General features: G+C 66.6%; 56 protein-coding genes and 3 pseudogenes (1 of these 59 running past the window's edge). 41 read left to right on the forward strand and 18 right to left on the reverse strand.

The features are described 5' to 3' along the window. The 4 genes from tsaB to mrcB all read right to left on the reverse strand — a co-directional run. On the reverse strand, positions 1-129 hold the start of the coding sequence (gene tsaB, locus AC06FE_RS03940) for a tRNA (adenosine(37)-N6)-threonylcarbamoyltransferase complex dimerization subunit type 1 TsaB (RefSeq protein ID WP_478072267.1). It extends 579 nt beyond the left edge of the window; 129 of the gene's 708 nt are visible here — the first part of the coding sequence; it begins with the start codon at positions 127-129; the stop codon falls past the left edge of the window. Between the two features lie 10 nt (positions 130-139). Continuing rightward, positions 140-2,206, reverse strand: coding sequence for an ATP-dependent DNA helicase (locus tag AC06FE_RS03945; RefSeq protein WP_478072268.1), 2,067 nt, complete (start codon positions 2,204-2,206; stop codon positions 140-142). Between the two features lie 131 nt (positions 2,207-2,337). Beyond that, a complete protein-coding gene (locus AC06FE_RS03950; RefSeq protein WP_132865314.1) occupies positions 2,338-2,868 on the reverse strand; it encodes a tetratricopeptide repeat protein in 531 nt (176 codons plus the stop codon). Positions 2,869-2,876: 8 nt separating this feature from the next. Beyond that, positions 2,877-5,294 (reverse strand): penicillin-binding protein 1B, encoded by a 2,418-nt coding sequence (gene mrcB / locus AC06FE_RS03955; protein WP_478072269.1) that lies wholly within the window; start codon positions 5,292-5,294, stop codon positions 2,877-2,879. A gap of 96 nt (positions 5,295-5,390) precedes the next feature. Between mrcB and AC06FE_RS03960 the strand changes: the two genes are divergently transcribed. Continuing rightward, positions 5,391-7,490, forward strand: coding sequence for a glycosyltransferase (locus AC06FE_RS03960; protein ID WP_478072270.1), 2,100 nt, complete (start codon positions 5,391-5,393; stop codon positions 7,488-7,490). A gap of 16 nt (positions 7,491-7,506) precedes the next feature. Here AC06FE_RS03960 and AC06FE_RS03965 read toward each other — a convergent pair whose 3' ends face one another. Together AC06FE_RS03965 and AC06FE_RS03970 are read right to left on the reverse strand one after the other, a co-directional pair. Further along, positions 7,507-9,060: a tetratricopeptide repeat protein gene (locus tag AC06FE_RS03965; protein ID WP_478072271.1), complete on the reverse strand. Its 1,554-nt coding sequence runs from the start codon at positions 9,058-9,060 to the stop codon at positions 7,507-7,509. Positions 9,061-9,163: 103 nt separating this feature from the next. Continuing rightward, entirely contained in the window at positions 9,164-11,323 is a 2,160-nt protein-coding gene (locus AC06FE_RS03970) for a RelA/SpoT family protein (protein ID WP_478072272.1), read from the reverse strand. A 62-nt stretch (positions 11,324-11,385) separates the two neighbouring features. Here AC06FE_RS03970 and AC06FE_RS03975 point away from each other — a divergent pair, with 62 nt between their 5' ends. Next, positions 11,386-11,910 carry a hypothetical protein gene (locus tag AC06FE_RS03975; RefSeq protein WP_192287414.1) on the forward strand — a complete coding sequence of 175 codons (525 nt, stop codon included), beginning with the start codon at positions 11,386-11,388 and terminating at the stop codon, positions 11,908-11,910. Positions 11,911-11,951: 41 nt separating this feature from the next. Beyond that, positions 11,952-12,494, forward strand: coding sequence for a DUF4124 domain-containing protein (locus AC06FE_RS03980; RefSeq protein ID WP_478072273.1), 543 nt, complete (start codon positions 11,952-11,954; stop codon positions 12,492-12,494). A gap of 4 nt (positions 12,495-12,498) precedes the next feature. Here AC06FE_RS03980 and AC06FE_RS03985 read toward each other — a convergent pair. Together AC06FE_RS03985 and hrpA are read right to left on the reverse strand one after the other, a co-directional pair. After that, positions 12,499-14,607, reverse strand: a pseudogene (locus AC06FE_RS03985) (DUF3418 domain-containing protein); the annotation flags it as partial. Between the two features lie 78 nt (positions 14,608-14,685). Beyond that, positions 14,686-16,704 (reverse strand): annotated as a pseudogene (gene hrpA, locus AC06FE_RS03990) (ATP-dependent RNA helicase HrpA); the annotation flags it as partial. A gap of 88 nt (positions 16,705-16,792) precedes the next feature. Here hrpA and AC06FE_RS03995 point away from each other — a divergent pair. Both AC06FE_RS03995 and recQ read left to right on the forward strand, forming a co-directional pair. Continuing rightward, positions 16,793-17,341: a Dps family protein gene (locus AC06FE_RS03995; protein WP_132865321.1), complete on the forward strand. Its 549-nt coding sequence runs from the start codon at positions 16,793-16,795 to the stop codon at positions 17,339-17,341. Positions 17,342-17,655: 314 nt separating this feature from the next. Continuing rightward, positions 17,656-19,458, forward strand: a complete 1,803-nt coding sequence (gene recQ / locus AC06FE_RS04000; protein ID WP_478072274.1) for a DNA helicase RecQ — start codon at positions 17,656-17,658, stop codon at positions 19,456-19,458. A gap of 4 nt (positions 19,459-19,462) precedes the next feature. Here the strand turns inward: recQ and AC06FE_RS04005 are convergent, their stop codons facing one another. Together AC06FE_RS04005 and AC06FE_RS04010 are read right to left on the reverse strand one after the other, a co-directional pair. Further along, on the reverse strand, positions 19,463-22,207 hold the full coding sequence (locus AC06FE_RS04005) for a protein kinase domain-containing protein (RefSeq protein WP_478072275.1): 2,745 nt from the start codon (positions 22,205-22,207) through the stop codon (positions 19,463-19,465). A 22-nt stretch (positions 22,208-22,229) separates the two neighbouring features. Next, positions 22,230-22,781: an ECF-type sigma factor gene (locus AC06FE_RS04010; RefSeq protein ID WP_165931196.1), complete on the reverse strand. Its 552-nt coding sequence runs from the start codon at positions 22,779-22,781 to the stop codon at positions 22,230-22,232. 291 nt (positions 22,782-23,072) lie between these two features. Between AC06FE_RS04010 and AC06FE_RS04015 the strand changes: the two genes are divergently transcribed. Then, positions 23,073-24,146 (forward strand): DUF5694 domain-containing protein, encoded by a 1,074-nt coding sequence (locus tag AC06FE_RS04015; protein WP_478072276.1) that lies wholly within the window; start codon positions 23,073-23,075, stop codon positions 24,144-24,146. A 381-nt stretch (positions 24,147-24,527) separates the two neighbouring features. Here AC06FE_RS04015 and AC06FE_RS04020 read toward each other — a convergent pair whose 3' ends face one another. Beyond that, a complete protein-coding gene (locus AC06FE_RS04020; RefSeq protein WP_478072277.1) occupies positions 24,528-24,836 on the reverse strand; it encodes a hypothetical protein in 309 nt (102 codons plus the stop codon). Between the two features lie 177 nt (positions 24,837-25,013). Between AC06FE_RS04020 and AC06FE_RS04025 the strand changes: the two genes are divergently transcribed. After that, entirely contained in the window at positions 25,014-25,346 is a 333-nt protein-coding gene (locus AC06FE_RS04025; RefSeq protein ID WP_478072278.1) for a hypothetical protein, read from the forward strand. A 723-nt stretch (positions 25,347-26,069) separates the two neighbouring features. On the opposite strand, the gene AC06FE_RS04030 is transcribed toward AC06FE_RS04025, so the two are convergent. Genes AC06FE_RS04030 through AC06FE_RS04045 form a run of 4 tightly spaced genes read right to left on the reverse strand, consistent with a single transcriptional unit; the run spans position 26,070 to position 29,719 of the window. Then, positions 26,070-26,780 carry a DNA-methyltransferase gene (locus tag AC06FE_RS04030; RefSeq protein WP_478072279.1) on the reverse strand — a complete coding sequence of 237 codons (711 nt, stop codon included), beginning with the start codon at positions 26,778-26,780 and terminating at the stop codon, positions 26,070-26,072. After that, a complete protein-coding gene (locus AC06FE_RS04035) occupies positions 26,698-27,009 on the reverse strand; it encodes a Com family DNA-binding transcriptional regulator (RefSeq protein WP_478072280.1) in 312 nt (103 codons plus the stop codon). Before AC06FE_RS04035 ends, AC06FE_RS04030 begins: the two co-directional genes overlap by 83 nt. Continuing rightward, the gene (locus AC06FE_RS04040; protein ID WP_478072281.1) at positions 26,949-27,962 is read right to left on the reverse strand and encodes a phage portal protein; all 1,014 of its coding nucleotides are present in this window, start codon (positions 27,960-27,962) and stop codon (positions 26,949-26,951) included. The genes AC06FE_RS04035 and AC06FE_RS04040 overlap by 61 nt, the downstream gene beginning before the upstream one ends. After that, positions 27,962-29,719 (reverse strand): terminase large subunit domain-containing protein, encoded by a 1,758-nt coding sequence (locus AC06FE_RS04045; protein ID WP_478072282.1) that lies wholly within the window; start codon positions 29,717-29,719, stop codon positions 27,962-27,964. Before AC06FE_RS04045 ends, AC06FE_RS04040 begins: the two co-directional genes overlap by 1 nt. Before the next feature lie 153 nt (positions 29,720-29,872). Between AC06FE_RS04045 and AC06FE_RS04050 the strand changes: the two genes are divergently transcribed. From AC06FE_RS04050 to AC06FE_RS04170, 25 genes are all read left to right on the forward strand, one after another. After that, entirely contained in the window at positions 29,873-30,727 is an 855-nt protein-coding gene (locus AC06FE_RS04050) for a GPO family capsid scaffolding protein (RefSeq protein WP_478072283.1), read from the forward strand. Positions 30,728-30,764: 37 nt separating this feature from the next. Beyond that, entirely contained in the window at positions 30,765-31,778 is a 1,014-nt protein-coding gene (locus tag AC06FE_RS04055; RefSeq protein ID WP_313253207.1) for a phage major capsid protein, P2 family, read from the forward strand. 4 nt (positions 31,779-31,782) lie between these two features. Next, entirely contained in the window at positions 31,783-32,511 is a 729-nt protein-coding gene (gene gpM, locus AC06FE_RS04060) for a phage terminase small subunit (RefSeq protein WP_478072284.1), read from the forward strand. Positions 32,512-32,620: 109 nt separating this feature from the next. Continuing rightward, positions 32,621-33,088 carry a head completion/stabilization protein gene (locus tag AC06FE_RS04065; RefSeq protein ID WP_478072285.1) on the forward strand — a complete coding sequence of 156 codons (468 nt, stop codon included), beginning with the start codon at positions 32,621-32,623 and terminating at the stop codon, positions 33,086-33,088. Then, the gene (locus tag AC06FE_RS04070; protein WP_478072286.1) at positions 33,088-33,303 is read left to right on the forward strand and encodes a tail protein X; all 216 of its coding nucleotides are present in this window, start codon (positions 33,088-33,090) and stop codon (positions 33,301-33,303) included. The genes AC06FE_RS04065 and AC06FE_RS04070 overlap by 1 nt, the downstream gene beginning before the upstream one ends. 2 nt (positions 33,304-33,305) lie before the next feature. Continuing rightward, entirely contained in the window at positions 33,306-33,665 is a 360-nt protein-coding gene (locus tag AC06FE_RS04075; protein WP_313253217.1) for a putative holin, read from the forward strand. Beyond that, complete coding sequence (locus tag AC06FE_RS04080) at positions 33,658-33,933, forward strand: phage holin family protein (RefSeq protein WP_478072287.1); 276 nt, start codon at positions 33,658-33,660, stop codon at positions 33,931-33,933. Before AC06FE_RS04075 ends, AC06FE_RS04080 begins: the two co-directional genes overlap by 8 nt. 34 nt (positions 33,934-33,967) lie before the next feature. Continuing rightward, positions 33,968-34,573 carry a glycoside hydrolase family 19 protein gene (locus tag AC06FE_RS04085; RefSeq protein WP_478072365.1) on the forward strand — a complete coding sequence of 202 codons (606 nt, stop codon included), beginning with the start codon at positions 33,968-33,970 and terminating at the stop codon, positions 34,571-34,573. Beyond that, complete coding sequence (locus AC06FE_RS04090) at positions 34,573-35,100, forward strand: hypothetical protein (protein WP_478072288.1); 528 nt, start codon at positions 34,573-34,575, stop codon at positions 35,098-35,100. Before AC06FE_RS04085 ends, AC06FE_RS04090 begins: the two co-directional genes overlap by 1 nt. After that, entirely contained in the window at positions 35,097-35,585 is a 489-nt protein-coding gene (locus AC06FE_RS04095) for a phage tail protein (RefSeq protein WP_478072289.1), read from the forward strand. The genes AC06FE_RS04090 and AC06FE_RS04095 overlap by 4 nt, the downstream gene beginning before the upstream one ends. After that, positions 35,578-36,045 carry a phage virion morphogenesis protein gene (locus AC06FE_RS04100; RefSeq protein ID WP_478072291.1) on the forward strand — a complete coding sequence of 156 codons (468 nt, stop codon included), beginning with the start codon at positions 35,578-35,580 and terminating at the stop codon, positions 36,043-36,045. Before AC06FE_RS04095 ends, AC06FE_RS04100 begins: the two co-directional genes overlap by 8 nt. Positions 36,046-36,125: 80 nt before the next feature. After that, positions 36,126-37,118 carry a baseplate assembly protein gene (locus AC06FE_RS04105; RefSeq protein WP_478072292.1) on the forward strand — a complete coding sequence of 331 codons (993 nt, stop codon included), beginning with the start codon at positions 36,126-36,128 and terminating at the stop codon, positions 37,116-37,118. Beyond that, positions 37,111-37,665 carry a phage tail protein I gene (locus tag AC06FE_RS04110; RefSeq protein ID WP_478072293.1) on the forward strand — a complete coding sequence of 185 codons (555 nt, stop codon included), beginning with the start codon at positions 37,111-37,113 and terminating at the stop codon, positions 37,663-37,665. The genes AC06FE_RS04105 and AC06FE_RS04110 overlap by 8 nt, the downstream gene beginning before the upstream one ends. A gap of 4 nt (positions 37,666-37,669) precedes the next feature. Then, on the forward strand, positions 37,670-39,343 hold the full coding sequence (locus AC06FE_RS04115; RefSeq protein ID WP_478072294.1) for a tail fiber protein: 1,674 nt from the start codon (positions 37,670-37,672) through the stop codon (positions 39,341-39,343). Positions 39,344-39,350: 7 nt separating this feature from the next. Continuing rightward, on the forward strand, positions 39,351-39,935 hold the full coding sequence (locus tag AC06FE_RS04120) for a hypothetical protein (protein WP_478072295.1): 585 nt from the start codon (positions 39,351-39,353) through the stop codon (positions 39,933-39,935). Between the two features lie 5 nt (positions 39,936-39,940). Beyond that, positions 39,941-40,501, forward strand: coding sequence for a phage baseplate assembly protein V (locus AC06FE_RS04125; RefSeq protein ID WP_478072366.1), 561 nt, complete (start codon positions 39,941-39,943; stop codon positions 40,499-40,501). 122 nt (positions 40,502-40,623) lie between these two features. Beyond that, on the forward strand, positions 40,624-40,977 hold the full coding sequence (locus tag AC06FE_RS04130) for a GPW/gp25 family protein (protein WP_478072296.1): 354 nt from the start codon (positions 40,624-40,626) through the stop codon (positions 40,975-40,977). 17 nt (positions 40,978-40,994) lie between these two features. Continuing rightward, complete coding sequence (locus tag AC06FE_RS04135) at positions 40,995-42,161, forward strand: phage tail sheath protein (protein ID WP_478072297.1); 1,167 nt, start codon at positions 40,995-40,997, stop codon at positions 42,159-42,161. Between the two features lie 12 nt (positions 42,162-42,173). Continuing rightward, positions 42,174-42,683, forward strand: coding sequence for a phage major tail tube protein (locus AC06FE_RS04140; RefSeq protein WP_478072298.1), 510 nt, complete (start codon positions 42,174-42,176; stop codon positions 42,681-42,683). A 48-nt stretch (positions 42,684-42,731) separates the two neighbouring features. Continuing rightward, on the forward strand, positions 42,732-43,058 hold the full coding sequence (locus AC06FE_RS04145) for a phage tail assembly protein (protein ID WP_478072299.1): 327 nt from the start codon (positions 42,732-42,734) through the stop codon (positions 43,056-43,058). 8 nt (positions 43,059-43,066) lie between these two features. Beyond that, complete coding sequence (locus AC06FE_RS04150; RefSeq protein WP_478072300.1) at positions 43,067-43,180, forward strand: GpE family phage tail protein; 114 nt, start codon at positions 43,067-43,069, stop codon at positions 43,178-43,180. Between the two features lie 15 nt (positions 43,181-43,195). Then, positions 43,196-43,333 (forward strand): hypothetical protein, encoded by a 138-nt coding sequence (locus AC06FE_RS04155; RefSeq protein WP_478072301.1) that lies wholly within the window; start codon positions 43,196-43,198, stop codon positions 43,331-43,333. A 22-nt stretch (positions 43,334-43,355) separates the two neighbouring features. Then, positions 43,356-46,220, forward strand: coding sequence for a phage tail tape measure protein (locus AC06FE_RS04160; RefSeq protein WP_478072302.1), 2,865 nt, complete (start codon positions 43,356-43,358; stop codon positions 46,218-46,220). Between the two features lie 8 nt (positions 46,221-46,228). After that, positions 46,229-46,627 carry a phage tail protein gene (locus AC06FE_RS04165; protein ID WP_478072303.1) on the forward strand — a complete coding sequence of 133 codons (399 nt, stop codon included), beginning with the start codon at positions 46,229-46,231 and terminating at the stop codon, positions 46,625-46,627. After that, positions 46,624-47,670, forward strand: a complete 1,047-nt coding sequence (locus AC06FE_RS04170) for a phage late control D family protein (protein WP_478072304.1) — start codon at positions 46,624-46,626, stop codon at positions 47,668-47,670. The genes AC06FE_RS04165 and AC06FE_RS04170 overlap by 4 nt, the downstream gene beginning before the upstream one ends. Positions 47,671-47,678: 8 nt before the next feature. Here the strand turns inward: AC06FE_RS04170 and AC06FE_RS04175 are convergent, their stop codons facing one another. Together AC06FE_RS04175 and AC06FE_RS04180 are read right to left on the reverse strand one after the other, a co-directional pair. Further along, positions 47,679-48,179, reverse strand: a complete 501-nt coding sequence (locus AC06FE_RS04175; protein ID WP_478072305.1) for a hypothetical protein — start codon at positions 48,177-48,179, stop codon at positions 47,679-47,681. Positions 48,180-48,253: 74 nt separating this feature from the next. Next, positions 48,254-48,679 carry a helix-turn-helix domain-containing protein gene (locus AC06FE_RS04180; RefSeq protein WP_478072306.1) on the reverse strand — a complete coding sequence of 142 codons (426 nt, stop codon included), beginning with the start codon at positions 48,677-48,679 and terminating at the stop codon, positions 48,254-48,256. Between the two features lie 89 nt (positions 48,680-48,768). Between AC06FE_RS04180 and AC06FE_RS04185 the strand changes: the two genes are divergently transcribed. After that, positions 48,769-49,029, forward strand: a complete 261-nt coding sequence (locus AC06FE_RS04185) for a helix-turn-helix domain-containing protein (RefSeq protein ID WP_478072307.1) — start codon at positions 48,769-48,771, stop codon at positions 49,027-49,029. A gap of 4 nt (positions 49,030-49,033) precedes the next feature. After that, entirely contained in the window at positions 49,034-49,363 is a 330-nt protein-coding gene (locus AC06FE_RS04190) for an ogr/Delta-like zinc finger family protein (RefSeq protein ID WP_478072308.1), read from the forward strand. Positions 49,364-49,604: 241 nt separating this feature from the next. Here the strand turns inward: AC06FE_RS04190 and AC06FE_RS04195 are convergent, their stop codons facing one another. Further along, on the reverse strand, positions 49,605-50,225 hold the full coding sequence (locus AC06FE_RS04195; RefSeq protein ID WP_478072309.1) for a hypothetical protein: 621 nt from the start codon (positions 50,223-50,225) through the stop codon (positions 49,605-49,607). A 375-nt stretch (positions 50,226-50,600) separates the two neighbouring features. Here AC06FE_RS04195 and AC06FE_RS04200 point away from each other — a divergent pair, with 375 nt between their 5' ends. The 7 genes and pseudogenes from AC06FE_RS04200 to AC06FE_RS04230 all read left to right on the forward strand — a co-directional run. Then, positions 50,601-50,825 (forward strand): hypothetical protein, encoded by a 225-nt coding sequence (locus AC06FE_RS04200; RefSeq protein ID WP_478072310.1) that lies wholly within the window; start codon positions 50,601-50,603, stop codon positions 50,823-50,825. Next, on the forward strand, positions 50,815-51,042 hold the full coding sequence (locus AC06FE_RS04205) for a hypothetical protein (RefSeq protein ID WP_478072311.1): 228 nt from the start codon (positions 50,815-50,817) through the stop codon (positions 51,040-51,042). The genes AC06FE_RS04200 and AC06FE_RS04205 overlap by 11 nt, the downstream gene beginning before the upstream one ends. A 101-nt stretch (positions 51,043-51,143) precedes the next feature. Then, positions 51,144-53,852, forward strand: coding sequence for a toprim domain-containing protein (locus AC06FE_RS04210; protein WP_478072312.1), 2,709 nt, complete (start codon positions 51,144-51,146; stop codon positions 53,850-53,852). 195 nt (positions 53,853-54,047) lie between these two features. Then, a complete protein-coding gene (locus AC06FE_RS04215) occupies positions 54,048-54,374 on the forward strand; it encodes a hypothetical protein (RefSeq protein WP_478072313.1) in 327 nt (108 codons plus the stop codon). After that, entirely contained in the window at positions 54,367-54,537 is a 171-nt protein-coding gene (locus AC06FE_RS04220) for a hypothetical protein (protein WP_313253235.1), read from the forward strand. The genes AC06FE_RS04215 and AC06FE_RS04220 overlap by 8 nt, the downstream gene beginning before the upstream one ends. Next, entirely contained in the window at positions 54,534-55,079 is a 546-nt protein-coding gene (locus tag AC06FE_RS04225; protein WP_478072314.1) for a hypothetical protein, read from the forward strand. Before AC06FE_RS04220 ends, AC06FE_RS04225 begins: the two co-directional genes overlap by 4 nt. Further along, a pseudogene (locus AC06FE_RS04230) lies at positions 55,076-55,291 on the forward strand (hypothetical protein); the annotation flags it as partial. The gene AC06FE_RS04225 and the pseudogene AC06FE_RS04230, both read left to right, overlap by 4 nt. Positions 55,292-55,602 lie beyond the last annotated feature (311 nt).

The raw sequence follows: 55,602 nt of genomic DNA on the forward strand, positions 1-55,602 counted from the left end.
CCCGGCCCACGGCAGGCTCAGTTCGGCATGCCGGCGCGGCGCGACCTCGAAACGCTCCAGCACCTGCCCATCCACATGCAGGGCGACGGAACAGGCTTCGGTGGCGGTTTCAAAGGCGAGCAGCTTCATGGCGATACGTTCACGACAGGGAAAATGGCGGCGCGGCAGGATCCGCGACGGCGTCAGGCACACCCGCGGCGATGGCCGCGGCGGCATCGGTTTCAGGCGAAGGGCCCCATTGTCGCGCAAAGAAGGCCTGCACATCGGCCAGTTCGCGCGTCCGCCGGAACGGTGGCAGCGAATCCAGGAACACCCGGCCGTAGCCCTTGGACAACAGGCGCGGGTCGCACAGCACCAGCACGCCGCGATCGGTCTCGCTGCGGATCAGCCGGCCCACGCCCTGCTTGAGCGCGATCACCGCCTGCGGCAGCTGTTCGTCGCGGAACGGATTGCCGCCCTCGCGCCGGATCGCGTCCAGCCGCGCCTCGAACACCGGGTCGTCCGGTGCGGCGAACGGCAGTTTGTCGATGACCACCACGCTGAGTGCATCGCCGACCACGTCCACGCCTTCGCGGAAGCTGGCCGAGCCCAGCAACACACCGTTGCCGGAGTCACGGAAGCGCTGCAGCAGGCTGGCGCGCGGTGCCTCGCCCTGCACGAACAGCGGCCACGGCCCGTCGCGCAACGCCGCGGCGGCCTCGCGCAACGCGCGATGCGAAGCGAACAGCAGGAACGCCCGCCCCTGCGAGGCCTCCAGCACCGGCCGCAATGCGGCGATCAGCGCCGTGCCATAGCCGCGCGCGGCCGGATCGGGCAGGTGCTGGGGCAGATAGCACAGTGCCTGCTGCGGCCAATCGAACGGGCTGGGCTGGACCAGCGTGTCCGGGTCATCCAGCCCCAGCCGCTTGGCCAGGTGGTCGAAGCCGCCGTCCACGGTCAACGTGGCCGAGGTGAACACCCACGCCGCCATCGAGCGCTCGCGGTGCTCGCGCAACGGGCCTGACACATCCATCGGCGTGCGCTGGCAGCGGAACCCCCGTGGGGTCAGCTCGTACCAGAGCACGTCGTTGCCATCGTCGACGCCGGCGGCGTCATGCTCGTCGGCCTCGAAATCGAACAGCGGCAGGTCCTCGCCCAGCCAGCGCGCCAGCCGTGACACGGCTTCCTGCGCGCGCGCATGGCAGGCATCCAGGCCCGGCGAGGCCTCGCGCACCAACGCCAGCGCATCGCGCAGCTGCGCCAGTGCCGCGCTGACCGCATCGAAGCCGTCGGCCACTTCCGGCTGGGCCATCGCCCGCCAGCGGGTGCCGCGCGGCGGCAGTTTTTCCATCGCCTCGCGCAGCGCGCGCAGCGCCAGCTCCAGCGTCGCCAGCGGTTGCTGCAGGGTGGCCTGCGCGCCGGCGACGCTGCGGCATTCGGCCAGGCAGTCGCGGGCCAGCTCCTGCCACGGACGCATGCCGAAGCCTTCGCCGAAGAAATTGGTGGCCAGTTCCGGCAGCTGGTGCGCCTCATCGATGATGAACGCCTGCGCGCCAGGCAGGATTTCGCCGAAGCCTTCCTGCTTGAGCGCCAGGTCGGCCAGCAGCAGGTGATGGTTGACCACCACCAGGTCGGCCTCCTGTGCGCGCTGGCGGGCCCGCACCACGAAGCAATCGCTCCAGAACGGGCAATCGGTGCCCAGGCAGTTGTCGACGGTGGAGGTGACCATCGGCAGCAGCGGCGAATCGTCGGCCAGGCCATCGAGCTCGGCGATGTCGCCGTACTGCGTGCGCCCGGACCAAGTCACGATGCGCTGGAATTGCGCCACCTGCTCCGGCGTGCTGAAGCGCGGCTCGCCACGCGCCTGGTCCAGGCGATAGCGGCACAGGTAATTGGCGCGTCCCTTCAGCAACGCCGCACGATGGCCGACCCCCAGCGCGGCGCGCACGCGCGGCAGGTCGCGGTGGTACAGCTGGTCCTGCAACGCGCGGGTACCGGTGGAAACGATGGTCTTCAGGCCCGACAGCAGCGCCGGCACCAGGTAGGCGAAGGTCTTGCCGGTGCCGGTCCCCGCTTCGGCCAGCAGTACGTCGCGCTGCTGCAGCGTCTCGGCGATGGCACCGGTAAGGCGCAACTGGGCCGGGCGCGGCACGAAGGCATCCAGCGCGCGGGCGAGCGCGCCGCCTTCGCTGAGGGCTTCACAGCTGGCGGTGGCGAGGGAGGACATGGCCTTGACGCGGAGAACCGGTGTCGGGGAACGGGAGGGCGGTGGACGAGACGACCGTTCGAGGGAACCCGGTGCACGGGTCCTGCCGGCCACTCAGCGTCGCGGCATCGCTGCCCGCGTCCCGGGCGTGGTCAGAACCGCTTGATCCCCGGCACCGTGCAGCCTTCGATCTGCGCGTGCGCGGACACCGCGTTCTCCTTCTCGGCGCGGGCCAGGCGCGACTGCTCGATGGTCGCCCAATGCCGGCGGCACAACGGGCCGGTACGCGAACCCAGGTCCACGGCCTTTTTGGCCAGGGTCTCCGCGCGCGCCCAGTCGGCCTGCAGCAGCGCCACTTCGGCACGTTCCTGCAGGATGCCCGGGTCGTTGTCGACCAGCATCAGCGCCTGGTTCAGGTCCTCGGCGGCACCGGCCAGGTCACCGGCCTTGCGCTTGGCGATGGCGTTCTCGCGCAGGTCATCGACCTGGGCGTCGCGCAGCGGCTGCACCGACAACTCGGTGTCATCGACGCCGGCGATGGCCTCCACCGCGGCCAGGCGCTGGGCCGGCGTGGTGGTGTCCTGCACGACCGGTGGCGACGGCGGCGTGCTCACGCAGGCCGCCAGCAGCAGAGAGGCCGCCGTAGCGGCCAGCGCGAAACGAAGAGCAGAAGAAACGTTCATGCCCGGCATTATCGCGCAGGCGTCTCGGAAGCGGGCGTGGAGGCCGGTTCAGGCGCCTTGCGGTCCAGCCCGAACCAGCTGCGCCAGCCACCGCCTTCGCTGCCACCCTCGCCGGCATCCGGCACGGCCTCGGCCGGCGGGCTGCACGGCGCATACGCCGGCGCGAAGCCGACCACGAACGGGAAGCGGCGCGCGCCCGGGCAACCTTCGTCAGTGGCGTTGTTGCCGTTGGCATCCACGTACTGCCAGTCCAGCCCCTTGTTGTTCACGCGCAGCGGCTTGCTCGGCAGGTTGCGGAAGATGCCCGACCACACCCGCATCGCGCCGGAGGCACCGAACAGGCCGGTCTGTTCGTTCTGGTCGTTGCCCATCCAGATCACCGCTAGGTGGTCGCCGGTGTAGCCGGCGTACCAGCTGTCGCGGCCATCGTTGGAGGTGCCGGTCTTGCCGGCCGCCTGCAGGTGCGACAGGCCCTCGGCATTGAGCCGGGCAGCGGTGCCGCTGGCTACCACCTGCTGCAGGCCCACGCTGATCAGGTTGGCGGCGATGGAATCGCCCTCCTGCGCCGGCGCCGGACTCTTGTCATAGCGCTTGAGCAGCTTGCCCTGCGCATCGACCACGCCACGCACCGCGTGCAACGGCTGGATTTCACCACCGGAGGCCAGGAACTGGTACAGCTGGGTCATGCCGTACGGGCTCTGGTCGGTCGAGCCCAGGATCACCGCCGGGTTGGCCTCGGCCTTGAGCCCGGCCAGCACGTTGATCAGGTGGGTCAGCCGCTCCGGGCCGACCTGCATGCCCACGCGCACCGTGGCCTGGTTGTAGGAGCGCGCCAGTGCATCGATCAGCCGGACCGTGCCGTGGCTGCGGTTGTCGGCGTTGCCCGGGGTCCAGTTGCGGCCCCGGCTGAGGTTGACCGTCACCGGCGTGTCCTCGACCCAGGTCGCCAGCGAGAAGCGGTCCGGCTGGGCCAGCGCCAGCAGGTAGACGAACGGCTTGAGCAGCGAGCCGACCGGGCGCTGCGCCTCGATGGCGCGGTTGAAGCCCGGCTCGGACACGTCACGGCTGCCCACCACCGCCAACACGTCGCCGTTGTGCACGTCGGTCAGCACCAGCCCGGTCTGCAGTTCGGGGCGGCGCTTGTTCTCCAGTGCCTTGATGGTGTGCTGCACCGCTCCTTCGGCGTAGGCCTGGGCGGACGGCGACATGCCGGTGAACACGTTCAGGCCGGCGCCCTGCAGCACGCTTTCCGGGTAGTCGTTGCCCAGCTGGCGGCGCACCAGGTCGATGTAGGCCGGGAAGCGGTTGGCCGCGGCGATGCCCGGCGTCTTGGACACGCCCAGCGGTGCCTTCAGTGCGCGCTGGTACTCGGCATCGTCGATCAGCTTGTTCTCGTGCAGCTTGCCAAGCACGAAGTTGCGGCGGTCCAGCGCGTTGTCCGGGTTGCGCCGCGGGTCGTAGTACGACGGCCCCTTGACCAGGCCGATCAGCAGCGCGACCTGTTCGGTGGTCAGCGAATTGAGGTCGCGCCCGAACCAGAACTCCGCGCCCGACGCCACGCCGTGGATGGCCTGCTTGCCACGCTGGCCCAGGTAGACCTGGTTGAGGTAGGCCTCCAGGATGGTGGCCTTGTCGTAGCGCGCCTCCATGATCAGCGCGTACAGCACTTCATTGAACTTGCGGGTCAGCGTCTGTTCCTTGCCGATCCCGAGCAGGCCACTGCGCGCCAGCTGCTGGGTCAGCGTGCTGGCGCCCTGGCGCGTTTCACCGCCCGAACGCACGGCCACCCACACCGCGCGCACGATGCCGCTGATGTCGATGCCGTGGTGATGGGCGAAGTCCTTGTCTTCCACCGCCTGCAGGCCGGTGACCAACAGCTCGGGGGTCTCGGAGATCCGCACCAGGCGGCGCTCCTCCTGCTTCTGGCCATAGAGCGTGGCGATGCGCGCCGGGTCCAGCCGCGCCGCCTTCAGCCCCTTGCGGTCGGCCGCGTCACGCAGCGAAGCCACCTGCCCGCCAGACACCACCACCTCGACCTGGCGCGGCGCGATCCGGCCATCCACGTCGATGTAACCGCGGCTGGAAATGCGGAAGCTGCCGCCCTGCACGCGGTAGGTGCCGGGGCTGCTGCCGGTGCCGTCATCACGGTAGCCGGAGGCCGCCAGCTCGGTCTTGAGCGTGGCCGCGTTCATCGCCACGCCCGGGCTGAGCACCAACGGCCGCGCGTAGACACGGGTCGGGATCTGCCAGCGCAGTTCACCGAAACGCTGGGTGACCTGGTTGTTCAGGTAGATCGTGTAGGGGACCAGAAAGCCCAATCCCAGTGCGACGGCGGCCATGCCCCAGGTGATCAGGCGGCTGCGCCACGGCGGACTGCTGTCGTCGGTATCGTCGTCGAACTCGTCGGAATCGTAGCGTGGCGGCACGGGGATGCGAGAATGTGAGTTGCAATGAGTCTAACGCAGCCATGCCCCGGGGCGCGGTCGCGGGCCCTTCCCTGCTTAAGCTGGAGTTCCACCGGAATGTCGATGTCGCTGGCCGATGCGCGCTACCACCTCAAACGCATCGTCGGCCTGATCCGCCGCGGGCTGGCCAGCCTGCGTACCCGCGGCTGGCGCGCCACCCTGCACCGGGTCGGCGTGCATACCCGCCGCCAGCCGCCGCCGCAGCGCGCGCCGCTGTTCTTCCCGGAAGCCACCCCGTTCGCACCGTTCAGCGTGCCGGCCAGCGAACAGCCGCGCGCCAGCATCGTGATCCCGGTCTACAACCACTGCGCCCACACCTTGGCCTGCCTGCGCGCGCTGGCCGCGCATCCGCCGGCGGCCAGCTGCGAGATCCTGGTGGTCGACGACGGCAGCAGCGACGAGACCGCCACCTGGATGCCGCAGGTGCAGGGCCTGCGCTACCACCTGCGTGAACGCAACGGCGGCTTCATCGCCGCCTGCAACGACGGGCTGCGCCTGAGTCGCGGCGACTACGTGGTGCTGCTCAACAACGACACCGTTCCCCAGCCCGGCTGGCTGGATGCGCTGCTGGATACCTTCGCCCGGGTTCCCGAAGCCGGCCTGGTCGGCGCGCAGCTGCTGTACCCCGATGGCCGCCTGCAGGAGTCCGGTGGCGTGGTGTTCGACGATGGCAGCTGCTGGAGCTACGGCCGCTTCGAGTCGCCGGAAGATCCCCGCTATGCCAGCCTGCGCGATGCCGACTACTGCTCCGGTGCGGCGCTGGCGGTGCCGCGTGCACTGTTCGAACAGCTTGGCGGGCTGGATACCCGCTACGCGCCGGCGTATTACGAGGACACCGACCTGGCCTTCAAGGTGCGCGCCGCCGGCCGGCGCGTGCTGGTCCAGCCGGCCAGCCGCGTGGTGCACGACGAAGGCACCAGCAACGGCACCGACACCGGCAGCGGGGTCAAGGCCTACCAGGTACGCAACCAGCAGGTGTTCGCCGACAAGTGGCGCGATGCCCTGCGCCGGCAGCTGCCGGTCGGCAGCGTGCCCGGCCCGGCGCTGCTGCACCGGGACCAGCGCCAGATCCTGGTCCTGGACGAATCCATGCCGCACCCGGACCGTGACTCGGCGTCACTGCGCCAGGTCAACCTGATCCGCATGCTGCTCGCGCAGGGCGCGCACGTGGTGTTCGTGCCCACCCGCGGCGAGCATGCCGGCGGCGCCACCGAAGCCTTGCAGGCGATGGGCGTGGAAGTCTGGCACGCACCGTTCCTGGGCGGCATCGGCAGTTGGCTGCGCGACAACGGCAAGCGCTTCGCGGTGGTGATGATGGTGCGCTACCACGTCGCCAACGAGTGCCTGGCGCTGGTCCGCGAATTCGCCCCGCAGGCGCGCACCGTGTTCGATACCGTCGACCTGCACTACCTGCGCGAGCGCCGCGGCGCCGAAGTGGCCGGCGACGCCAGCCTGCTGCGTGGCGCCGAGCGTACCCGCGCCAGCGAGCTGGCGATCATGGCCGCCACCGACATCACCCTGCTGGTCAGTGCCGCCGAACAGGAGCAGCTGCGCGTGGACGCGCCGCAGGTCCGGGTCGAATTGGTGTCCAACCTGCATGAGGTGGCCGGCCACGGCCTGCCCTACGCGCAGCGCCACGACCTGGTGTTCGTCGGTGGCTTCCGCCACCCGCCGAACCTGGACGCGATGCAATGGTTCATCGGCGAGGTGTTCCCGCGGATCCGCGTACAGCTGCCCGATGTCCGCTTCCACTGCATCGGTGCGGACGTGCCCGAGGCCATCCAGGCGCTGGCCGCCGCCTGCCCCGGCGTGATCGTGCACGGCTACGTACCGGACGTGGTGCCGTACATGGAACAGGCCCGCCTCGCGGTGGCACCGCTGCGCTATGGCGCCGGGGTCAAGGGCAAGGTCAACCTGAGCATGGCCCACGGCCAGCCGGTGGTCGCCACCAGTTGCGGCGTGGAGGGCATGTTCCTGCGCGATGGCCAGGACGTGCGCGTGGCCGATGAGGCGCAGGCCTTCGCCGATGCGGTGGTGCAGCTGTATGCCGATCCGGTGCTGTGGCAGCGCCTGTCCGACAACGGCCTGCACAACATCACCCGGCACTTCTCGATGGAGGCCGCCCAGGCGGCGGTCACGCGGGTGTTCTTCGACTGACGCCGCCGGGCGCGGCTCAGGGCCCCGGACCGGCCGAGCGCACGCGTTCGGCGAACGCGTGGATTTCCGGCGTGCCCGGGTCGATCTGGCGCGCCTGCTGCAGGGCCTGCGCGGCGAACGCGGTGTCGCCCATGCCCAGCCGCTCGCTGCCAACGGCCAGCCAGCGCTGGGCCAGGCGCCGATGCGCGGGGGCCAGCGCCGGGTCGCTCGGCGCCAACGCCTGCCAGGCATCCAGGCAGGTGCGCGCGGCACGCAGGCGATTGCCGCGCAGGTTGTCTTCCATGCACTGCCGGGCCGCCGGCTGGATCCGGGCAGCGGCGCGCCGCACCCGCACATCCTGCGGCGCCAGCGCCTGCGCTGCCTTGAACCGGTCATAGGCGCTGCTGCCCGGTGGCAACAGCCACTGCTCGCGCGCCTCGGCTTCCTGCAACTGCGCGAGCAGGCGCTTCAGGCGCCGCTCGCGCTCGGCGTTGGACAAGGGGGTTTCCATCGACTGGCGTGCGTCGCGCGCGCGCTGCACCGCCTGCTCGGCGGTGGCCACCTCGGTGCTGTCCGGGGCCAACGCGCGGGCCTGCGCCAGCGCCGCCTCGGCCTGCCCGAAGTGGAAGTCGGAGGCCAGGCGCGTGGCCTCCTGTGCCTGTGCCACGGCAATGCGCTGCAGGCCACGGCGCGCGGCCGCGTCCTCGCCCACCGCCAGCACCTTCTGGAACGATTCGGCGGCCTGCGCCAACCGTCCACGCGCCAGTTCGCGCTCGCCCTGCCGGGCGCGCTGTTCCAACGCCGCATTGAGCGCCGCCTTGGCCGCCGGCAGTTCGGCATGGCCGGGGTCATAACGCTCCACCCGCTGCAGCAGCGCCGCCGCGTCGGCCAGCCGTCCTTCGTTGGCATCACCCGAAGCCCGTGCCAACAGGTCGGACAACGCGTCGTCGCGTCCTTCCAGCGCCTGCATGCGGTCCGGCTGCACCGCCAGCACGCGCTGGTACAGCGGCAGCGCGCTGTCCGGCCCGTCGTCCAGGCTGCCAGCCAGGTGCGCGGCCTCCGCATCGCGCAGCAACTGCTCCACGCCGTCCTGCTCGCGGCTGCCATGCTGCAGCGCGCGTTCGATCTGCTCGATCTCGGCCGAAGGCGCCTGCAGTTGCCGTGCCAGCTCCAGCGACGTACGCGCCGCGGCCAACTGGCCGGCACCCATCTGCCGGCGCGCCTGCGCCAACGCCGCCTGGCCGGTCTGCACCAAGGCGTCCTGCACGTCGCGCCGGTCCGGGTCCAGGGCCGCCGCCGCGGCGAACAGTTCGCGGGCCCCGTCACCATCCGGGGCGGTCAGCCGCCCCTGTGCCAGGGCACGGCGACCGTCATCGAGCAACTGCTGGATGCGTGTTTCCGGCCAGAACCAATCGGCCAACGGCTGCCGCAGCAGGGTCAACAGCAACGCCAACGCCGCCACGCCCAGGCCGATCGAGCGCCACGCACGCGGACTGTTCCAGCCACGCGCGACCCACCAACGGCCATACAGCCGCAGCGTGTCGCCGAGCGTTTCCAGTCCCTGCCTGCAGCGGTGCCGCCAATTCTCCATGCGTTCCAGCATACCTGTCGGGGCATGACGGCCATCCTGCCGTGCCCTGCCGTGTTTCCCCGTGAGGCGCGCACCTGCCCGCTGCCGGACAGGGCGCGCGGCATCATCCCAAGCGGCGCACGTCGTCCACGCCCGGCAGTGCATCCAGCTTGCCCAGCAAGGTGGAGAGCTGGCCGTAGTCGCTGACCTTCAGGCGCAGGCGCAACTGCACCCGGCCACTTTCGCGCAGGTTGTCGCTGTTGATCTCGGTGACGTAGGCGTCTTCCTGGGCGATCAGGTTGGTGATGTCCTTGAGCAGCCAGCGCCGGTCGACCGCACGCACCATCACGTCCACCTCGTAGCCGGAGCCGGTGCGCCCCCACTCCACCGGCAGCACCCGCTCCGGGTGCGCGGCGGCAAGCCGGGCCAGCGCGACGCAGTCGGCCCGGTGCACGGTGACGCCGCGGGTGCGGGTGATGTAGCCCTGGATCGGTTCGCCAGCCACCGGCTGGCAGCAGCGCGCCAGCTGCACCAGCAGGTTGCCCACGCCCTGCACGGTGAAATCGGACTTGCCGGTGCTGCCGCGTCGCGCGGTGGGACGCGGCAACGGCGGCGGCGCGGCCGGTGCCTGCGCCGCCTTCTCCGCTTCCAGCAGCGCGCGGCTGACCTGGTTGGGGCCGGTGTCGCCGAGCGCGACCTGGATGTACAGGTCATCCACGCTCTCGGCGTGGAAGCGCCGCACCACGGTCGCCAGGTCGGCCTGCTGCAGGCCGAGCCGCTTGAGTTCGCGGTCCAGCAGGTCGCGGCCGGCCTGCACGTTGCGCGCACGGTCCAGCTTGTGGAACCAGGAGCGCACCTTCTCGCGCGAGCGGTTGCTGGCCAGGAAGCCGTTGGCGGGCAACAGCCAGTCACGACGGGGATCGGCCTCCTTGCCGGTCAGGATCTCGACCCGGTCGCCACTGCGCAGGTGGTAGGTCAACGGCACGATGCGGCCGTTGATCTTCGCCCCGCGGCAACGGTGCCCGACCATCGTGTGCACGTGGTACGCGAAGTCCAGCGGCGTCGCCCCGGCCGGCAGGTCCATCACCTCGCCCTTGGGGCTCAGCGCGTAGACGCGGTCCTCGACCAGTTCGGCATCCAGCGCGCCGGCCAGGTCCTCCGGCGCGGCCGGGTCCTGGGCCTGCTCCAGCAGCTGGCGCATCCAGGTGATCTTGCGGTCGAACGCCTTCTCCGCGCCCTTGCCGCCCTCCTTGTACTTCCAGTGCGCGGCCACGCCCAGTTCGGCCTGGGCATGCATTTCATGGGTACGGATCTGGACTTCGATCGTGCGCCCCTCCGGGCCGATCACCGCGGTATGCAGCGAGCGGTAGTCGTTGGCCTTGGGCCGGGCGATGTAGTCGTCGAACTCGCTGGGGATGGGCGTCCACAGCGCATGCACCACGCCCAGCGTGGCGTAGCAGGCGGCCACGTCGTCGACCATCACCCGCACCGCGCGCAGGTCGTAGAGCTGCTCGAAGGCCAGGTGCTTCTTCTGCATCTTCCGCCAGATGCTGTAGATGTGCTTCGGGCGGCCACTGACCTCGGCGGGGATGCCCTGTTCGGCCAGGGCACCGGACAGCTTGCGCTTCACTGCTTCGACGTAGCGCTCGCGCGCGATGCGCGTCTCGTCCACTTCGCGGGCGATGTGGCGGTAGGTTTCCGGGTCCAGGAAACGGAACGCCAGGTCTTCCAGTTCCCACTTCAACTGCCAGATGCCCAACCGGTTGGCCAGCGGCGCATGGATGTCGCGGGTCAGCTGGGCCAGTGCGCGGCGCTGTTCGTCGGGCAGCTTGTCGGCCGCGCGCATGCAGGCCAGTTGCCGCGACAGCAGGATCGGGACCACGCGCAGGTCGTGGATGATCGACAGCAGCAGGCGGCGCAGGCCCTCGGAGTTGCGCCCGGCGTCGCGCCCGGCATGCAGCGCCCACACCTGGTCGGCGGCGTCCTGGCCATCGAGCAGGCCGGTGACCGCCGCGACCATGCCGCCCAGCGGCAGCTCGGCCACCCGCGCGCGCAGGCCCGGCAGGTCGAACAGCAGCGCGGCGATGATCACGCTCTCGTCGGCGGACAGCAGCGCCAGGGAATCCAGGGTGTCGGCCAACACCGGCCAGGGCAGGCGCGGCGCGTGCGCCACGTCGGGCTGCTGCCAGCACGACAACAGGGCCTGCCGCAGCGGTTCGGACAGGGCGCGGGTGGAAGGACGCTGCAGCAGCGTATCCAGGCCAGGGGAGGAAGAACGGTTCACAGCAGTCAATTGCAGGTGGATGCCCCTACACTAGCGCCCAACTGCCGCCGGGAACAACGTTCATGAAGCTGCCTCGCCTTGCCGTCCTCGCCGCCTTCACCGCGCTTTCACTGTCGCCGCTGCTGCCGGCCCATGCCCAGCGCGTGGTCCATGGCGACCTGCAGCAGCAGATGTCGCCCGCCGAGTTCAAGGCCGCCGGCCTGGACAAGCTCAATGCCGAGGAGCTGGCGGCACTGAACAACTGGTTGCAGGGCAAGGTGGAACAGGCCGCCAGCGTTGCCAGCGCCGCGGTGGAACAGGCCCGCGAGGAAGGGCGCCAGGAAGTGATCGTGAAGAACCGCGGCTTCTTCGATTTCGGTAGCCGCGATCCGATCGTGGCCAAGCTGGAAGGCGAATTCCGTGGCTTCGGCAAGGGCCGCCAGTACACGCTCGACAACGGCCAGGTCTGGGAGCAGACCGACGAGGCCAGCGTCTCCGGCGTGCGCCGTGACATGCCCACGGTGGAGATCACCCCCGGGCTGATGAACGTCTGGTACCTGCGCGTGGAAGGTCTGAACACCCGCGCCAAGGTCCGCCGGACCAAGTGACCGACGCCGCGGCACCGCCCCTCCCAGCGACCCCACCTGCCATGCCCAACACGATCCTGCTGCCCCTGTTGCTGTTGCTGTTGCTTCCTGCCGGCGCGCATGCGCAGGTCTACAAATGCAAGGGCAAATCGGGCGAGACGATGTACTCCGAGCACCCCTGCGACGCCCGCGCCGAGCCGATGAAGCTGCGTGAGGACCGCGTCGCGTCGACGGCTGCCGGCACCGGTACCGAGCCGCCCGGCCAGCCCCCGACGGAGGCCGTGCCGGCGGCGACCGCCGGTGCCGGCACCAGCGCCGATGGGGAGGCCAACCGCGCCGCCGAACGTGCCTGCATCGCCACGGCTACGGCATCGATCTACGGTTCGTCCAACGACCGCGTCGGCACCCTGCAGCAGCAGATGGCCATGCTCAACGACCAGCTGGCCGCGGCCACCACCGCCGAGCGCAGCCAGGCCCTGCGCGGGCGCATGGCCACGTTCCGCCAGGCCATCACCCGCGAACACGCCAACGCACAGAGCCAGCTCAACACCGCGCGCCGCGCCTGCGCCGAGCAGCACCGCCCGGCGGCGGTGCCGGCCCGCTGAGGGGTCAGCCGCGCAACGCGGCGACCCGCTGCGCCAGCTTCTTGGCGGAGATCCCCGAGCGGAAGCCCAGTTCCTGCGCGAACAGCGATACCCGCAGCTCCTCGATGTCCCAGCGCAACGCCGCCCATTCGGCACGCGCGGCGCGGCCCTGCAACCGTGCCTCATCCAGCGCGTCGACGAACGGCTTGAGCTCCAGCATGCGTGCTTGGTCACGCGGCGGGTCACGCTTGGCGCGTTCGGCGCGCAACAGCATGGCCTTGAGGTAACGCGGGAACTGGGCCAGCGCATCGGCCGGCGTTTCGCGCAGGAAGCCGGCATGCACCAGCCCTGCCAACTGCGCCTCCATGTCGTCCAGGTTGCCGCGCGCCCAGCCCATCAGCGGTGCTTCCAGCTGTGGCTTGAGCTCACCGACCAGGCCCAGGATGGTCTCGGCCAGCTTGAGCCGCGTCATTGCCTCGCCGAACAACTGCTTGCCGGCCTCGCTGCGACGCTGCTCGAACGCCTCCGGTGTGCGGATCCCGGCTAGGCCATCGGCCAGTACCGCGTTCATCGCCGCATCCACCAGGTCGCCGCGCAGGCGCTCCTGCGACTCGATGGCCGCGTACAACAGGCCGGTCTTGGGCGAGACCGGCAACTGCTTGCGGGCCTGCTTGACCTTGTCGGCCAGGCCGATTTCCAGCAGCCGGCGTACACCCAGCGGATGCGCCAGCGCCGCCTCGTTGCGGTCGGCGAAGATGCGCAGCGCGGCGGCATCACCGGTGTCCACCAACGCCGGATAGGCGGGCACGCCGGCCTCGCCCGGGACCTGTTCGGGGATGGCCGTGGCGGGGAACTCGCGCAGTCCCTCGGCCGCCAGCGCCTGCCCGGCGCGCGCGGCAAACGCACTGCCGGCGCGTTCGCCGAAGCGCGCACGCAGCGCCTCCAAGTCGCGCGACATGGCCAGCAGCCTGGCTCCCTTCCCGTTCGCCGAGACCTCCTTTCCCGGTGCATTGCCCCTGCCCGGTTCAGCGCCGCGCGACGGCGCCGCCTCGAACAGGCGCAGGTTCATCCGCAGGTGCGGCTCCAGGGCATCCACCTCGAAATCGGTGGCCGCCACCGTCGCCCCGGTGGTCTTGCTCAGGAAGCGCGCCAGCTCGCCACGGATGTCATCGGCCGAAGGCTGCGGCCAGGCCTCGAAGAAGGCCCGGCCGAAGTCCGGCGCCGGCACGTAGTTGCGGCGCATCGCCTTGGGCAAGGTACGGATCATGGCACTGGCCTTGTCGGCGACGAAGCCCGGTGCCAGCCACGACAGCCGCGCCGGGTCCAGCGCATTGAGCAGGTGCAATGGCACGTCCAGGGTCACGCCGTCATCCTCGGCACCGGGCTCGAAGCGGTAATGCATCGCCAAGCGTGCGTCGCCCAGCGCGAAGTACTTCGGGTAGCGGTCTTCCTCGCTGCCTTCGCCCGGCAGCAGGTCGGTCAACGACCACTGCAGCGTGCGACGCTGCTCCGGCGGCAACGCCTGCCACCAGCCGTCGAGCAGGCTGGCCGAATGAATATGCGGCGGCACCCGGTCCAGGTACCAGCGCGCCTGCCAATCCTCGTCGGCGACGATGCCGGCACGGCGCAGCTTGGCTTCTTCCTCGCGCGCCTGCTCCAGCACCTTGATGTTGTCGGCGACGAAGCCGGCGCGCGTGTTGATCTCGCCGGTCACCAGCGCCTGCCGCACGAAGATGTCGTGTGCCTCGCCCGGGTTGATCTTGCCGTAATGCACAGGCTTCTTCGGTGCCAGCACCAGGCCGAACAGGCTGATCTGCTCCGACGCCAGCACCTGTCCCTGCGCGCGCGACCAATGCGGATCGAAGTGCTTGCGCGCCAGCAGGTGCGGCACCTCGGCGATCACCCAGTCCGGCTCGATCGACGCATTGGTCAGGCCCCACACGCGCTGGGTGTCGAGCAGCGTGGCACTGAGCACCCACGGCGGCGGCCGCTTGGCCAGCGCCGACCCCGGGAACAGGTGGAAGCGGCGCTGTCGTGGCGCCTGGAAATCGCCCTTGTCGGTGCGATGCCCGACCTGGGTCGGGAGGCCGGCCAGGATCGCGCGGTGCAGGGCCTGGTAGGCGGCCACGCGCACCTTCTCCGGGATACCTGGCGCGGTGTCGGACTCGGCGTTCCCCCTGCCCTGCGCACGGGGCGTGCCGGTGGCAGCCGGGTCCGGCTTGCCCTCGCGCGCCAGGCGCGCGGCCTTGTGCAGCTCGCCACGCGTGGCCTTGCGTTTGGCCTCGGTATCGCCGCCGGCCGGTACCGCGACCGGTGCGGCCAGCAACGCCTTGCCAAAGGCATCGCCCTCGTTGACCGACCAACCGAGCTCCTCGCACAGCAGGCGCAGCTGGCGGTGCAGCTCGCGCCATTCGCGCATGCGCAGGAAGCCCAGAAAATGCCGTCCGCACCAGTCGCGCAGCTTGGACTGGGTGAGATCTTCATGTGCGATGCGATAGGCCTCCCACAGGCGCAGGATGCCGATGAACTCCGAACGGCCGTCGGCGAACTGCGCATGCGCGTTGTCGGCCGCCTCGCGGGCTTCCGGCGGACGCTCGCGCGGGTCCTGGATGCCCAGGAATGCGGCGATCACCAGCATCTCGCGCAGGCAACCGCCCTTCTGTGCGGCCACCAGCATGCGCGCCAGCTTCACGTCCACCGGCAGGCGGGCCATCTGCCGGCCAATCGCGGTCAGCTTGCGCTCCGCATCGATGGCGCCCAGCTCGGCCAGCTGTTGCCAGCCGTCGGCCACCGCGCGCTCGTCGGGGGCTTCCAGGAACGGGAATTCATCGATCTGGCCCAGGCCCAGCTGCAACATGCGCAGGATCACGCCGGCCAGCGAGGAGCGCCGGATCTCCGGGTCGGTGAACTCCGCGCGCGACTGGAAATCGGCTTCGGAGTACAGCCGGTAACAGATGCCTTCGGAGATGCGGCCGCAGCGGCCCTTGCGCTGGTTGGCGCTGGCCTGCGACACCGGCTCGATGTGCAGGCGGTCCAGCTTCTGGCGCGGGCTGTAGCGTTTGACGCGGGCAAGGCCGGGGTCGATCACGTAGCGGATGCGCGGCACCGTCAGCGAGGTCTCGGCCACGTTGGTGGTCAGCACGATGCGTCGCTTCGGGCCCGGGTTGAACACCCGGTCCTGGTCCTTGGCCGAGAGCCGCGCATACAGCGGCAGCACTTCGGTCTCGCGGTACTTGCGGCGCTCCAGCGCCTGGTGCGCGTCACGGATCTCGCGCTCGCCGGGCAGGAACACCAGCACGTCGCCACGCGCGTCGCTGCGGGTGATCTCGTCCACCGCAGCGACGATGGCGTCGTTGACCGACACCGGGTCCGAATCCGCGTCCTCGCGGCGACCACGCGTGCCGGCCGGGCGCGTTTCCTCGCCGTTGGCCACCGCCTCGTCCAGCGCGCGGTAGCGCACTTCCACCGGGTAGGTCCGGCCCTCGACGTTGACCACCGGTGCATCGTCGAAGTGGCGCGAGAAGCGCTCGGTGTCGATGGTGGCCGAGGTGACGATCAGCTTCAGGTCCGGGCGCTTGCGCAGCAGCTGCTTCAGGTAACCCAGCAGGAAATCGATGTTGAGGCTGCGTTCGTGCGCCTCGTCGATGATCAGCGTGTCGTAGCGCGACAGCCAGCGGTCGGAGGCAATCTCGGCCAGCAGGATGCCGTCGGTCATGAACTTGATGCGGCTGTCCTCGCCGACCTTGTCGGTGAAGCGCACCTGGTAACCCACCACCGAACCCAGCTCGGTCTGCAGTTCCTCGGCCACGCGCGCGGCCACCGCCCGGGCGGCGATGCGGCGTGGCTGGGTGCAACCGATCATGCCGGCCTGGCCACGGCCGGCGGCCAGGCACAGCTTCGGCAGCTGGGTGGTCTTGCCCGAACCGGTTTCGCCGGCGATCACCACCACCTGGTGCGCGCGGATCAGCGCGGTGATCCGGTCGGCTTCACGCGCGATTGGCAGCGCATCGTCCATGGTGATGGAAACCGGCTGCGCGGCCCGCTGCCTGCGCTGCGCCTGCGAGCGTTCCAACAGCTGCAACAGCGCCTGCTCGGCGGCCGCATCGGCCGGCTTGCCCCGCCAGCGTGACCACAGGCCCAGCAGGCGGCCGCGGTCTCGGCTCATCGCCCCGTCAATGGCCTTGCGGGCGTCGCGCAGGCGGGTGGCAGTCTGATTTTCGATAGCGCTCATCAATCGTTCAACGTGAAAACTTGAAATACCGGTACGGTTACCGGAGCGGTATTGTGAAGCCATTCAACCCGCCAAGGAGTAAAGCGTCATGGCCAAAACCAAGCACAGCAGCAAATCCGAAGCCGGCAAGAAGAAGCTCGCCGCGGCCGCACCGTCGGCCCCGGGGGTGGATATCGGGATCAAGGACAGCGATCGCAAGAAGGTGGCCGACGGCCTTTCACACTTCCTGGCCGATGCCTACACCCTGTACCTGAAGACCCACAACTTCCACTGGAACGTCACCGGGTCGATGTTCAACTCGCTGCACAACATGTTCATGGACCAGTACACCGAGCAATGGAACGCGTTGGACGAGATCGCCGAGCGCATCCGTGCGCTGGGCTTCAACGCACCCGGTTCCTACCGTGAATTCGTGACCCTGACCTCTATCGCCGAGGAGCCGGGCCTGACCGATGCCCCGGATTGGCGCGAAATGGTCCAGCAGCTGGTCTCCGGCAACGAAGCGGTCTGCCGCACCGCGCGCAAGGTACTGGAACAGGCCGGCAAGGCCAATGACGCACCCAGCGAGGACCTGCTGACCCAGCGCCTGCAGATCCACGAAAAGTACGCCTGGATGCTGCGTTCGCTGCTGCAGTAAGCGTTGCAGGGCTGCCTCCCCTCGCGTGGACGAGGCAGGTTCGAGCCGGGGAAGCAGCGCTTACCCACCCCGGCCCTCCCCTTCGCTGCGCGAAAGGGAGGGGGAAGAGCGGGTTCGCTGCGTTCGGCGATTTCGCTGGCTTCTGCCAGGTTGCGTGAACCCCCCTCCCTTTCGCGCAGCGAAGGGGAGGGCCGGGGTGGGGTGCTGCCTGCGCACCGCCGCCAACCGCCCTACGCGCCCCGGCATCGTCTCCCCGGCGCGAAAGCCGCATAACCGACACCCGGCCAGTCCACGCCAGCAGGTAAACTAGCGCGATGCCCCAAAGTCACGCGCAAGAACTGCTTTCCAGCGTTTTCGGTTACGACAGTTTCCGCGGCGACCAGCAGGCCATCGTCGAACATGTTGCCAGCGGCAATGACGCGCTGGTGCTGATGCCCACCGGCGGCGGCAAATCCCTCTGTTACCAGATCCCGGCATTGCTGCGTGATGGCTGCGGTATCGTCATTTCACCCCTGATCGCGCTGATGCAGGACCAGGTGGAAGCGCTGCGCCAGGCCGGCGTGCGTGCCGAGTTCCTGAACTCCACGCTGGATGCAGAGACGGCCGCACGGGTCGAGCGCGAACTGCTCGATGGCGAGCTGGAGCTGCTCTACGTCGCCCCCGAACGGCTGCTCACCGGCCGCTTCCTGTCGCTGCTGGGACGCAGCCGGGTCGCGCTGTTCGCCATCGACGAGGCCCATTGCGTGTCGCAATGGGGCCATGACTTCCGCCCGGAATACCGGCAGCTGACCGTGCTGCACGAGCGTTGGCCGCAGGTGCCGCGCATCGCGCTGACCGCCACCGCTGACCCGCCGACCCAGCGCGAGATCGCCGAACGCCTGGACCTGGCGCAGGCGCGCCACTTCGTCAGTTCCTTCGACCGTCCCAACATCCGCTACACCGTGGTGCAGAAGGACAACGCCAAGCGCCAGCTGCTGGATTTCCTGAAGGCGCACCGCGGCGAAGCCGGCATCGTCTACTGCATGTCCCGGCGCAAGGTCGAGGAAACCGCGCAGTTCCTGTGCAACGAAGGCCTGCAGGCCCTGCCCTACCACGCTGGCATGCCGGCGGAAGTGCGTGCGGCCAACCAGCGCCGCTTCCTGCACGAGGACGGCATCGTGATGTGCGCCACCATCGCCTTCGGCATGGGCATCGACAAGCCGGACGTGCGCTTCGTCGCGCATACCGACCTGCCCAAGTCGATGGAAGGCTATTACCAGGAGACCGGCCGCGCCGGCCGTGACGGTGAGGCCGCCGAGGCGTGGCTGTGCTACGGGCTCGGCGACGTGGTGCTGCTCAAGCAGATGATCGAGCAGTCCGAGGCCAGCGAGGAGCGCAAGCAGCTCGAGCGCGCCAAGCTCGACCACCTGCTCGGCTACTGCGAATCCATGCAGTGCCGCCGCCAGGTGCTGCTGGCCGGTTTCGGCGAGACCTACCCCAAGCCCTGCGGCAACTGCGACAACTGCCTGACCCCGCCGGCTGCATGGGATGCCACCGTGCCGGCGCAGAAGGCATTGAGCTGCGTGTACCGCAGCGGCCAGCGCTTCGGCGTGGGCCACCTGATCGACATCCTGCGCGGCAGCGACAACGAGCGAATGCGCCAGCTCGGCCACGACAAGCTCAGCACCTACGGCATCGGCAGCGACCTGGATACGCGCAGCTGGCGCAGCGTGTTCCGCCAGCTGGTCGCGGCCAGCCTGCTGGAAGTCGACCCGGAGGCGCACGGCGGGCTGCGCCTGACCGACGCCAGCCGCGACGTGCTCAAGGGCCGTCGCCAGCTGATGATGCGCCGTGAGAGCCCGGTGGCGCGCGAACGCGAACGTGGCGGCCAGCGCAGCGGCCTGCCGGTGCAGGCCGGGGACCTGGCCCTGTTCAATGCCCTGCGCGGGCTGCGCGCGGAACTGGCGCGCGAGCAGAACGTGCCGGCCTTCGTCATCTTCCACGACAGCACGCTGCGCAACATCGCCGAGCAACGGCCGACCAGCATCGACGCGCTGGGCCGGGTCGGCGGCATCGGTGGCAGCAAGCTGGCCCGTTATGGCCAGCGGTTGGTGGACATCGTGCGCGAGCAGGGCTGAGCCGTCAGCCGCGTCCACCGCGGGCCAGCAACAGCAGCCCTTCGACCTTGCGCCGGTCCGGCGAACCATCGACCTGCATGCGGCTCAGCACCGGGGCCACCTTGTCCAGCTCGGCCAGCGCCTTGCCGGCATGGCCGAACTGCAGCTGCGTTTCAGCCAGTGCGATGCGGTTCTGCAGGGTCTCCATCTTGTCCTGGCCGTACACGCTGATCGACAGTCCCAACGCCGCATCACGCAGGGCCAGCGCGGATTTCCCGTCACCGCGCCGCGCGGCCAGGTCCGCGCGCACCTGCAGCAACTGCAGCGACAGCATCGGCGTTGCCTGCGCGCCAATGGGCTCCAGCAACGCGTTGGCCTGCTCCAGTTCGTTCTGGCGGACATGCCAGGCGATGCGGTACAGCCGCACTTCCTGCCGTCCGGGTGCATCGGCCGGCAGCGCGGCGGCCATCCCGAGGTCGGCGTGCTTGAGGTGGGTTCCGGCCGCTTCCATCCGCCCCTGCCGCATCAGCAACCGCCCCAGCCCGCTTTCGGCGCGCATCGTCACCGGCGCCTGCGCCCCGAGCTGGTCGCGGCGGATTTCCCAGGCGCGTTGATACATCTGCTCCGCCGCATCCAGGTCACCGCGCTGCTCGTGCAGGGTGCCGTAGTTGAACAATCCCATCGAGTAGCGCACCGACGCTTCGCCATCGATGATCGCGCTCAGCCGTTGCCGTGCCCGGAACTGCTCCTCGGCCGCGGTGAAGTTGCCCATGTCCTGGTACAGGTCGGCCAGGGCCTCGTGCTGCACCAGCACGAAGCTGTTCTCGGCGCCATACAGTGCGATGGCCTGCTGCATGCCGGCCTGCAGCAATGGCAGTGCCTGCGCGTAGTCGCCCTGCTCGCGCAGGATCTGCGCCAGCCGGGTTTCCGCGGCCAGCGCCAGACTGGTGCGCCGGCCGTGCAGGCTGTCGATCACCTGCCGGAAGTGACGCGCGGCGTCCTGCGTGCGTCCCCAGCGCAGGTACATCAGGCCGGTGTTGTAGACCAGCTCGTGCAGCTGCGCCTCGTCATCGGTGCCGGACAGCCCCGCATAGGCCGCGCGCGCCTGCTTGAACGCCACCTCCGCACGGTCGAACAGCTGCTGGTTGGTATAGGCCAACGCACGCGCCGCCAGCAGGCGTGCCTTCACTTCCGACGTCGCCGCGCCATCGACCAGCGCCAGGCCGCGCTCGGCCAGTTGCTGCCCCTTGGCACCGTCACCTTCACCCGTCTTCAGCGTGGACAGGCTGGCCAGCACCGACGCGGCATCCTCGCGGCGGTTCACATCCGTGCGCATGAACCCTTCGTACGCCCGCTGCAGCAACCGCTCCGCCTGCAGCGGCACCCCCGAGTTCTGGTAGGCCGCACCCAGCACCGCCTGCATCCGCGCACGCTCCACCGGCGCCTCGCGCAGCTCGTTGTCCACCTGCAATGCCGCACGATCCAGCAGCTGGCGTGCGGTCAGTTCCTCCTCCCCCCGCTCGGTGCGCAGGAACGGGTCGGCCGTCTCGAACACGCCCACCATGAACTTGCTAACCTGGCGGGCGACGGCGGCCTCCTCCTGCGCCTGCCGGCGTGTCTGCACCAGGCCGATCACGAACGCCAGCAGCAGCACCAGCAAGCCGCTGGCCGCTGCCACGCCCTGCCAGTTGCGGCGCAACGCCTTGCGCACGCGGTACAGGCGATCAGCACGACGGGCCTGCAGCGGCTGCTGTTCCAGGTAGCGGCGCACATCGCCCATCAACGCCTCGGCGGTACGGTAGCGCTCGCCGACATCCAGCGCGCAGGCACGCCGGACGATGGCATCCAGGTCACCGCGCAGGCGCCGGCGCCACGGCAGCTCCGCCGGCGCATGCTCGCTGGGCAGTGGTACCAGCACGTCCACGTCACCGGGCTCGCGCAGGCAGGGCCGGGTTGATACCAGCTCCAGCAGCATCACGCCCAGGCTGTACACATCACCGGCGGCACCGACCATTTGCCCGCGGATCAACTCCGGGCTGGCATACGACGGCGTGCAATAGCCCGAATCCCGCTCCTGGCGCACCTCGCTGAGCATCCGCGCCAGGCCGAAATCCAGCAGCACCGGCTGCCCGTCGCCCTGCACCAGCACGTTGCTCGGCTTGAGGTCGCAATGCAGCACCAGCCGTTCGTGCGCGGACTGCACGATGCCGCAGATGTCCAGGAACAGCGCCAGCCGCGCAGGGAGGTCCAGTTGCTGTTCGCTGCACCATTGGTCCACCGGCTTGCCGTCGATGTACTCCATCACCAGGTACGGATGGCCATCGGGCGTGGTGCCGCCGTCGTACAGCCGCGCCACGTGCGCCAACTGCAGGTCGGCCAGCACCTGCCGTTCGATCGCCAGCCGCTCCACTTCCATGCCGCCGGGCAGGCCGTGCAGCAGCTTGATCGCGACCACCCGCTGGTACACGCCGTCGGCACGCTCGGCCTTGAACACCGTGCCCATGCCCCCCTGGGCGACGCGCTCGATCAGCCGCCACGGTCCCAGCCGGTCACCGATGCCGAACTCCGGGGCCATCGCCCGGGCCAGCGCGATGTCCAGGCGGTTGCTGACCCGGCTGAGCCCCACCGTCTGCGCACCCAGCAGCTGCAGCACCTCCTCCCGCACCTGCGAGTCATCGCAACGCTCGGCCAACGCGGCGGGCCACTGCTCACGCGGCAGCTCACACACCGCATCGAACAGTTCCCGTACCCGCTGCCAGTGCTCCTTCACCCTGCCCCCGGCGTGCGCGGTTTCAGCGCAGTTCCCGGTTCAACCACGCCCGCGCGAAACGCAGGTCGCGGTCCACCGTCGGCACCGAGACATCCAGCACCAATGCGATCTCGTCCCGGCTCATGCCGCCGAAATAGGTCAGCTCGATGGTGCTGGCCGCACGCGGCTCCAGCTCGGCCAGTTTGTTCAGCGCCTGGTGCAGGGCCAGCACGTCATGGCCGATGGTGTCCTCATCGCTCATGTCCTGCGCATGCGAAAGCGTGAGCTGCTCGGCGTTGCCACCGCGCTTGTCGGCAGAGCGCGCGCGCAGGTGGTCGACCAGCACCGAGCGCATCTTCAGCGCGGCAATAGCGATGAAATGGGTACGGTCCTGGTAGTCGGCGTCGCTGCCAAGCAGGCGCATCAGTGACTCGTTGACCAGCGCGGCCGGTTGCAGCGTGCCGTTGGTCTGGTTGGACAGGCGGCTGCGCGCGATCTGCATCAGGTCCGCATACAGCGCCTGGAACAGGTGCTCACGCGCATCCAGGTCGCCTTCGCGCCAGCGATGCAGCAATAGCGTGATCTGTCTGTCCAAACGTGCCCCCGGGCCGCCATCGGTGTCGCCATCCGCCTGCCGTGGGCGCCGGATGCCAAGCCGCATGGTAGGCCGAGCGCTCATCCACTGCCAGCCATCGCCGGCATCCCGATAGCGCGCGTCGTCCCCCGGCGGCAGGTGAGGCCGGCATCCTGCGCCGTCCGTCGATGACCTTGGGCACCGTGAAACATGGCCATTGACAGCCCCTCGGGCAGACAGGAATCCTCGCCAGCTTGCGCCGAGCTGGCGCTTCAACGGCAAACCACCATGGGCCAGGGAGTGATATAGGGAATGTTGGGACGAAACCTACTGATCGGGACGGCGCTGGCCGGGTGCCTGCTGGCAGGCGCAGCACAGGCGCAGGGCTTTGAACCGCGCGCACACAAGGGGCCCCGGCACGGGGTGCCGAACGAGGTCGTCGTACTGGGTACCGCCCATCTGGCAGGGCTGCCGGACACATTCGACCCCGCATCGCTCGCCGGCCTGCTCGACCGCTTGGCCAACTGGCAGCCACGGGCCATCGCCATCGAGGCCGTCTCGGGCCTGCAGTGCGACATGCTGAGCCGCCAGCCCTCCCGCTACGCACTGACAATGCACGACTATTGCCCCGACGTCTCGGCCGCAGCCAAGGCCACCGGGCTCGACATACCGGCCGCGAACGCGGCGGCGGAAACCCTGCTGGCCAACTGGCCCGCACAGCCGACTCCGGCGCAACGTCGCCGCTTGGCCGCCACCTTCCTGGCTGCCGGTGAGCGCGATTCCGCGCTCGTCCAGTGGCTGCGGCTTCCCGCCGCCGAACGGCACGCCGGCGACGGCCTGGACGAGGAACTGGTGAACGCACTGGAAGCCCTGCGTGCCAGCCGCAATGAAAACACGGTCATTGCCGCCACACTCGCCGCACGCCTGGGCCACGAGCGGCTCTGGCCGATGGATGACCACAGTTCCGACCGCTACGGGCCCGATCCCAAGGCCTATGTGGCAGCCATCCGCAAGGCCTGGGACAACCCCGCCAACGCGCGCCGGTCGGCGATGTTCGGAGGCATCGAAGCGCAGATCGACACACCGGAAAAGGCGCTGGCGCTGTATCGCCACTACAACGGTCCGGAGATGGCGCCGATCGCCTTCGAGAGCGACTACGGCGCCGCGTTGGAGGAACCCTCGCCGCAAGGCTATGGCCGCCTCTACGTGACCTCGTGGGAAACCCGCAACCTGCGCATGGCGGCCAACATCCGCGACCTGATGGGACCGACGCCGGGCATGCGCACGCTGGTGATCGTCGGCGCCTCGCACAAGGCCTACCTGGACACCTACCTGGACCAGATGCACGACGTGCGCATCGTCGATGTGCCGACGCTGCTGAAGTAACCGCGCATCCACCGCCGCCTCACCGCCGGGATGGCGGACAGGCGTGCAAGCCCCCAACGGAAAAGGCACCGTCATGCGGTGCTTTCTCCGTAACTAGAACGAAGTCACTTGCCGAGCAACGTTCATTCAGCGGCCCACAAAAAAGGGCTCCGGAATCTCCGGAACCCTTGGCAATACTGGTGGGCCGTGAAGGATTCGAACCTTCGACCAAAAGATTAAAAGTTTCTCAAACTGTCACGACTATTCAGTCACTTAGGAAAGATTATTTTCCCAAGCAGGGAAGCCCAAACCGTTGATTTTGTGCGCACCGAGATAGGTATTTTCCCATCCGCACAGGCCACCCCGGCATTTAGCCACCAGTTGCGTCCGTTGCGCGATCGACTACACCAGAAGGCCAAGGCGGCGAGCGGCGGCGATCAGCATGGGATCCTGCGCCCCGAACTGGTCGCGGCTCTGTACACCCGCTTGCACAAGTCCGCGCAAGAAGCGCTGAGCCTCAACACCTTCCCCCAAGTGCGACAGAAGTGCCTTCAATTCCCGCTTCCGGGTCGGCAGGTCGTTGGTGAAGCCATAGCCTATTGAGCGCAGGGCCTCAGCAGCCATTCCATCTGTTGCAGCGTGACGTTCAAGCTCTTTAAGCATCTGATCCAAGAACACTTGTTCTTGCAATTCGTTCTTTGTTGCGTACATGGAAAACTCCCAAAGGGGGTGGAGGCAGATAGAACCGGTACTCGCGGTTTAATGAGTGTTCTCAGCATCCACGCGCGAGTCAAACCACACAGCCCAACCCGCACACCAGGTTGGGGCGCCCTCGTGATTGGCAGCCGAGTCTCATGCGGTGGCCGCTATCCCCTTACGCTCGCACGCATGAAAGTTCCCCACGGCTTCGAACTGAAACACTGGCTGGACGGTCCCGCGCTGTTCCTCAACGGCAAGATGATCGCGTGCGTGTCCCCACTGGCTGACGGCCGCGCTCGATCACAGCGATGCGTCGGAACGGTCCACCTGCAGCATGAGTTTCACAGCGACGTTGCCAACGCCGAACGCTTCCTTTGCGCCTGGGCGATCAAGTGGCAGGACCGAATACGCGAGGCATACGACGCACTGGCCACCGGGCAGCTCCCCACCGGCCGAGCTGCAGGCAAAGGCCTGGTCGACGTCCAGGCCCCATCGATCGGCACACGCAAACGCCGGCGCTGACAGCGCGGCCGCATCGATCGCGCGGCTGCAGGGCTGTGGCGTCGATCAGTGAGCAACATCAAGCGGAGGGAAGCCCCGCCGCCCAGTAAGCAAATTTTAGGGACGGCATCGGGAACAGGTAACAAAGGTAATTAGCGCCAGAAAACAACCTTATTTCCTATTACTTTCAACAAGTTATTAGACCTAAAGAAAGGTAATTTTTAGGTAACTGAATGGTAATCAGGTTACCTTTTGGGAAGGTAATCTCTTGCCTATCTCACTATCAATAGAATCAACAACTTATGGAGTGATTACCTTTTTTGTTACCCCGGATTACCGTCAACGGTAACCTCCGAAAAGCGCACTATTTCAATGGCTTAGGACTGCAAAGGAGGGCCTGATTACCAATTACCTTGCCCCGATGGGTGTCCTAAAATTTTGGGCAGCGGCTCTACCGCCTCTCAGTGGCAGCAGGAAGCCCCCCAGAGCGCAGGGATTCGCAGGGTTCCCGGTGCCCTGGCAATGCGCGCGTCGCCCAGCACAGGCGCAGCCGCGCGGCCCCTGCAGGCCTGCAGAAAAACGACCCTGTTTAGACGGCAGGCGTGGCGGGGAGACGAGTGCGTTTGCCCGGGGGGGTAGCCGCCCGAAACCATACGGCATGGACCCGCGCCGTATGGTTCGGCGAGCGGGCACAAAAAAGCCGCCCCAGAGGGCGGCTCGGTGTTTGGTGTGCCGGTGGTGGGCCTACAGCGCCCGCAGGCGCTCGCGCGTGACGTGGGTGTAGTGGTCGGTCATCTCAATGCCCGTCCAGCCATAGCCCTCCTCCTGCGCGGCCACCAGTGTGGTGCCGGATCCGGCGAACGGGTCGAGGATCCGGCCACCGGCCTCGCAGATCCTGACCAGCTGTCGCATCAGCGCCGTGGGCTTTCCGGTCATGTGCAGCTTGTCCGCCTTGCGGATGGGCTCACGGATCACGCCCGGCAGGATGGGCGCACGCCGATCCCCGCGCATGCTCCCCTTGCTCCCCCATACGACGTACTCGGCCTGGTTGCGCGGTCGGCCGAGCTGCGGGCGTACCCCTTCGGTCTTGTCCCACACCAGGACGCCGCGCCAGACAAACCCAGCGCACTGCATCGCGTCGGTCGTGAGCGGCAGCTGCCGCCAGTCCGTGAACAAGCACACCGGCGCGCCCTCCTTCAGCACGCGGTTGCACTCTCCTAGCCACATCGTCATCCAGCGCAGATGCGAGCGTTGGTCGCGTTCCTCCCCAGCAAACTCAGGGAACTGGCGGCCGGTGCCGCTCTGCACGTACTTGGCCGAGGGAATCTTCTTGCGATCCGTGGTGGATAGCCCGCCGCTAGCGTAGGGCGGGTCAGTGATCAGCGCGTCGAACGACGCGGCCGGGAGGGTGGGCAACAGCTTCAGGGCATCGCCCTGCAACAACTCGTTCTTCATCAGTAGAACCTTCAGTCAGTCGCTCGCGGCGATCTGTCGGGAGGCTCTGGGCCTTCATGTGATTCATCGTGCCGCACCTTGGGCACTTGATCTGCAGCTCGCTGTAGCCGCTGGCCTTGGCCAGCAGTCGCGCACACTGGCCGCATCGCAGGTTGGTGAACGCAACCATCAGGCGGCAACCGCAGCGAGCGAGAACGGGTCGAAGCTGATCACCCGTTCGCCCACCCATTCGTTGATCGGCTCGAACAGCGATTGCAGCGGCTCCAGTTCCATTGCCGCCCACACCATCGCCGCATCGCGGATGGACCCGAAGCCGCCGGAGTTCTGCGGCACAATGCCCAGCAACTGTGGCGGCACGCGCAAGGATGCAAGCATGTCGTCCCGCGTCACGCTTTTGATTCCAGTGAACTCATCCTTTGCCGCCACCTCGCTGACTGGAATCAGCTGGATCCCTTCCTTCTTGCCACCGGGCGAGTGCAGGAACAGGTTTCGGAAGTTGCCAACGCCACGCGACGCCTTCAGCTGTTCGCGCAGGTTGTCCAGGTCGTCTTTGTTCACCTGCGAATCGGTCAGGTACAGGATGAAACCGGCATGGGATCCGTTGTTGTAGTACTTCCTGCGGAACAGCGTGGCGGACTCATTGAGCAGCGCTGATTGCACTGCGGGCATCCACTCGGGCACCCCGTAGATCTCCTGGCTAACGTCAGCCTCGCGAAGCTGGAATACCGTGCCCGCAGTGAACTCGTGTTCGATGCCACCGGCCCGCACCTGGAAGAACTCTCCCTCGGTGGTTCCCCGGCGCACGTACAGCGACAGTGGCACCATCAGGCTATGGGCGGCGCCGGACATCGCCTTCACTCGCTCCACGTAGGCCGTGCCGAAGGTAAGGAAGTCCAGCGTCAGTTGCGCAAAATGCTGGCGCGACAGCAGCCTATGCGGCTTGAACGTGCGCAGCAGCATGTTGCGCTTGAACTTCAGCCCACTCTGCAGGTACGGGTTCGATTGCACCGTGCGCGCCAGCCCCTGATAGTCCACCGGCGGTTCAAAGTAGCGGCCGCTGCGCCAGCATTCCAAGTAGTCGAGCAACCCACGCGATTCGAGCACCGGCGTGGGCTCGCCGAAGGTGAAGGCCTCAAACTTGCCTGCCGGCTCACTCGCCGTGGCCTGGTCTTCGGTGTTCATCAGAAGATCTCCATTGTGCTGGCGACAGCCGCAGCGCCTTCCAGCGGTTCATTGTGTAGGGCATGCAGAAGCGCCCAGGCCAGGTCCGCATGACCCGTCGCCTGTGTGCGCCCGGCGGTGTAGGTGATCTGCCGCCCGCTCCTGGTGATGGTCTTCTGGATGGCCATCAGCGATTGCGTGAGGTCGGTCCAACCGGAGTCGTACTCCAAGCGTCCGTTCTTGATGACGTCATAGGCTTTGAGCACCAGCCGCGACTTCACTTCCGGCGAGTAGCTGAACGTGGTTACGCCAGGGAAGAATTGCTTCACCAGCTGCGCCACACCGGTTCCCATGCCCGTGGTGTCTACGCCGATATACGTCACCCAGTAGCGCAGAGTGATCTTGTGGATAAAGTCTGCCTGGTCCGCGAAATCCATGCCCTTGAACTGGTGCCGCTCCAGCACGCGGAACTGCCCACCGGGAGCGCTCGGTGGTGCCACCACGACGATGCCGGCGCTGTCGCCCGTCTCTGCTGGGTCATAGCCGATCCAGACCGCACGGTCACCATAAGGCCGCAAGGCGAAGGGCTTATAGTCGCCCGCCCAATCAACCCAGCTATCCACCTGGCACGTCTGCAGCAAGGTCAGCGGGAACACACTGGCGCTATCGTCCACGAACTGACACATCAGCAGGTTGGCGAACTCTTCGGCGCTGTAGTCGCGCCGCAGCTCCTCGATGTCGAACAGATCGCATCCGCCCCCAGCCGCATCCAGCACGGTGACGATCTGCCGCCAGATGGCATCCTCACATCGCCGCCCACCGAACAGCCGGCCATGGCTCACATCGATATTCAGGTGCTGGGCGGTCGGCCGGCCCTTGTTGAAGCGCTCGCCGGTCCAGAAGTCGTAGGCCTCATGGGCCATCGTGGACGGCGTGCTGAAGTAGGTCTTCTTCCACTTCTTGTGCATGGCCATGCCGCTGGCCACCTTGTTCAGCTGGTTGAAGCCATGTGTCCAGAAGAACTCGTCGAAATAGAAATTGCCGTGATAGCCCTGCGCAGTGCGCGCATTGGTCCCGAGGAAGAACAGCTCTGCACCGTTACCTAGCGTGACGGGATCGCCTGACAGATCACGGTCCAGCACCTCACGCACGAACGCACGCATGTAGCCGAGGAAGATATGCGCCTGGCTCTTTGATGCGCTTAGGAAGATCTGGTTACGCCCAGAAGTCAGGGCATCGATCAGCGCCTCACGCGCGAAGTAGTACGTCGCGCCGATCTGGCGCGACTTCAGGATGATGCGCGTGCGTTCGCTTCCGGCCTTGAACCAGTCGCGCTGGTAGTCAAAGCAGCCGTCGAGGAAGGCCTCCTGCAGCCGTTCGACTTCCTCATCCGTGAAGCTGTTCTTGGGCTGCCGCTTCTTCGGCGCGGCGTTGCGCTTGGCAAGCTCGGGATTCAGCTCGGTTTCGGTTCCGCCGCCCTGGTAGCGCTGGATGCGAGCCTGCCGCTCCAGCTGACGGTGCAGCAGGTCAATTTCCTTGAAGTCGCCAGGCGTTTTCTTGTCCTTGTGGATCAAGATCACCAAGCGGGCTTCCAACGCGCCGCCAATTCGTGCAACGTTGTCAGCGCGGTCCCATTCGTCGCGCGACTTCCAACTGTGGATCGTGCGCTCTTTCTCGCCAATGGCTTCGGCGATTTCGCACACACGCCAGCCCATCCAGTACAGGAACATGGCCTGTCGGCGGGGATCCATCTGCAGTTGTTCGGCGACAATACTCACTGGATCAAGGTTGCCGCCCGCCTCGCGCGTAGGGCAGCCAAGGCCGTTGTAATCGTCGTGATTACACCCTGACGTCGTTGCCGCTGTTTTGCCCCCAACCGACCATGGGTCATCGCATCAATTCCGATGCCGTTGACACATGCAGAGGGCAAGATGGCTGCCAAGAAAGTGAAAAAGTTCCGTTCGAAGTTCTTCCGTGTCGCTGTGGAAGGCGCGACGTGCGATGGCCGCGCCATCGAGCGCAAGGACATCGAGGAGATGGCGGCCACCTATGACCCGCAGGTCTACGGCGCCCGCATCTGGATCGAGCACATCCGCGGCATCCATCCGGACAGCCCCTTCCGTGCGTATGGCGACATCACCAGCCTGAAAGCCGAGGAAGTCGATCTCAACGGTGGTAAGAGGCTGGCACTGTTCGCGCAGATCCAACCCACCGACGAACTGGTGGAGATGGTCAACGTTCAGAAGCAGAAGCTGTTCACCAGCATTGAGATCGCGCCGAAGTTCGCCGACTCGGGCAAGGCGTATCTGTACGGCCTGGCCGTCACCGACTCGCCCGCCAGCCTGGGCACCGAAATGCTCGCGTTCGCCGCGCAACATCCCGACAAGAACCCGCTGGCCGACCGCAAGCAGTTGCCGGAGAACCTTTTCACCGCCGCCGCCGAAACCACCATCGAGTTCGAAGAAGTCGAGCCGCCGGCCCCGCGTCAGTCCCAGATGGCCAAGATCCTGGCCACGTTCGGCATCAAGCCCAAGCAGAACCCGGAACCGCAGACCGAGGAATCCCCGGATGTCGCCGCGTTCTGCAACGCGCTGCTCGAAGCCGTCGAACAGCAGGATGAGCACATCGACAGCCTGAAGCGCCAGCTGGAGCTGAGCAATGGCCGACAGCAGCAGTTCGCCGCCCAGCTGGCCAGCATCACGAAGACCCTGTCCGATACGCCGCAGGGCTTCACCAAGCGCCCGGTCGTTGCTGGCCCGGGCGACGACGAAGCCACCGATTGCTGATCCCAGCGCCCCCACTTTCAAGATTCAGGAGCAACTGATGCGTACCGAAACCCGCCCGCTGTTTGATCAGTACACCCTGCGCCTGGCGCAGCTCAACGGTGTGACCGACCCGTCCAAGATCTTCACCGTCTCGCCGGAGGTTCAGCAGACCTTGGAAGGCAAGATGCAGGAATCCAGTGCATTCCTGCGGTCCATCAACATGGTGCCGGTCAACGACATGCAGGGCCAGAAAGTTGGCATCGGCATCGGCAGCACCATCGCCGGCCGCACCGACACCACCGGCCAAGCCGAGCGCCAGCCGAGCGACCCCACGATCCTGGACGACAACGAGTACCGCTGCTACCAGACGGACTTCGATACGGCGCTGAGCTACGCCCGGATCGACGCCTGGGCGCGGCACAAGAACTTCCAGCAGCTGATCCGCAATGCAATCCTCGAACGCCAGGCGCTGGACCGCATCATGATCGGTTTCAACGGCACCCACGCTGCCGCCACCAGCAACCGGACCACCAACCCGCTGCTGCAGGACGTCAACAAGGGCTGGCTGCAGCAGTACCGCGACAACGCGCCCGAGCGTGTGATGACTGGCGGCAAGACGGATGGGATCGTCAAGGTGGGCGGTGCCGATGGCGACTACGCGAACCTGGACGCACTGGTGATGGATGCCGTTGCCAACCTCATCGAGCCGTGGCACGCCAAGGATCCGGGGCTGGTCGTGATCCTGGGCCGTGGCCTTCTCCACGATAAGTACTTCCCGATCATCAACCAGAACAACGCGCCCACCGAGCAGCTCGCCGCTGACCTGGTGCTGGGCACCAAGCGCATGGGCGGCCTGGCCCCGGCGGACGTGCCGTTCATGCCCAACAACGCGATCCTGATCACCAGCCTGCGCAACCTGTCGCTGTACTGGCAGATCGGCGGTCGCCGCCGATTCATTCAGGAGCAGCCGGCGAAGAACCGGGTGGCGAACTTCGAATCGTCCAACGATGCCTACGTCGTGGAGGACTACGGCATGGGCTGCCTGATCGAGAACATCAAGGTCGAGGACTGAGACAATGGCAGACAGCCCCGCAAAGCGGCACCTGCAGCGCCAGCTGGCGGCGAAAGCCGCCAGTAAGGCGGCAGGCCACCAGCTGATGCCCGGCACGGGCATCTACGAGCAGATGCTGTTGCAGCTGGCCAGCGACCGCGCCCGCCTGAAGAACATCCAGTCAACCACCGCCAAATGTCAGCTCAAGGCCGAGCTGCTGCCGGCATACGGCCCGTACCTGGACGGCGTGCTGGCCGAAGGCAACGGCGCGGCCGACGAAGTGGTTACCACGGCAATGCTCTGGCACATCGATGCCGGCAGCTACGTCGAGGCCATGCGCCTGGCCGAGTACGTGCTGCGCCACAACCTGCCCATGCCGGATCGCTTCGAGCGCACGACGGGCACCGTGGTGGCCGAGGAAGTGGCCGATGCTGCCCTCAACGCACTGCGCAGCGGTGCCGAGTTCGACGCATCGATCCTGCAGCAGGCCTGCGCGCTGACCGATGACCAGGATATGCCCGACCAGGTGCGCGCCAAGCTGCTGCTGTCCCGCGCTCGCTGGATCATGCATGACCTTGCCAAGGCCGAAGAGGCCGCCGGCGGTCAGCCCCCGAACGACGCCGTCGAGCTGACCACCACGGCCGTGGAGGCGTTGCGCCGGGCCATCCAGCTGCACGACGGCTGCGGCGGCAAGACCGACCTGGGCAAGGCCGAAAGCCGCCTGAAGAAATACACGGACAGCGCCAACAGCTGACCGTTAACCGAGCGTCCCCGCGACCCCGCCGGCTCGGGGCGGATCTGCAACGTCCTCTCTCCCGTTGCAGTGAAGCCCCGACCACCGGCGATTTATTCGAGCAGGTGCCATGAGTGGTTTTGTCGCCAATGCATCCCCAGTGAAGCCCGAGCCGCCCATCGTATCGGGCACGTTCTGGCCGCAGGTCGAGCTGGCAGCCCTGCGCGCTGCAGTGCGCATCCCCGGCGATGTCACCGCCGAGCGCCTGCGCGCAGCAGCGGTGCAGGCGGTGATCGACGTGAACACCGAGTTGGAGACCTGGGCGCTCGGCCACATCGCTGCGGGCATTTCCACGCTGGCCGCAGTCCCGTCCATGCCCGTGGATGGGAAGACCAAGCACGAACTGCTCTACCTTCGCGCGGTCTACTCCGCTACCGCCGTCGAGCTGCACGAACGCTACCGCTCCTACGACGCCACCGCCCAGGGCAACCAGCGCGCCGACGACCTGACGCCGACCATCGATGAGGTGCGCCGTGATCTGCGGTATGCCGTGGCCGACATTCTCGGCACGCGGCGCGTTACAGCCGAGCTGATCTGATGCGCGTGCGATCCCTTCAGGGCGACACCATCGACGCGCTTTGTCACCGCCACTTGGGCCGGACGGTTGGCGTTGTCGAACAGGTGCTCGAACTGAACTACGGCATCAGTCTGCACGGCCCAGTCCTTCCCACCGGCACCGTGGTCGAGTTGCCCGACCTGACCACACAAACGAACCGCGCAGAGATGCGCCCCCTTGTCCAGCTTTGGAACTGATGATGACCGAACCCACTTCCACCGGCGGCATGCTGGCATTGGCCACCGGTGTTGGCCTCGCTTCACTGCTGCCGGGAATTGAATCCGATGCGTTCATTGGTGCATTTGCCGGTGCCACGTTGTTTGTCGTGTCGGCAAAAGACTTGCCGATCTGGAAGCGACTGATCTACCTGGCAATCAGCGTGGTGGCCGGCTACATGGGCGGCACCGAGGTGATGCGCCGCTTCGACGTCACGTCCAGTGGACTGGCCGCGTTCATCTGCGCAGCGGTGATCGTCACCCTGACGCTGAGCCTGATCGAGCGCAGCCGCACGGAAGACCCGACCAAGGCCAAGATCCGTCAAGGTGAAACCGATGAATGAGCTTCTGAGCGCGGCCACCCTTCTGTGCTGTGTCGCCATCTGCGTCCGGCTGCTGCTGTATCGCCCGCATTCACTCGCCCGGCACCGTCCGGGCATCGCCTGGTGCGCGTGGCTGCTGGTGGCTGCCACTGGCGGCCAGGCGCTGCAGATCATGCTGCAGGGCGCGCGTGCAACCGTGACCGGCTGGAACCTGATCCTGCTGGTCGTCCTGCTGGTGGCGGTGTACCGCTCGCGCGGCAACGTCGCCCATCTGTTCGGGAGCCGCTGACGTGCAACTGACTACCCTGCAGCTCTCCCAGATCATGCAATGCCCGACCACCCGCGCCCAGCGCTGGGTCGGGCCGTTCAACGCTGCCCTGGCACGATTCGGCATCACCAGCCGCGTGCGGATCGCGCACTTCCTCGCCCAGGTCGGGCATGAAAGCCTGGCCCTGTCGCGCGTGGAAGAATCGCTGAGCTACAGCCGCGACCGCCTGCTGGAGGTGTTCGGCACGCGGATCGCCCCAACCGAAGCAGCGGCCTACGTCCACCAGCCGGTGAAGCTGGGCAACCGGGTCTATGCCAGTCGCAATGGCAATGGCAATGAGGCCAGCGGCGACGGCTACCTGTACCGTGGCCGTGGCCCAATGCAGCACACCGGCCGTGGCAACTACCGCCGTATGGGCGAGCTGGTCGGCCAGCCGTTCGAGCGGCAGCCGTCCTTGTTGATCGAGCCCGAGCATGGCGCGATGGCCGCTGCAGCGTTCTGGGCCGACAAGGGCCTCAACGGTTACGCGGATGCGCGTGACGTGCTGTCGATCAGCCGGATCATCAACCTGGGCACCACGAAGTTGCGCGCCCGCCCGAACGGCATGGATGACCGCACTGCCCGCACGCGCCGCGCCCTGCAGGTTCTGGAGGCTGCCTGATGCTGAACCGCGCCATCGGCCTACTGGTCCTGATCCTTGTCGTTGCCGCGCTGGCCACATGCCAGCAGCAGCGCATCAACCGCGCACAGTCCGCCCTGGCTGAGGCCCGCGCGGACCTGGCCGCATCCGCATCCCTCCTGCGAACCATCAAGGCCCGCCTGGACCTTGCCCGCTCTGAGGCCAAGGTCATCACCGAGTACGTTGACCGTGTTCAGGTCGTGCGCGAACGCGGCGCGACCATCATCAAAGAGGTGCCTGTCTATGTCACTGCGCAAGCTGATGCTTCCTGCCCTGTTACTGCTGGTTTCGTGCGCGTCCACGACGCCGCTGCCGAAGGCGCCAGTCTGGACGGAGCCCCCACAGATCCTGATGCGCCCGCCCCAGGCGTTGCGCTCTCTACCGTCGCCGACACCGTCGTCAGCAACTACACCGCCTGCCACGCCAACGCCGAGCAGCTGATCGGGCTGCAGGCCTACGTGCGCGAGCTGCAGGCCGCCCAACACGACACGGCAGCCAGCGACCCATGAAGAAGCCAAGCGACCTTCGCGCGCACATGCTCGCCGCCTGTCCGGTGCTGCAGGCCGATCCCGACCGCCTGCTGCTGTTTGTGGAGAACGGCCATTTGGTCAGCTCCAACGTGCCGGGCCTGTCGTACCAGTACCAGTACGAGCTGACGATGATCGTCACCGACTTCGCAGGGACACCGGAAGCGATCATGGTTCCGTTGCTGCAGTGGGTGACACGGCACCAGCCCGAACTGCTGGCCCATCCTTCCACGCGCGGACAGATCGCCTTTGCCGTGGATGTCCTGGCAAGCGACCTGGTGGACATCGAGCTGAAGCTGCAGCTCTCCGAGCGCGTCGCGGTTATGCGCGATGAGGAAGGCAACTTCCAGCTCACCTACCCCAAGGAAACCCCGGTGGACAGCGGCCACGCTGACACCCTCCGGGGTGGGCACGTTGTAGGCCCGGACGGCACCATCGCCACCCTGCCGCAGCTCGCCAATGACTGACGACCTGCAGAAACTGGAGGATTGGGTCGGCCCGCTGTTGCGCAGCCTCCAGCCGGCCCAGCGTTCGCGCCTGGCCCGAGCCGTGGGCGCAGGCCTGCGCCGCAGCCAGCAGACGCGCATCGCGTCCCAGCAGAACCCCGATGGCAGCCCCTTCGCACCGCGCCGCCCAGCCGATCCCAAGCGTGCGAAGAAGGGCGCGATCAAGCGCCGTGCGATGTTCGCCAAGATCCGCCAGGCCAAGCACCTGCGGATTCGCGCCACGCCGAACGACGTTGCTGTTGGCTTTGTCGGCCGCGTCTCGCGCATCGCAACCGTTCACCAGGAGGGCCGCGCGGATGCGGTTAGCCGCGGTGGTCCGCGTGTCACGTATGCACGCCGGCAGTTGCTCGGCTTCACGGATGCCGATCAGCAGCTCATCCGCGATCTGATACTTGATCACCTGTCGAGCGCCGTGCTGTAACGGGCTCAACTACATCCTGCGAAAGCGCGGCCCACGCGCGCGCGATGAGAGCCTGATTGCAACCCAATGCCGGCTCTCCGATGTCCACCTTCACTGCCGTTGACCTGTCCAAGATCCCGCTGCCGGACGTGTTCGAGCAGCGCACTTTCGAGGAGATCCTGCGCGAACGCCTCGCCACCTTCCAGCAGCTGATGCCGGAGTTCGACGCGGTGGTGGAGTCGGATCCCATCTACAAGCTGCTGCAGAATGGTGCGTACAACGAACTGGTGCTGCGCGCCCAGTTCAACCAGCGCGCCAAGGGCTTGTTCCTGGCCACCGCCGAGAAGGCGGACCTGGACAACTTCGCCGTGCCATTCGGCGTCGCGCGCCAGCTGCTGGAGAAGGGCGACCCTGACAAGGGCACCGCCGACGTCTACGAAGGCGACACCGCGTTCCGCCGCCGGATCCAGCTCTCTCCCGAAGGCCTGTCGGTGGCCGGGCCAGAGGGCGCGTACATCTTCCACACGCTCGGCGCGGATTCCCGCGTTCTGGATGCCAGCGCGCAGAGCCCCGAGCCGGACGACATCAAAGACCTGGTGCTCCAGATCCTCGCGCGCCACAGCGCCAGCGAGGCGTTGGTGCAAGAGATGACCACTGCGCTGGAGGAAGCGACCTGGCCAGGCACGGTCGTTGTCTCGGTCTTGAGCCGCGAGGGCAACGGAGCGGCCACGCCGGAAGTTGTAGCCGCCGTAGATGCCGCGCTGACGAGCGAGGACGTGCGCCCGCTTACCGACCTGGTAGTCGTTCAATCGGCGCAGATCGCTTCCTACGCGGTAGACGCTGACCTGTACACCTTCGACGGCCCCGATGCCCAGGTTGTCATCGCTGAAGCGCGCCGCCGTTTGGCCGCCTACCAGGCCGAATCCCACCGCCTGGGCCGTGACGTCCCTCGCTCGGCCATCTACGCGCAGTTGCACGCCGAGGGCGTGCAGCGTGTGGTGCTGCGCTCGCCGGCAAGCGACATCGTTGTTGATCGCACGCACGCCGCCTACTGCGAATCCGTGACCATCAACCACGCCGGCACCGATGAGTAGCACGCCGTCCCTCCTTCCGCCCAATGCCTCACCACTGGAGCGCGCGGTGGAGGCAGCCGAAGCGCTGGTTCTGCGCATGGTGATGCTGCACGCGCTGCTGAAGGATCCCTATCGGTGCCCCGAGAAGTTCCTGCCTTGGCTCGCGTGGGAACTGTCGCTCGATACGTGGGACAGCAACTGGCCGCTGCGGATCAAGCGCCAGCGCATCGCCAGCGCAATCGACATCCAGCGCCACAAGGGCACCGTGGGCAGCGTCCGCGACGTGATCGAGTCCTTCGGCGGCAGCGTGGTCATCCGTGAATGGTGGGAGACATCGCCGCCGGGCCGACCACACAGCTTTGAGCTGCTGCTGATTCTTTCCGGCCGCCCCGGCGTGGAGGCGTCGGCAAAGTACGTTGAGGACGTCATTGCCGAGGTCAACCGCACGAAACCGGTGCGCTCCCACTTCACCTTCACCCAAGGCGCTGAGTTCGCCGGCGAGATCGGCCTAGCCGGCGCGATCCGACCGGCGGTGTACCGGCGCATGACAATGACCACTGAGGAATGACCTGATGCGTTTGGTATTCACCCCCGAAGGTCGTGCCGCGATCATCAATGCGCAGAACACCGGCACCAATGCGGTGCTGGTGACGCAGATCGGCGTCACCGAACAGGCATTCGTTCCTGACCCGGAGGGCGGCTATCTCACCCTGCCGGGCGAGCGTAAGCGGCTGACGACCTTCGGCGGCTCGGCCGTTGCCGGTGACGTGATCCACGTCAGCATCCGCGACGACAGCACGGATAAATACTCACTGCGCGGTATCGGCCTTTACCTGGACACCGGGACGTTGCTCTGTGTTTCATCACAGCCCGAAGTGATCTTGGAGAAGTCGCCGCAGGCAATGATGCTTCTGGCGGCGGACATGATGCTGTCCGACATCGATGCGTCGACCATCACCTTCGGCAGCACCGAGTTCCTGAACCCGCCGGCAACCACCGAGGTGCAGGGTGTCGTGGAGCTGGCCACCAATCTGGAAGTTGCCGAAGGCAAGGACGATAAGCGCGCGGTGACGTCGGCCGCGCTGCTGTACGCGCTGAACGCACGCCTGGGCAATGGTGCCCCCACTGCTTTGGCAAAGAAGCTCATCGCCACCGCCACCGAAGCGGTTTTCCGCGAACTGATCGGCATCAAGGGCGCTGCGCTTCTGGATACTGGCCACGGCAATGGGCTGGACGCCGACACGCTCGACGGCAAGCACGGGGACTTCTATCTGGATTGGGCGAACCTGACCAACCGCCCTGGCACCTACTTCATGCCGGGCCAAGTGGTGCTGATGGCCAACATCAACACCCCGGCCGGCCTGCTGCCGTGTGACGGCCGGGAAGTCAGCCGCACCCAGTACCCGGCACTGTTCAATGCCATTGGCACGCGCTACGGCGGCGGCAACGGCAGCTCGACTTTCAACCTGCCCAACATCGTCGCGGACACGGTGCCCGTCCACACCGATGACGTTGCCAAGGTCGGCCAGGCAACCACTGGTAGCGTGATTGCGCACGCCCACGTCGGCGAGTCCGCAGCTGCAGGCGACCACGGCCACACGGCCAGCTCTGGCGATGCTGGGGGCCACAGCCACACGGCCAGCTCTGGCGATGGTGGGAGCCACACGCACACTGCAAGCACGGGCGCAGCCGGTGCCCACGGCCACGGCGCGTCAGCGGCGGCGGTTGCCGATCACACGCACTCGTCGTGGACGGATAACGTTGGCGCGCACACCCACACCGGCAGCACGTCGGCGGCTGGCGCTCACGCGCACAACACCTCGCCGTGGCTTGTGAATGATCCGTACAAGTCGAATCTCGGCTACAACATCCGCTACTCAGGCAATGCCAACGGCTCGCCCCTTTCGTCCGGCTATGAGATCGCCACGTCAAGTGCTGGCGACCACGCGCACAGCTTCACCACCGCGTCGGCTGGTGCCCATGCTCATAGCGTGGTCGTGAGCGGCGCCGGCGGCCACAGCCATACCATCTCCGTTGCCAATGCCGCCGACCACACGCATAGCGTCTCCGTCGTGGCCGGCGGCGGGCATAACCACACCGTGTCCGTTGCAGCCGGTGGTGTCCACAGCCACTCCATCTCCGTCGCCTCCGCAGGGAGCCATACCCACGCCATCACCGTGAAGTCGACCGGCGGCACAGCCAACCTGCCGGCCGGTATTCGCATGCGCTACTTCATCGCCTACTGAGCCCGCCATGACCCTCAACACCACAACCGCCCATTCCTTCGACCCGGTGACCCGCGAATACGTTCTGCCGGTCAAGGTCTACAGCGACGGCCAGGGGAACTGGCAGCTGCCGGATAGCACCGTGCTGGTTGCGCCCAAGCGCCAGCCCGGCGCGCTGGAAGCATTGCGCCTTTCTGCCAGTGGCAGCGCCTGGCAGGTGGTTCCCGACTACCGCCGTTGCAGGCTCTGGGACAAGGCTACGGCCACCCCCATCGTCAATGGCCTCGCCCTGGGCGAGCTGCCGCCCAAGGACACCACGCACCTGCCGCCGCTGCAGGTGGCCCCCGGCGCGCACCAGTGCTGTGTCTGGGACGCCAAGGCGGGCGCGTGGGGCCTGTCGCCGGACTACAGCAGCGCCCTGCTGTACGAGAAGGCCAGCGGCGCGCTGGCCGCGCCCCTGCCGCCTGGCGCCGCCCTGCCCGACTCCCTGACCACGACCGCGCCGCCGGACCCCGCCGCCGGCCCGTGGGAGTTCGATAGCGCCACCGGTGGCTGGGCGCGCCTGCAGCCCGAGCCCACGCCGGAAGCGCCGCCGACAGAGGCAGCGCAGTGAGCCAGATGCGCGAGCTGCCCGCATCCGTATCGAACATGATTCGGGTGGGCACGGTGATGGAGGTTCAGGCCCAGCCCCCGCGCGTGCGCGTAATGACAGGGGAGATCCAGACCGACTGGATTCGTTGGGGCGAGCAGCGGGCAGGTGCCGACATCAACACCTGGACGCCACCGGCCGCAGGTGAACAGGTCGTGCTGCTCTGTCCCGAGGGCGACATCGCCCAGGCCATCGCCATCTGTAGCCTGCCCAGCGACGACCAGCCCCCACCGGGCTCGGCCACCGGCCTGCAGCGCACCCGCTACGCTGACGGAACCCAGATCGACTACGACACCAGCACGTCCACGCTGACGGTTCAGGCCGGGGCCGGCGGTGTGTCCATCGTCTGCGGCAACGCTCTGCTGCAGGCAAGCGACGGCATCACCCTGGACACCCCAACCATCACCTGCAGCGGGGCGGTGGAGATCGCTGGCGATGCGACCGTTGGGAATGCCGCCAGCGGCACGTTCAAGAGCCAAGACGGCAAAACCATCACGGTGACAAAAGGCATCGTGACAAAGATCCAGTAGACGGCGAATCTACAAGCCGAAAACGGTGGCTTCGCGCAGCGCGTCACCGACCATGAAGGCATGGAACATGCCTTTCACATCCACACCGATCAGCAGCCGGTCACCCTCCAAGGGGGTGCCCGGTGATCGGCATGGACGCACGCACCGGCAAGCGGATCGAAGCCGGCGATCACCTGGCGCAATCCGTCGCCGACATCCTGACCACTCCAATCGGCTCGCGGACGGAGCGGCGGGACTACGGGTCACTGATCCCCGAGCTGATCGACCAGCCCCTGAACGGCATCACGAAGCTGCGGCTCTACGGAGCGGCAGCCACGGCGCTGCTGCGCTGGGAACCGCGCCTGCGGGTGACCCGGGTGTCGCTGGCGGGCGCGAGCTTTGAAGGCAAATGCGAGCTGGAGATCGAAGGCCGCTCGACAGAGGCCAGCAACACCATCACCCGCATCACCGTCCCCCTGCGCAAAAGCGCCAACTGAATCAGGAGCCCTCACCGATGGACAACTACCATCACGGCGTTCGCGTCATCGAGATCAACGGCGGCGCACGCCCGATCCGTACCGTTGCCACGGCAATCATCGGCCTGGTGGCCACCGCCGATGACGCCGACGACCTCACGTTCCCCAAGAACAAGGCCGTTCTGCTGACCGACATCATCGGATCCATCGCCAAGGCCGGCACGGCAGGCACCTTGGCCGGCGCGCTGAAGGCAATCTCCGATCAGGCCAACCCGCCCACGGTGGTGGTGCGCGTGGATGAGGGCGCTGATGCAGCCGAAACCATCAGCAACGTGATCGGCAGCTTTGAGGATGGCCAGCGCACCGGCCTGCAGGCGCTGCTGACCGCCGAAGCCACGCTCGGCGTCAAGCCGCGCATCATCGGCGCGCCGGGCCTCGATACCGAGGAAGTCACCGTCGCCCTGGCTGCGGTAGCCAAGAAGCTGCGCGGGATCACCTACGCCGGCGTGGGTGCGGCCAAGACCTTCGCCGAGATGCTGACCTACCGCAAGAAGTTCGGCGACCGCGAGCTGATGCTCATCTATCCCGACTTCCTGGCATGGGACACCACCGCCAACGCGAACACGGTCACCTATTCGACCGCACGGGCGATGGGCCTGCGCGCCAAGATCGATCACGAACAGGGCTGGCACAAGACGATCTCGAACGTACCCGTGCAGGGCGTGACCGGCATCAGCGCGTCGGTGCATTGGGATCTGCAGGATCCCGATACCGATGCAGGCCTGCTCAACGCGAACCAGATCACCACGTTGATCTGTTCCAACGGCTACCGCTTCTGGGGCTCGCGCACCTGCAGCGACGATCCGCTGTTCGCCTTCGAGTCGGCCACGCGCACGGCCCAGATCCTGGCCGACACCATCGCCGAAGCGATGATGATCTACTCGGACAAGCCGCTGCACCCGTCCATCGTCAAGGACATCCTCGAATCGATCAACGCCAAGTTCCGCGAGCTGAAGGCCGGCGGCTATGTGATCGACGCGAACGCCTGGTACGACGAAAGCGCGAACACCAACACGCAGCTGGCCGACGGAAAGCTGGCAATCGACTACGACTACACGCCGGTGCCGCCGCTGGAGAACTTGACCCTGCGCCAGCGCATCACCAACCGCTACTTCTCCGACTTCGCCGCGCGCGTCTCTGCCTAAAGGAAAACCATCATGGCTTTGCCAAGCAAGCTGAAGAACCTCAACCTGTTTAATGACGGCGAGAGCTACATCGGCCAGATCACCGAATTCAAGCTGCCCACGCTCTCGCGCAAGTTTGAGGAATACCGCGCCGGCGGCATGGGCGGCCCGGTGGACATCGACCTGGGCGGCGAGAAGATCGAGGCCGAGTGGAAGTGCGGTGGCCTGATGCGCCAGGTCCTGCGCCAGTTTGGTGCCATCCGCCACAACGCCGTGCAGCTGCGCTTCGCCGGTTCCTACCAGCGCGAAGACACCGGCGATGTTGATGCCGTTGAGATCGTCATCCGTGGCCGCCACAGCGAGATCGACGCCGGGAACGCCAAGGTCGGTGATGACACCGAGTTCAGCGTCAAGACGTCGGCCAGCTACTACAAGCTGACGATCAACGGCCGCACCGAGATCGAGATCGACCACGTGGGGATGATTTTCATCGTCAACGGCGTGGATCTGATGGAAGCCCACCGCCGCGCCATCGGCTATTGACCATAGCGCCCGGCCACCCGGCCGGGCAGCATCGAGAGAGAAAGCGAAATGAACGAATCGACCAACACCGCCGCCACCGATCCCGTCGCAAAGCCGGGCGTGGTTCCGCTGGAACACCCGATCACGCGCGGCGACCAGGTGATTGACCGCATCGCCTTGCGCAAGCCCGACGCCGGCACGCTGCGCGGCATCAAGCTGATGGAGCTGCTGCAGATGGACGTGGCGTCCGTGCAGACGCTGCTGCCGCGCATCACCACGCCGACCCTCACCACCGCCGACGTTGCCAAGATCGACCCGGCCGACCTGGTGTCGATCAGCACCGAGTTGCTCACTTTTTTTCTGAGCAAGAGTCAACGGGAATCCCTGCCTGCGTAGAGGATTTCATGGCGAACATCGCCGTCGTACTCGGGTTCACCCTGACCGAGATGTCGGCGATGTCGCTCACCGAACTGATGGAGTGGCACGAACGTGCCCGCGAGAGAAGTGGAGCCAACTAGTGTTACAGTCCGCCCATGGCAACGATCCTTATCACCCTGTTCGCCCTGGTGCTGCTGGCCACCGTGTTCTGCGGTGTGATCTGGGCGGTCAGCGCGGCCGCTCGGTTCCTTTCGGCCCTTCTGCCGGCCGAAGCGGAGCACAGCAATCCCTGAATAGCCGACCGGGTGTCGTCGCGTGAGCGGCGGCAACCTTCGGCTGCAGGTCATCCTGCAGGCCCTCGACCAGGCCACCGCCCCCTTCCGCAAGATGATGGCCGGCAGCAAAGGCCTGACCGCTGCGCTGCAGGCGCAACAGGCTACCCTTCGCAAGCTCAACGCCACGCAGCGCGACGTCGGCGCGTACCGCACCCAGCAGCAGGCCACCCGGCAGGCGGCAGCGGCGCACCAGCAGGCCCAGGAACGGGTGCGGCAGCTCGCTGCCCAGATCGCCAACACAGCGCAGCCCACGCGCAAGCTCAACAACGAGTTCAAGCAGGCTAAGTTCGCCGCCGGCCAGCTGAAGAACCAGCATCAGCAGCAGGCAGTGGAGCTGCAGCGCCTGCGCTCGCGGTTGGAGGGCGCTGGCGTCAGCACCCGCCAGCTGGGCGCGCATGAGCGCAGGCTGCGGGCCGACATCGCGGCCACAACCACGCAGATGGAGGCACAGCGCCGCCGGCTGGCGCAGATGGATGCCGCCATGGCGCGTAGCAAGCGGATCCACGCTGCCGGCATGAACGCAGCTGCGCATGGCGCTGGCATGGCATTCGCCGGGCTCGGTGCATTGCGCGCCGAAATGTTCCCGATCCAGCAGGCCATGACCTTCGAATCGGCCATGGCCGACGTGAAAAAGGTGGTGGACTTCGACAGCCCGGCCCAGTTCGCGCAGATGGGGCGCGATGTCGAGGATCTGTCCCTTCGCCTGCCGATGCTGCCGGCGGAGATTGCCAAGATCGTGGCCGCTGCCGGCCAGGCGTCCATCCCGCGCAAGGAACTGCTGGCGTTCGCCGAGGACGCGGCGAAGATGGGCGTGGCGTTCGACACCACCGCCGAGGATGCTGGACAGACGATGGCCACCTGGCGCACGGCGTTCAGGATGGGCCAGCGCGAGGTCGTCGTACTCGCCGACAAGATCAACTATCTGGGCAACACTGGCCCAGCGAGCGTCCAGAAGATCAGCGAGGTGGTCAACCGCATTGGTGCCTTGGGCGAAGTCGCCGGCCTGCAGAGCGGCCCCCTGGCAGCCCTGGGCGCGACGGTCGCAGGCATGGGCATCGAGTCGGAAGTGTCGGCAACCGGCATCAAGAACATGCTGCTGACGCTGGCCGCTGGCGAAGCGGCGACGAAGCGCCAGGCCGAGTCCCTGCAGAAGATCGGCCTCAACGCCACGGACATGGCCAAGGCCATGCAGGACGACGCCGGCGGCGCGATCCTGTCGGTGCTGGAGAAGCTGCGCGAGCTGCCCAAGCATGAGCAGTCAGCCACCATGACCGCGTTGTTCGGGCGCGAATCTGTCGGCGCGATCGCGCCGCTGTTGACCAACCTGGAGCTGCTGAAGGGGAACTTCCAGAAGGTCACGGATGCGCAGCAGTACGCCGGCTCAATGAGCGCCGAGTATGCGGCCCGTGTAGCAACGTCCGAGAACGCGCTGCAGCTGTTGAAGAACAGCGGCCTGGTCGTTGCCCAATCCATCGGGAAAACCCTGTTGCCCGAGTTCAAGCAGCTGGTGGAACGCACTGCCGTCGTGGTCGCGCGCATCACTGACTGGATCCGGGCCAACCCTGCCCTGGTCGCAACTATCGCAAAGGCCGCTGTCGCCGGCACCGCACTGGTGACCGTGCTAGGTGGCCTGCTGGTGGCCGGCGGCGTCGGGGCAATGGCGCTCACGCAGATCCACAAGGCCGTCATGCTGCTGAGTGGCGGTGGCGGCTTCGGCACGCTGCTGCGGCAGGTGCTGGCTGTCGGTGGGCGGGCCTTCCCCATGCTGTTGAACGTCGGCCGCATGCTGCTGGTCGCCCTGGGCGGTATCAGCGGCCCCGTGCTGGCCATCGGCGCCGCCATCGCCGCGGTTGCCGTCCTGGTGTGGAAATACTGGGGGCCGATCAAGGCGTTCATGGTCGGCATGTGGGAAGGGATCGTTGAGGTTCTGACGCCCATCTCCGAACAGCTGATGACGGCGCTGCAGCCGCTGGCACCGGTGTGGGATTCCATCTCCGATGCGCTGGCTGTTGCGTGGAACTGGGTGAAGCAGCTGCTGGAGCCGTTCGAGGCAACCAACGAGCAGCTGGAGGGTGCGACCGACGCCGGCCGCAGCTTCGGCCGGATCCTGGGCACGGTGCTGACCGTCAATCTGAAGATGGCCGTGGCGGCGCTAGAGCTGCTGATGCGCGCGTTCCAGGTCGTGCTGCCCGCAATCCAGAACGTCATGGGCGGTGCGTGGACGTACCTGCAGGGCGCATGGGATCTGATCGTCGGCATCTTCACCCTCAACGGCGACCGGATCAGCGCCGGCCTGCTGGCCATGTGGCAAGGAATCAACCAGATCCTGATGGGCTGGCCCGCGAAGATGGTGCAGGCCGGCGTGGATATGGTCACCGGGCTTGTGAACGGCATCCTGGGCACGCAGGCCAAGGTGCGCGAGGTCATCGGCTCGCTGGCCGGATCCGTGATCGATCAGTTCAAGGGCATGCTGGGAATCCACAGCCCGTCGCGCGTGTTCGCGCAGCTGGGCGTCTTCACGATGCAGGGTCTTGCCGGCGGGCTGGATCGCGGCTCTGGCGCGCCGCTGGCGCAGGTCAAGAGCCTGGGCGACCGCATCCTGCAGGCAGGCCAAGGGATCGCCCTCACGGCCGCCACAGCGCCCGTTCTGGCCGCTGCCGCACCCATGGCAGCGCCGAGTGCTGCGCGGGGCGCTGTGAGCGCGCCAGAAGCCGCCCGGTACGAGATCAACATCCACGGCGTCGCCCCCGATGCCGCCCAGGACATCGCACGCGAGGTCCGCCGCCAGATTGAGGCAATCGAGCGCGAACGCTTTGCTCGCCGCGCCTCCCGCCTTTCGGATTGATCGCCACCATGATGATGATCTTCGGTACTTTCGTTTTCTCCCTGCCCACCGCCGCCTATCAGCAGATGCAGCGGCAGATGGACTGGCGGCACGCATCGAGCGCCCGGGTGGGCGCTCGGCCCGCTCGGCAGTATGTCGGCCAGGGTGATGACACGATCACCCTGCAGGGAACGATCAGCGCCGAGCTGACCGACAACCCCGACACGCTGGACGACCTGCGCGCCCTGGCTGACGAAGGGAAGCCGCAGGCGCTGGTGGAGGGCACCGGGCGCGTGTACGGCGGCTATGTACTGGTAAGCCTTAGCGAGACGCGCCGGGAGCTGCACAGCGACGGCACGCCGCGCCTGATCGACTTCCAGATGCAGCTGGAGCGTGACGAGGACAACAATGCGGAGGCATCCGCGTGAGGTCGTCGCCGTATCCCATCCCCGCCTGGCGCGTGACGCTGGATGGCCAGGATCTGACCGAGCGCATTGCGCCCCGGCTGATCTCGCTCTCGCTGTCCGAGGCGCGTGGGGACGAAGCCGACCAGCTCGACCTGGAGATCCGCGACAACGACGGCCGCACCGCGCTCCCACGGCGCGGCGTCGCGTTGCAGGTGGCGCTGGGCTGGCAGGACGGGGGCATGATCGACAAGGGCACGTTCACCGTGGATGCCGTTGAGCACAGCGGCCCACCGGACGTGATCACAATCCGCGCCCGCAGCGCGGACCTGACCGGCTCGATTCGCAGCCGGAAGGAACGCAGCTGGCATGACACCAGCCTGGGCGAGATCGTCGGCGCTATCGCCGCCGAGCACTCGCTCAAAGCTGCCGTGGCTCCCACGCTTGCGAGCGTGGCCATTCCACACCTCGACCAGGCCAACGAAAGCGATGTGAACCTGCTAACCCGGCTGGGCAAACGCTTCGACGCGGTGGCCACGATCAAGGGGGGCGCGTTGATCTTTTCCCCCATTGCCGCCGGCACGACGGCCAGCGGTGCGCCGCTGCCGCGCGTGACAATCACCCGGGCATCCGGTGACCAACACCGCTTCACCATCGCCGACCGCGACAGCTACAGCGGCGTGCGTGCGTACTGGGGCGACCGCAACGCGGCCCGTCGCAAAGCAGTCCTGGTGGGCACGGCGCAGAACGAGAAGAAGCTGCAGGCCACCTTTGCCAGCGAGGCCGAGGCGTTGCAGCATGCGGATGCGGAGTTCAAGCGCCTGCAGCGCGGAACGGCCACGCTGACCTACGAGCTTGCGCTCGGGCGTGCCGAGATTTCACCGGAGCAGACCGTCACGGTTCAGGGCTTCAAAGCAGAGATCGACGGAACCGAGTGGCTTGTTTCGAAGGCCACGCATCGCATCGACCCTGGTAGCGGCTTCACGACATCGCTGGAGCTGGAAAAGGCAAAGGCCGATGAGGCCGGCGACTCCGATTCGGAAGACGACACGACCCCAACGGAGTGACCAGTATTTCAGTGCTGCTGGGCGCTGAAGAATTTGCGGACCATGGCCCACACCGTGAACGCGCTGGCCGGCTGTCGCATATCCAGCTCGGCATCCAACTGCGCCTGCACGCGCTCCAAATGCTTCACCGTCAGCTGGTTGCGCCGCTGCTGTTTGCCAAGCTGCCACTGCACAACCTGCCAGCTTGCCACCGCACTGGCGATGTACATCGCCAGTGCAACCGTGGCAATTACTTCGGGCTCGCCTTTCATCTGTTCGACCATCCGTGGAACGATCCACCACAACCCCAAGATCAGAATCATGGTGATTGTTCGCGGCACCAGTATCAGGCGCTTGCGATGCAGGATCGCTGCCTCAATGCTGCTGCGCTTTCCTTCGAGAATGCGGGTGTCGATTTCGTAGAGCGCGAGTGGCTGACCACCGATATTCAGCACCAGCTTGTTGGCGTGAACATCCCCGTAAACAATTTGGCCGACGTTGTTTTCGGCCTGATACTCCGTTTCCTTCACTTCAAAATTCCATGACTACAACGGCCGAAATTATCGGCCGCTGCATGGGAATATTGAATATCTACAGGGTGTCGCTACTTTTTCTTTTTTCCGCCGACGTTAAACACTGCGTCGCCTTGCGTTACGTCGCCCTGAATTACCTGATGCTGCTTGCCGCCGCTGATCTTGATCCCTGCGGGCGCCTTCGGCGCGGGCGCATTCGCACCCAGGGCAGCCAGAACCAGTGAGCGCGTAGCGGGCGCGGCGTTGCGATAGGCCGCAAGCAGAAGCATCTCTTCCGCACTGACGCCCGTGCCATCGCTTCCGTGCTTGCCGCTCAACACGTACACGACATCAACGCCTGCAGCGGTGACACCGGCGAGATAGCCAGCACCTGGCAATTGTTCGCCCTGCTCGTAGTTCAGTTGGGCGCGCTTTGACACGCCACCGGCTTCGGCCAATGCCTGCTGCGTCAGCGCCAGGCGCTGACGTTCTTCTTTCAGTCGGATCCCGATTGACATAGACAACTCCATTTTTTGAAAGAAAGTTCGCTTGACAGGTGCATGATTGTTCACCATGATTCCACGCGAATTCACGCGAAGGCCCACGCATGCCCAACCACTCGAAAAGCCGCCCTGCCACCTCCGGCCTTCGCACTGCCCAGGAGGCACGCGAATGGCTAGTGGCGAACGGCATCACCGTCGTGCAGTTTGCAAAAACCCACGCCCTGCCGGTTTACACCGTGAAAGACGTACTGCTGGGTCGCAGCAAAGCTAGGACTGGAATGGCACACGCCGCAGCCGTCGCACTCGGCATGAAGCCTAACCCGCGTTTACCCGCGAAGTCACGCGAAAACACACGCGGGCGGTGATCTGATGGTCGCCCTGGTTGCTCGCCGCAAGGCCACGTTCCTGTGCCCGTTCTGTAGGTCGGCGCTCTACAAGCGGACCAGCCATCTCGCGCATCAGTTCCTGCGAAACGATGTGTTCGTCTGCGACAACCCCCTCTGCTCTGCCGCTTTCAACGCACACACCGAGCTGACGCATGTGGCCAGCCCAACGGGCATTCCGCACGCGCTGCCGTGCGAGCTGCCTGACACGCCGTACCTGATGCGTCGCTCAATGGAGCGCGCTTACCGCGCCGAAATGGAAAGCCGCCAGCTAGACCTGCTGGAAGACGCCGATAACACCGAGGACGACGAATGACGCGGGACAATGACAAAACCGGCGGCAATTGGGCTACTGCGCAGATGCCGCGACTGGTTCAAGGCCAGATCCTGGGCGATTCCCCTGTCCCGCCTGCACAGAAGCAACGCGAGGCTGAACAGCTGCGCGCTGCTGTCGAAGCTCACCTGGCTGCCGGCGGTCGCTACGAATGCATCGGTCCGGCACAGGTTGGCCGCACTGGGGCTCAGTCGTGACCGACACCCCAGTGCAGTCCGTCGCCTCAACCCGCCAGAGCCCGTTGGCAGAACTCAGCGGCCGGAAGGATCCCTGCCGGGCCGTTGTACGTTTCGTCACCGCAGAAGGCGGTCACGACAGTCCGGCCTTTACCGCCGTTGAACTCAACGGTCGCCTCACGCAGCAGCGCTTCGGCACCAACGCCGGGTGCCGTGGTTACGCGCTCGATCGCATCAGCCGCGATCTGCAGATGCAGGACGTTCACCGCATTGCCATCGGTAGTTTCGGCACGAAGGATAAACACCGCGTCCTCTCCATTCGGGATGAGGCCGGCTGCCGCCATCTTCTTCAACACCACGCTGGCATCGCTCGCAAAGCCGTGAAACACCCCAGCCTCGTTCCAGCCGCTTGCGGCGAGCGTGAGCACCAGTTTCGGCGGTGTTGCGAAGGCCATGTGATCGACCGCAGCCACGCTGGGGTGAAGGGCTCGGATTGCACCGTCGCCGCCTTCGGCGACCGGGGTTTCCTCCGTCGTGCCTCCCTTCGCCGCGCCACCCTTGCCGGTCGTCGTCCTGGCCTGCTGGCCGCTATGCTCGGCGGGCGGCATATTGCAGGCCGAGAGCGCGGCCAGCAGCGTCAAGGCGCACACGTGCTTTGTAATCTTCATTCGTCCCTGTCTTTGGCATGTTCGCGGAACTGCGAACCGGCGAATTTTCGCATGGGTGCTTGGCACCCCGTGCGCGTCGCAACGCCAGTGACGCTGGGCTTGACAGTAGGAATGCACGACGGCAGGATGCCCGCCAAGGAGCCTAGAAACTCCGAGGAAACAGCGGTATCCGCGCCCGTAAGCATCGCGGTTTTTTTGCGCCTGCAATTCGAGCGCACCGACGCCTTTTGCGTCGGGAGGGCGGCAGCCATACAACACCCGCAAGGGGAAAACTGCCCGCCGGTCTGTTTCCCGGTTTCTAGCCTCCCGACACCCCCGGTGCGACGCCTAGAAACGTCTCGCCGAGGTTCATTCTCGGAAACAGGAGACGTCTCAATGTCGAATGACACCCAAGTTGCGCCCGCATCAGCCGCGCGCCAGGTAGCTCACTACTTCGGCCTCATCGCCGACACCCTCGACTGGAATCACACCGACTGGCTCGCCCTTGGGGCGCGGCTGGAGTCGTGCGGCAAGCCCATCCATGCGCTGACCCTTGCCGACGTTGAAAACGCGGTCAATGCGACGCGCGATGCCCGTAGCGAGGTGCGCCATGACGCCTGACAAGCCGGCGCTGGTAACCGACCAGGCGATGCCCGCCCAGGACTACGACCGCCTCTGGCGGGCGCAGCAGGCAGCCGAGCTGCTGGCCTGCATCACCGGCCCCATCGCCGAGGCCACCGGCATCACCCCCGACAACACCGCCGCCGTCGCTGAGTACATCAGCGAGGGAATGCGCGAGGTGCTGAACCGCTCCACGCCGCTCGAAGATCAGATCTAGCCCCAACGGTCCGTGCCGGTGCGCCAACACCGGCCGGGCTGCAGCACCACCAGGAGAGAGAGCCATGCAACACCCCATCAACAGCATCACGGCGGCCTGAAATGCAGGAAGATTTGCGCCAACAGGTGCTACAGCGGCTTGAGCGCGACTACGGGCTCAAGCTGCGCCCCGGCACTGAGTACATGCGCGGCGGCAAGTGCCCGTCGTGCAGTAAAAAAGAGCTTTACACCAACTACCTCAAACCGTGGGTTCTGCGCTGCGGCCGGCAAGCGAAGTGCGGGCGCGAGGTGCACGTGAAGGACGTGTACGCGGACCTGTTCGATGACTGGGGCAAACGCTACCCGACCTCCGACGACAACCCACACGCAGCGGCCGAGGCATACCTGCAGCACGCGCGCGGGTTCGACCTCGCCAAGGTGCGCGGGCTGTTCAAGCAGGCCGACTACTACAGCCCCCAGATCAGGCAGGGCAGCGCCACCGTGCGCTTCCCGTTGCGGAAGGGGGAATGGTGGGAGCGCCTGATCGACCGCCCGCACCGCTTCGGGAAGATGAAGGCGCGCTTCGCGCCGGGCCAGAGCTTCGCCGGCCGCTGGTGGGCGGCACCGTCCGTGACCGAGCAACTGGCGAGCTGCAACGAGCTGTGGATCGTTGAGGGCATCTTCGACGCCATCGCACACATGCACCACGGAAACGTCGCCGTTTCGGCGATGTCATCAAACCAGTTCCCCGTGGATGACCTGCAGGAGCTGGCGAAGCTGCGCGAGGGGAACCTGCCAACGCTGATCTGGGCACCGGACAACGAGCCCGCCAAAGGCAATGGCCCTGGCACCCATGACTACCTGCGCAAGCATGCCGCACGCGCTAAGGCCATGGGATTCACCTGCAGGGCGGCACTGATCCCCCAGCCTGACCACCGCAAGGTGGACTGGAACGACCTGCATCTGCGCGCAATTGCGAACGCCGACAAGGCGGACCGTATGCAGCAGTGGCAGGACGACATCAAGGAAGCACGCCACCAAGGCGACTTGCTGCTCGCCAAAAGCGCCATTGAGAAGGGCCTGCTCATCTATAGGCACAGCGGCCGGCGGGAATTCCACCTTGAGTTCCGCTCCCGCCTGTACTGGTTCGCCTTCGACGTCAGCCGCTTTGAGAAGTTCAAGGCGGATCACATCAAGACGAATGGTGCCGACGACATCGACGAAAAGCTGCCCGAGCTGGAGCGGGCGGCGGCGCAGGTCCACGAGATCGCCAATTGCTATCCGGAAGCACTGTACTTTCAGCGCAACGATGTGACGGATGAGAGCTGGTACTTCTTCCGTGTCGATTTCCCGCACGACGGGCCGAGCGTCAAGGGCACCTTCACCTCATCTCAGACGCTCAACGCGCCCGCCTTTCGCGACCGCCTGGCGAGCTTCGCACCCGGCGCCGTGTTTGACGGAACCGCGAGCGAGCTTACCCACGTAATGAAAGACCAGCTGTTCAACATCAAGAAAGTGGAAACGATCGACTACGTTGGCTACAGCAAAGAACACCGCGCCTACGTCCTGGGCGACATCGCTGTGCGCGACGGCGAGCTGGTCCAGGCCAACGCCGAGGACTATTTCGAGTTCGACAAGCTGCGCTTGAAGACCACGCAAAGGTCGATACGCATGGACATCCAACGCGATGACGAAAGCTACCGCACGGACTGGCTGCCCTGGCTGTGGCTGTGCTTCGGCACGCATGGCGTGGTCGCGCTGACGTTCTGGTTTGGCTCGCTGTTCGCTGAGCAAATCCGCGCCGAGCACAAGAGCTTCCCCTTTCTTGAAGCTACGGGCGAAGCCGGTGCCGGTAAAACCACCTTGCTGACCTTCCTGTGGAAGCTCTTAGGCCGCAGCGACTACGAGGGCTTCGACCCCGCGAAATCGTCCAAGGCCGGCCGCGCCCGCGCAATGGGACAGACCAGCGGCATGCCGGTCGTTTTGCTGGAAGCCGACCGCAGTGGCCCCGACAAGGCCCATGCAAAGACCTTCGAGTGGGACGAACTGAAAGACTTCTTCGGCGGTGGCACGCTTGCCACGCGCGGCGTGCGCAACGGCGGTAACGATACCTACGAGCCGCCGTTCCGGGGCACCATCGTTATTTCCCAGAACGCCGCGGTTGACGCCAGCGAAGCCATCCTGACCCGTATCGTCAAGCTGCATTTCAAGCGGCCGAATGTCTCGACCGAGAGCCGCATCGCGGCCGACAACCTCAACCAGCTGCAAGTCGAGCAGTTGAGCTATTTCCTGGTCAAAGCCATCAGGGCCGAAAGCGAAGTATTGAAGACGTTCGCCAAGCGCGTCAGGTTCTGGGAAGCGGCGCTGCGCGAGCGAAAGGAAATCCGCATCGAGCGCGTGATCAAGAACCACGCGCAGATGATGGCATTGGTGGATTGCCTGGCCGTCGTGATCGATCTACCGAAGGAGCTGCGGGACAAGACACAAGCTGCGCTGGCAGACATGGCCCAGGAACGCCAGCAGGCGATCAGTGCAGACCACCCCGACGTGACCCAGTTCTGGGAAGTGTTCGAGTACCTGGAAGGGTTGGGCACGGAGCGCAGGGTCAACCACTCGCGCGACCCCGCCCGTATCGCGATCAACCTCAACGAGTTCTACGCAAAAGCCGCGCAGTTCTCGCAGCGGCTGGCCGATGTCAACGAAATGCGCCACCTGCTGCGCAACTCGCGCCGCCACAAGTTCATCGACGCAAGCATCTCGGTGAACAGCAAGTTGCGCGACGGTGAAATCGGCAAGTCGGCAACCGTGAAATGTTGGGTGTTCGAAGCCTGAACACCTGACCCAACCGGCGCGCAAGCGCCAAAGAAAGCGGGTCCGGCGGGCGGTGCGCCAACACCACCCCGAGGGCCTTCCAACGAAGCTCAGGAGAAGAGAGCCATGCAACAGATGAGCGGGAATGTTCCCCACACCGTTACACCTTCGCCGGTACCGGCCACCGGACCCGGCAGGGAGGCTACCACGGCCCCCATGAAAACACGCGAAACCCCACCGCAGGCGTCGGTCAGCATGATCGTGACCCACGACCAGGTGGTGATCGTCGCCGAGCTGGCCATGGGCCGTGGCTGGGCCGTGGTGCGCCGCTGGGAGCGCCGCAGCCGCGTGCGTGTGGGTTGGGTGCAGGTAGAGGGGCCACGGGACGTAGAGGCCTGCGCGCGGGCTCTCGGGCACGAACTGGCCGGCCTGGTGTTCGGCATGCCGTTCCCCTACCACCTGGCCAACATGCTGCCCAGGGCAGCCACGCCGGCCGCGCTGGAAGCCATCGCCGCTGCAGCCCAGGAGGTGGCCCATGGTTAACCTGCTGCTTATCTCCCTGGCACCCGCCGCCGGCGGTGCCATCGGGCTGTACCTGTGGATGACCCGCACCCCGGCGATCAAGCACACGGGTCTGGCTGTCGGGCAGGCCACGATCACCCGTCGCAGGCGGCCGATGGCGGTTCGCGTAGGAGGTTGCGCATGACCACTGCAACCATTCAGAACCGCGCGGAACTGCTGGATCGCATGTATGAAGCCGGCGTAAGGATCGGCGAAATCCTCCACCTGGTGGGGATGGCGGCTGACCCCGAGTCGCCGGCAGGCCCCTTCGCGGAGTTCATCGAAACCGAACTGGCAAGCACCGATGGGGCGTGTCAACCGATCTTCCGTCAGTGGCCCGAGTTCAAGGCGGCATTGCAGTCCTTCGAGCGTGCGTTCCTCGACACCAAGAACGAGCTGGGCCGGCGCCACGCCGAGACCATGTTCAGGGAAGAGGTGGCTGCTCATCTGCTCCGGTACTGTCCCACTCCTTTCATCGTGAAGATCGAGTGGCAGATAGCTGACTGCATCAGCACGGGCGAGCGCTTCCCCTTGGGCACCTGGCGAATGGGCTGGGGCTACTACGGCAGCGAGTGGATCCTCGCCGCGACCATTGATGAGGCCATCTGCGAGGCCATCCGCCGCGCGGACGGGCAACGCCTTGAACGCTGGAACGCCCGCGCGAACGATGTGGAGGGCCGAGCATGAATCTCTCTCGCATCATCGAACTGAGCAAGGTTGCCCGCGCTACTGGCACGCCCGGCCCAATGTCCACGGGCGAAGCCCTGACCGTGGCCCTTGTCCTGAACCGCCACGACTGGCTGAAGGATGAGGGCTATACCGTCGCCCAGGCATTGGACCGGATCGATGCCGACACCGTGCAGCATCTGCGCGCCGCCGAGCGCGCCCTGCAGGCGGAGTTCGGCCCCGGCCCCCTGTCTGTCTCGATGGACGACCAGCTGGCAAAGCTGAGCCAGGACTGCATCCGCCGGCACGACCAGATCCTGGAACGGGCTGGGTGCGTCGGCATCAAGGCCAGTGAAGCCCGGGCGGTGCGCGATCGCTGGATCCGTGAGTGTGGATCCGAAACCCTGGACGGGCTCAAGCATGGCGTGGCCATGATGAAAAAGGCCAGTGCGAATGCCGCCGCCGGCCGCAGCCCGCTGAATGACCTGCAGGTCAAGATCGCCGCCGAGCTGCTGCAGTTCGCCTGCAGCGTCTCCCAGCTGCG

This window comes from Stenotrophomonas sp. Steno-C18 (assembly GCF_056393195.1).

Bases quoted from the DNA above. Each gene is read 5' to 3' on its own strand.
- AC06FE_RS03945 (WP_478072268.1), bottom strand. From the start codon at position 2,206: ATGTCCTCCCTCGCCACCGCCAGCTGTGAAGCCCTCAGCGAAGGCGGC.
- AC06FE_RS03950 (WP_132865314.1), bottom strand. From the start codon at position 2,868: ATGAACGTTTCTTCTGCTCTTCGTTTCGCGCTGGCCGCTACGGCGGCC.
- AC06FE_RS03960 (WP_478072270.1), top strand. From the start codon at position 5,391: ATGTCGATGTCGCTGGCCGATGCGCGCTACCACCTCAAACGCATCGTC.
- AC06FE_RS03965 (WP_478072271.1), bottom strand. From the start codon at position 9,060: ATGGAGAATTGGCGGCACCGCTGCAGGCAGGGACTGGAAACGCTCGGC.
- AC06FE_RS03975 (WP_192287414.1), top strand. From the start codon at position 11,386: ATGAAGCTGCCTCGCCTTGCCGTCCTCGCCGCCTTCACCGCGCTTTCA.
- AC06FE_RS03980 (WP_478072273.1), top strand. From the start codon at position 11,952: ATGCCCAACACGATCCTGCTGCCCCTGTTGCTGTTGCTGTTGCTTCCT.
- AC06FE_RS03995 (WP_132865321.1), top strand. From the start codon at position 16,793: ATGGCCAAAACCAAGCACAGCAGCAAATCCGAAGCCGGCAAGAAGAAG.
- recQ (WP_478072274.1), top strand. From the start codon at position 17,656: ATGCCCCAAAGTCACGCGCAAGAACTGCTTTCCAGCGTTTTCGGTTAC.
- AC06FE_RS04015 (WP_478072276.1), top strand. From the start codon at position 23,073: ATGTTGGGACGAAACCTACTGATCGGGACGGCGCTGGCCGGGTGCCTG.
- AC06FE_RS04020 (WP_478072277.1), bottom strand. From the start codon at position 24,836: ATGTACGCAACAAAGAACGAATTGCAAGAACAAGTGTTCTTGGATCAG.
- AC06FE_RS04025 (WP_478072278.1), top strand. From the start codon at position 25,014: ATGAAAGTTCCCCACGGCTTCGAACTGAAACACTGGCTGGACGGTCCC.
- AC06FE_RS04030 (WP_478072279.1), bottom strand. From the start codon at position 26,780: ATGAAGAACGAGTTGTTGCAGGGCGATGCCCTGAAGCTGTTGCCCACC.
- AC06FE_RS04035 (WP_478072280.1), bottom strand. From the start codon at position 27,009: ATGGGTGGGCGAACGGGTGATCAGCTTCGACCCGTTCTCGCTCGCTGC.
- AC06FE_RS04040 (WP_478072281.1), bottom strand. From the start codon at position 27,962: ATGAACACCGAAGACCAGGCCACGGCGAGTGAGCCGGCAGGCAAGTTT.
- AC06FE_RS04050 (WP_478072283.1), top strand. From the start codon at position 29,873: ATGGCTGCCAAGAAAGTGAAAAAGTTCCGTTCGAAGTTCTTCCGTGTC.
- AC06FE_RS04055 (WP_313253207.1), top strand. From the start codon at position 30,765: ATGCGTACCGAAACCCGCCCGCTGTTTGATCAGTACACCCTGCGCCTG.
- gpM (WP_478072284.1), top strand. From the start codon at position 31,783: ATGGCAGACAGCCCCGCAAAGCGGCACCTGCAGCGCCAGCTGGCGGCG.
- AC06FE_RS04065 (WP_478072285.1), top strand. From the start codon at position 32,621: ATGAGTGGTTTTGTCGCCAATGCATCCCCAGTGAAGCCCGAGCCGCCC.
- AC06FE_RS04070 (WP_478072286.1), top strand. From the start codon at position 33,088: ATGCGCGTGCGATCCCTTCAGGGCGACACCATCGACGCGCTTTGTCAC.
- AC06FE_RS04075 (WP_313253217.1), top strand. From the start codon at position 33,306: ATGACCGAACCCACTTCCACCGGCGGCATGCTGGCATTGGCCACCGGT.
- AC06FE_RS04080 (WP_478072287.1), top strand. From the start codon at position 33,658: ATGAATGAGCTTCTGAGCGCGGCCACCCTTCTGTGCTGTGTCGCCATC.
- AC06FE_RS04085 (WP_478072365.1), top strand. From the start codon at position 33,968: ATGCAATGCCCGACCACCCGCGCCCAGCGCTGGGTCGGGCCGTTCAAC.
- AC06FE_RS04090 (WP_478072288.1), top strand. From the start codon at position 34,573: ATGCTGAACCGCGCCATCGGCCTACTGGTCCTGATCCTTGTCGTTGCC.
- AC06FE_RS04095 (WP_478072289.1), top strand. From the start codon at position 35,097: ATGAAGAAGCCAAGCGACCTTCGCGCGCACATGCTCGCCGCCTGTCCG.
- AC06FE_RS04100 (WP_478072291.1), top strand. From the start codon at position 35,578: ATGACTGACGACCTGCAGAAACTGGAGGATTGGGTCGGCCCGCTGTTG.
- AC06FE_RS04105 (WP_478072292.1), top strand. From the start codon at position 36,126: ATGTCCACCTTCACTGCCGTTGACCTGTCCAAGATCCCGCTGCCGGAC.
- AC06FE_RS04110 (WP_478072293.1), top strand. From the start codon at position 37,111: ATGAGTAGCACGCCGTCCCTCCTTCCGCCCAATGCCTCACCACTGGAG.
- AC06FE_RS04115 (WP_478072294.1), top strand. From the start codon at position 37,670: ATGCGTTTGGTATTCACCCCCGAAGGTCGTGCCGCGATCATCAATGCG.
- AC06FE_RS04120 (WP_478072295.1), top strand. From the start codon at position 39,351: ATGACCCTCAACACCACAACCGCCCATTCCTTCGACCCGGTGACCCGC.
- AC06FE_RS04125 (WP_478072366.1), top strand. From the start codon at position 39,941: ATGCGCGAGCTGCCCGCATCCGTATCGAACATGATTCGGGTGGGCACG.
- AC06FE_RS04135 (WP_478072297.1), top strand. From the start codon at position 40,995: ATGGACAACTACCATCACGGCGTTCGCGTCATCGAGATCAACGGCGGC.
- AC06FE_RS04140 (WP_478072298.1), top strand. From the start codon at position 42,174: ATGGCTTTGCCAAGCAAGCTGAAGAACCTCAACCTGTTTAATGACGGC.
- AC06FE_RS04145 (WP_478072299.1), top strand. From the start codon at position 42,732: ATGAACGAATCGACCAACACCGCCGCCACCGATCCCGTCGCAAAGCCG.
- AC06FE_RS04150 (WP_478072300.1), top strand. From the start codon at position 43,067: ATGGCGAACATCGCCGTCGTACTCGGGTTCACCCTGACCGAGATGTCG.
- AC06FE_RS04155 (WP_478072301.1), top strand. From the start codon at position 43,196: ATGGCAACGATCCTTATCACCCTGTTCGCCCTGGTGCTGCTGGCCACC.
- AC06FE_RS04165 (WP_478072303.1), top strand. From the start codon at position 46,229: ATGATGATGATCTTCGGTACTTTCGTTTTCTCCCTGCCCACCGCCGCC.
- AC06FE_RS04180 (WP_478072306.1), bottom strand. From the start codon at position 48,679: ATGTCAATCGGGATCCGACTGAAAGAAGAACGTCAGCGCCTGGCGCTG.
- AC06FE_RS04185 (WP_478072307.1), top strand. From the start codon at position 48,769: ATGCCCAACCACTCGAAAAGCCGCCCTGCCACCTCCGGCCTTCGCACT.
- AC06FE_RS04190 (WP_478072308.1), top strand. From the start codon at position 49,034: ATGGTCGCCCTGGTTGCTCGCCGCAAGGCCACGTTCCTGTGCCCGTTC.
- AC06FE_RS04195 (WP_478072309.1), bottom strand. From the start codon at position 50,225: ATGAAGATTACAAAGCACGTGTGCGCCTTGACGCTGCTGGCCGCGCTC.
- AC06FE_RS04200 (WP_478072310.1), top strand. From the start codon at position 50,601: ATGTCGAATGACACCCAAGTTGCGCCCGCATCAGCCGCGCGCCAGGTA.
- AC06FE_RS04205 (WP_478072311.1), top strand. From the start codon at position 50,815: ATGACGCCTGACAAGCCGGCGCTGGTAACCGACCAGGCGATGCCCGCC.
- AC06FE_RS04210 (WP_478072312.1), top strand. From the start codon at position 51,144: ATGCAGGAAGATTTGCGCCAACAGGTGCTACAGCGGCTTGAGCGCGAC.
- AC06FE_RS04215 (WP_478072313.1), top strand. From the start codon at position 54,048: ATGAAAACACGCGAAACCCCACCGCAGGCGTCGGTCAGCATGATCGTG.
- AC06FE_RS04220 (WP_313253235.1), top strand. From the start codon at position 54,367: ATGGTTAACCTGCTGCTTATCTCCCTGGCACCCGCCGCCGGCGGTGCC.
- AC06FE_RS04225 (WP_478072314.1), top strand. From the start codon at position 54,534: ATGACCACTGCAACCATTCAGAACCGCGCGGAACTGCTGGATCGCATG.